Annotated in this window: 57 protein-coding genes and 1 other annotated feature (2 of these 58 only partly in view); of the genes, 36 read left to right on the forward strand and 21 right to left on the reverse strand. The window is 57.3% G+C overall.

Annotation, left to right across the window (positions count from 1 at the left end):
* The 4 genes in view from yidC to rpmH are tightly spaced (at most 15 nt apart) and all read right to left on the reverse strand, a layout consistent with a single transcriptional unit that may run on beyond the window.
* Positions 1-381 carry the 5' portion of a membrane protein insertase YidC gene (yidC, locus tag ABLU96_RS15270; protein ID WP_004855708.1) on the reverse strand. The gene continues 1266 nt to the left of window position 1, outside the view, so the window shows 381 of its 1647 coding nt (coding positions 1-381); the start codon lies at positions 379-381; its stop codon lies beyond the left edge, outside the window.
* Between the two features lie 2 nt (positions 382-383).
* Positions 384-641, reverse strand: a complete 258-nt coding sequence (gene yidD, locus ABLU96_RS15275) for a membrane protein insertion efficiency factor YidD (RefSeq protein ID WP_004871831.1) — start codon at positions 639-641, stop codon at positions 384-386.
* Entirely contained in the window at positions 605-964 is a 360-nt protein-coding gene (gene rnpA, locus ABLU96_RS15280) for a ribonuclease P protein component (protein WP_004871829.1), read from the reverse strand. The genes yidD and rnpA overlap by 37 nt, the downstream gene beginning before the upstream one ends.
* Before the next feature lie 15 nt (positions 965-979).
* Positions 980-1120 carry a 50S ribosomal protein L34 gene (rpmH, locus tag ABLU96_RS15285; RefSeq protein WP_004871828.1) on the reverse strand — a complete coding sequence of 47 codons (141 nt, stop codon included), beginning with the start codon at positions 1118-1120 and terminating at the stop codon, positions 980-982.
* Between the two features lie 621 nt (positions 1121-1741).
* Here rpmH and dnaA point away from each other — a divergent pair.
* The 4 genes from dnaA to gyrB all read left to right on the forward strand — a co-directional run bounded on the left by dnaA (position 1742) and on the right by gyrB (position 7912).
* Positions 1742-3142, forward strand: a complete 1401-nt coding sequence (gene dnaA / locus ABLU96_RS15290) for a chromosomal replication initiator protein DnaA (RefSeq protein ID WP_004871826.1) — start codon at positions 1742-1744, stop codon at positions 3140-3142.
* A 4-nt stretch (positions 3143-3146) separates the two neighbouring features.
* Entirely contained in the window at positions 3147-4247 is a 1101-nt protein-coding gene (dnaN, locus tag ABLU96_RS15295; RefSeq protein ID WP_004107206.1) for a DNA polymerase III subunit beta, read from the forward strand.
* A gap of 148 nt (positions 4248-4395) precedes the next feature.
* The gene (recF, locus tag ABLU96_RS15300; RefSeq protein ID WP_004126948.1) at positions 4396-5469 is read left to right on the forward strand and encodes a DNA replication/repair protein RecF; all 1074 of its coding nucleotides are present in this window, start codon (positions 4396-4398) and stop codon (positions 5467-5469) included.
* Between the two features lie 28 nt (positions 5470-5497).
* The gene (gyrB, locus tag ABLU96_RS15305) at positions 5498-7912 is read left to right on the forward strand and encodes a DNA topoisomerase (ATP-hydrolyzing) subunit B (protein WP_004126944.1); all 2415 of its coding nucleotides are present in this window, start codon (positions 5498-5500) and stop codon (positions 7910-7912) included.
* A 32-nt stretch (positions 7913-7944) separates the two neighbouring features.
* Here gyrB and ABLU96_RS15310 read toward each other — a convergent pair whose 3' ends face one another.
* Positions 7945-8883, reverse strand: a complete 939-nt coding sequence (locus ABLU96_RS15310) for a LysR family transcriptional regulator (RefSeq protein ID WP_348862596.1) — start codon at positions 8881-8883, stop codon at positions 7945-7947.
* Positions 8884-8993: 110 nt separating this feature from the next.
* Here ABLU96_RS15310 and ABLU96_RS15315 point away from each other — a divergent pair, with 110 nt between their 5' ends.
* From ABLU96_RS15315 to ABLU96_RS15350, 8 genes are all read left to right on the forward strand, one after another.
* Positions 8994-10019, forward strand: coding sequence for an NAD(P)-dependent alcohol dehydrogenase (locus ABLU96_RS15315; protein ID WP_046877119.1), 1026 nt, complete (start codon positions 8994-8996; stop codon positions 10017-10019).
* Between the two features lie 115 nt (positions 10020-10134).
* Positions 10135-10947 carry a sugar-phosphatase gene (gene yidA, locus ABLU96_RS15320; protein ID WP_004855697.1) on the forward strand — a complete coding sequence of 271 codons (813 nt, stop codon included), beginning with the start codon at positions 10135-10137 and terminating at the stop codon, positions 10945-10947.
* A gap of 241 nt (positions 10948-11188) precedes the next feature.
* Positions 11189-11878 (forward strand): D-galactonate utilization transcriptional regulator DgoR, encoded by a 690-nt coding sequence (dgoR, locus tag ABLU96_RS15325; RefSeq protein WP_014227332.1) that lies wholly within the window; start codon positions 11189-11191, stop codon positions 11876-11878.
* A complete protein-coding gene (locus ABLU96_RS15330) occupies positions 11875-12750 on the forward strand; it encodes a 2-dehydro-3-deoxygalactonokinase (RefSeq protein WP_064375116.1) in 876 nt (291 codons plus the stop codon). Before dgoR ends, ABLU96_RS15330 begins: the two co-directional genes overlap by 4 nt.
* Positions 12734-13351 carry a 2-dehydro-3-deoxy-6-phosphogalactonate aldolase gene (locus ABLU96_RS15335; RefSeq protein ID WP_032751804.1) on the forward strand — a complete coding sequence of 206 codons (618 nt, stop codon included), beginning with the start codon at positions 12734-12736 and terminating at the stop codon, positions 13349-13351. Before ABLU96_RS15330 ends, ABLU96_RS15335 begins: the two co-directional genes overlap by 17 nt.
* Entirely contained in the window at positions 13348-14496 is a 1149-nt protein-coding gene (dgoD, locus tag ABLU96_RS15340; protein WP_025107562.1) for a galactonate dehydratase, read from the forward strand. Before ABLU96_RS15335 ends, dgoD begins: the two co-directional genes overlap by 4 nt.
* 179 nt (positions 14497-14675) lie before the next feature.
* A complete protein-coding gene (locus tag ABLU96_RS15345) occupies positions 14676-16013 on the forward strand; it encodes an MFS transporter (protein WP_071846050.1) in 1338 nt (445 codons plus the stop codon).
* Between the two features lie 51 nt (positions 16014-16064).
* A complete protein-coding gene (locus tag ABLU96_RS15350) occupies positions 16065-17291 on the forward strand; it encodes a DUF3748 domain-containing protein (protein WP_064406031.1) in 1227 nt (408 codons plus the stop codon).
* Position 17292: 1 nt separating this feature from the next.
* On the opposite strand, the gene ABLU96_RS15355 is transcribed toward ABLU96_RS15350, so the two are convergent.
* On the reverse strand, positions 17293-17622 hold the full coding sequence (locus tag ABLU96_RS15355; protein WP_162097183.1) for a YceK/YidQ family lipoprotein: 330 nt from the start codon (positions 17620-17622) through the stop codon (positions 17293-17295).
* A 303-nt stretch (positions 17623-17925) separates the two neighbouring features.
* Positions 17926-18000, forward strand: a sequence feature (ROSE (Repression Of Heat Shock gene Expression) occurs in the 5'-region of heat shock genes and acts as an RNA thermometer to modulate expression.).
* On the opposite strand from ABLU96_RS15355, the gene ibpA reads away from it, so the two are divergent.
* The 3 genes from ibpA (at position 17994) to ABLU96_RS15370 (ending at position 20811) form a co-directional block, all read left to right on the forward strand.
* Positions 17994-18407, forward strand: a complete 414-nt coding sequence (ibpA, locus tag ABLU96_RS15360) for a small heat shock chaperone IbpA (protein ID WP_004126917.1) — start codon at positions 17994-17996, stop codon at positions 18405-18407. It overlaps the preceding feature by 7 nt.
* A 117-nt stretch (positions 18408-18524) precedes the next feature.
* A complete protein-coding gene (gene ibpB, locus ABLU96_RS15365) occupies positions 18525-18953 on the forward strand; it encodes a small heat shock chaperone IbpB (protein ID WP_004126915.1) in 429 nt (142 codons plus the stop codon).
* A 196-nt stretch (positions 18954-19149) separates the two neighbouring features.
* Entirely contained in the window at positions 19150-20811 is a 1662-nt protein-coding gene (locus ABLU96_RS15370) for a putative transporter (protein WP_004855675.1), read from the forward strand.
* On the opposite strand, the gene ABLU96_RS15375 is transcribed toward ABLU96_RS15370, so the two are convergent.
* Positions 20779-21525, reverse strand: coding sequence for a GntR family transcriptional regulator (locus ABLU96_RS15375; protein ID WP_014227323.1), 747 nt, complete (start codon positions 21523-21525; stop codon positions 20779-20781). The genes ABLU96_RS15370 and ABLU96_RS15375 overlap by 33 nt on opposite strands.
* Before the next feature lie 341 nt (positions 21526-21866).
* Here ABLU96_RS15375 and ABLU96_RS15380 point away from each other — a divergent pair, with 341 nt between their 5' ends.
* From ABLU96_RS15380 to ABLU96_RS15400, 5 genes are all read left to right on the forward strand, one after another.
* Positions 21867-23489 carry an alpha-glucoside-specific PTS transporter subunit IIBC gene (locus ABLU96_RS15380; protein WP_032751816.1) on the forward strand — a complete coding sequence of 541 codons (1623 nt, stop codon included), beginning with the start codon at positions 21867-21869 and terminating at the stop codon, positions 23487-23489.
* Positions 23486-24808: a 6-phospho-alpha-glucosidase gene (locus ABLU96_RS15385; protein WP_004855669.1), complete on the forward strand. Its 1323-nt coding sequence runs from the start codon at positions 23486-23488 to the stop codon at positions 24806-24808. The genes ABLU96_RS15380 and ABLU96_RS15385 overlap by 4 nt, the downstream gene beginning before the upstream one ends.
* 180 nt (positions 24809-24988) lie before the next feature.
* Entirely contained in the window at positions 24989-25336 is a 348-nt protein-coding gene (locus tag ABLU96_RS15390) for a DUF202 domain-containing protein (RefSeq protein WP_004855665.1), read from the forward strand.
* Positions 25326-25688 (forward strand): DUF202 domain-containing protein, encoded by a 363-nt coding sequence (locus tag ABLU96_RS15395; protein ID WP_014227322.1) that lies wholly within the window; start codon positions 25326-25328, stop codon positions 25686-25688. The genes ABLU96_RS15390 and ABLU96_RS15395 overlap by 11 nt, the downstream gene beginning before the upstream one ends.
* On the forward strand, positions 25685-26215 hold the full coding sequence (locus ABLU96_RS15400) for a radical SAM protein (protein ID WP_004855659.1): 531 nt from the start codon (positions 25685-25687) through the stop codon (positions 26213-26215). The genes ABLU96_RS15395 and ABLU96_RS15400 overlap by 4 nt, the downstream gene beginning before the upstream one ends.
* 52 nt (positions 26216-26267) lie before the next feature.
* Here ABLU96_RS15400 and dsdA read toward each other — a convergent pair whose 3' ends face one another.
* Together dsdA and dsdX are read right to left on the reverse strand one after the other, a co-directional pair.
* The gene (dsdA, locus tag ABLU96_RS15405) at positions 26268-27596 is read right to left on the reverse strand and encodes a D-serine ammonia-lyase (RefSeq protein ID WP_014227321.1); all 1329 of its coding nucleotides are present in this window, start codon (positions 27594-27596) and stop codon (positions 26268-26270) included.
* A gap of 17 nt (positions 27597-27613) precedes the next feature.
* Complete coding sequence (dsdX, locus tag ABLU96_RS15410; RefSeq protein WP_004116631.1) at positions 27614-28951, reverse strand: D-serine transporter DsdX; 1338 nt, start codon at positions 28949-28951, stop codon at positions 27614-27616.
* 223 nt (positions 28952-29174) lie between these two features.
* On the opposite strand from dsdX, the gene dsdC reads away from it, so the two are divergent.
* Positions 29175-30104, forward strand: coding sequence for a DNA-binding transcriptional regulator DsdC (gene dsdC / locus ABLU96_RS15415; protein WP_009654317.1), 930 nt, complete (start codon positions 29175-29177; stop codon positions 30102-30104).
* A gap of 246 nt (positions 30105-30350) precedes the next feature.
* Here dsdC and emrD read toward each other — a convergent pair whose 3' ends face one another.
* The 4 genes from emrD to tisB form a co-directional block, all read right to left on the reverse strand.
* Positions 30351-31535 (reverse strand): multidrug efflux MFS transporter EmrD, encoded by a 1185-nt coding sequence (emrD, locus tag ABLU96_RS15420; RefSeq protein ID WP_004855651.1) that lies wholly within the window; start codon positions 31533-31535, stop codon positions 30351-30353.
* A gap of 177 nt (positions 31536-31712) precedes the next feature.
* On the reverse strand, positions 31713-32546 hold the full coding sequence (locus ABLU96_RS15425; RefSeq protein WP_047722793.1) for a DMT family transporter: 834 nt from the start codon (positions 32544-32546) through the stop codon (positions 31713-31715).
* Between the two features lie 70 nt (positions 32547-32616).
* Positions 32617-33063: a GNAT family N-acetyltransferase gene (locus tag ABLU96_RS15430; RefSeq protein WP_064406029.1), complete on the reverse strand. Its 447-nt coding sequence runs from the start codon at positions 33061-33063 to the stop codon at positions 32617-32619.
* Between the two features lie 71 nt (positions 33064-33134).
* A complete protein-coding gene (gene tisB, locus ABLU96_RS15435; RefSeq protein WP_004107126.1) occupies positions 33135-33224 on the reverse strand; it encodes a type I toxin-antitoxin system toxin TisB in 90 nt (29 codons plus the stop codon).
* A 580-nt stretch (positions 33225-33804) separates the two neighbouring features.
* Here tisB and ivbL point away from each other — a divergent pair.
* The 8 genes from ivbL (at position 33805) to ABLU96_RS15475 (ending at position 41756) form a co-directional block, all read left to right on the forward strand.
* Positions 33805-33900: an ilvB operon leader peptide IvbL gene (gene ivbL, locus ABLU96_RS15440; protein WP_004107123.1), complete on the forward strand. Its 96-nt coding sequence runs from the start codon at positions 33805-33807 to the stop codon at positions 33898-33900.
* Between the two features lie 102 nt (positions 33901-34002).
* Positions 34003-35691: an acetolactate synthase large subunit gene (ilvB, locus tag ABLU96_RS15445; RefSeq protein WP_064357591.1), complete on the forward strand. Its 1689-nt coding sequence runs from the start codon at positions 34003-34005 to the stop codon at positions 35689-35691.
* Between the two features lie 3 nt (positions 35692-35694).
* Entirely contained in the window at positions 35695-35985 is a 291-nt protein-coding gene (gene ilvN, locus ABLU96_RS15450; protein ID WP_004855635.1) for an acetolactate synthase small subunit, read from the forward strand.
* Positions 35986-36167: 182 nt separating this feature from the next.
* A complete protein-coding gene (gene uhpA, locus ABLU96_RS15455; protein WP_004107112.1) occupies positions 36168-36761 on the forward strand; it encodes a transcriptional regulator UhpA in 594 nt (197 codons plus the stop codon).
* Between the two features lie 17 nt (positions 36762-36778).
* Positions 36779-38260: a signal transduction histidine-protein kinase/phosphatase UhpB gene (uhpB, locus tag ABLU96_RS15460; RefSeq protein ID WP_162557350.1), complete on the forward strand. Its 1482-nt coding sequence runs from the start codon at positions 36779-36781 to the stop codon at positions 38258-38260.
* Between the two features lie 9 nt (positions 38261-38269).
* Positions 38270-39589, forward strand: a complete 1320-nt coding sequence (locus ABLU96_RS15465) for an MFS transporter (protein WP_032751824.1) — start codon at positions 38270-38272, stop codon at positions 39587-39589.
* A gap of 145 nt (positions 39590-39734) precedes the next feature.
* The gene (gene uhpT / locus ABLU96_RS15470) at positions 39735-41126 is read left to right on the forward strand and encodes a hexose-6-phosphate:phosphate antiporter (protein ID WP_004126843.1); all 1392 of its coding nucleotides are present in this window, start codon (positions 39735-39737) and stop codon (positions 41124-41126) included.
* Between the two features lie 177 nt (positions 41127-41303).
* Complete coding sequence (locus ABLU96_RS15475; RefSeq protein ID WP_025107571.1) at positions 41304-41756, forward strand: DUF1198 domain-containing protein; 453 nt, start codon at positions 41304-41306, stop codon at positions 41754-41756.
* Positions 41757-41838: 82 nt separating this feature from the next.
* Here ABLU96_RS15475 and ABLU96_RS15480 read toward each other — a convergent pair whose 3' ends face one another.
* Both ABLU96_RS15480 and ABLU96_RS15485 read right to left on the reverse strand, forming a co-directional pair.
* Positions 41839-42162: a DNA-binding transcriptional regulator gene (locus tag ABLU96_RS15480; RefSeq protein WP_064406027.1), complete on the reverse strand. Its 324-nt coding sequence runs from the start codon at positions 42160-42162 to the stop codon at positions 41839-41841.
* Positions 42146-42505, reverse strand: coding sequence for a type II toxin-antitoxin system RelE/ParE family toxin (locus tag ABLU96_RS15485; RefSeq protein ID WP_004855621.1), 360 nt, complete (start codon positions 42503-42505; stop codon positions 42146-42148). Before ABLU96_RS15485 ends, ABLU96_RS15480 begins: the two co-directional genes overlap by 17 nt.
* Before the next feature lie 212 nt (positions 42506-42717).
* Between ABLU96_RS15485 and nepI the strand changes: the two genes are divergently transcribed.
* A complete protein-coding gene (gene nepI / locus ABLU96_RS15490) occupies positions 42718-43899 on the forward strand; it encodes a purine ribonucleoside efflux pump NepI (RefSeq protein ID WP_049084188.1) in 1182 nt (393 codons plus the stop codon).
* A 32-nt stretch (positions 43900-43931) separates the two neighbouring features.
* Here the strand turns inward: nepI and phnX are convergent, their stop codons facing one another.
* Positions 43932-44741, reverse strand: a complete 810-nt coding sequence (gene phnX, locus ABLU96_RS15495) for a phosphonoacetaldehyde hydrolase (RefSeq protein ID WP_004855618.1) — start codon at positions 44739-44741, stop codon at positions 43932-43934.
* A gap of 9 nt (positions 44742-44750) precedes the next feature.
* Entirely contained in the window at positions 44751-45854 is a 1104-nt protein-coding gene (gene phnW, locus ABLU96_RS15500) for a 2-aminoethylphosphonate--pyruvate transaminase (RefSeq protein WP_048262986.1), read from the reverse strand.
* A 140-nt stretch (positions 45855-45994) separates the two neighbouring features.
* Between phnW and phnR the strand changes: the two genes are divergently transcribed.
* The 5 genes from phnR to phnV all read left to right on the forward strand — a co-directional run bounded on the left by phnR (position 45995) and on the right by phnV (position 50753).
* The gene (gene phnR / locus ABLU96_RS15505) at positions 45995-46714 is read left to right on the forward strand and encodes a phosphonate utilization transcriptional regulator PhnR (protein ID WP_009653851.1); all 720 of its coding nucleotides are present in this window, start codon (positions 45995-45997) and stop codon (positions 46712-46714) included.
* 247 nt (positions 46715-46961) lie between these two features.
* The gene (phnS, locus tag ABLU96_RS15510; RefSeq protein WP_014227308.1) at positions 46962-47975 is read left to right on the forward strand and encodes a 2-aminoethylphosphonate ABC transporter substrate-binding protein; all 1014 of its coding nucleotides are present in this window, start codon (positions 46962-46964) and stop codon (positions 47973-47975) included.
* A 5-nt stretch (positions 47976-47980) separates the two neighbouring features.
* Positions 47981-49093 (forward strand): 2-aminoethylphosphonate ABC transport system ATP-binding subunit PhnT, encoded by a 1113-nt coding sequence (phnT, locus tag ABLU96_RS15515; protein ID WP_064406024.1) that lies wholly within the window; start codon positions 47981-47983, stop codon positions 49091-49093.
* On the forward strand, positions 49093-49953 hold the full coding sequence (gene phnU / locus ABLU96_RS15520) for a 2-aminoethylphosphonate ABC transporter permease subunit (protein ID WP_048262945.1): 861 nt from the start codon (positions 49093-49095) through the stop codon (positions 49951-49953). Before phnT ends, phnU begins: the two co-directional genes overlap by 1 nt.
* 2 nt (positions 49954-49955) lie before the next feature.
* On the forward strand, positions 49956-50753 hold the full coding sequence (gene phnV / locus ABLU96_RS15525) for a 2-aminoethylphosphonate ABC transport system, membrane component PhnV (protein ID WP_025107577.1): 798 nt from the start codon (positions 49956-49958) through the stop codon (positions 50751-50753).
* Between the two features lie 197 nt (positions 50754-50950).
* On the opposite strand, the gene ABLU96_RS15530 is transcribed toward phnV, so the two are convergent.
* From ABLU96_RS15530 to ABLU96_RS15545, 4 genes are all read right to left on the reverse strand, one after another.
* Positions 50951-52330, reverse strand: coding sequence for a carbohydrate porin (locus ABLU96_RS15530; protein WP_047722798.1), 1380 nt, complete (start codon positions 52328-52330; stop codon positions 50951-50953).
* 227 nt (positions 52331-52557) lie between these two features.
* Entirely contained in the window at positions 52558-52860 is a 303-nt protein-coding gene (locus ABLU96_RS15535; protein WP_004855598.1) for a PTS lactose/cellobiose transporter subunit IIA, read from the reverse strand.
* Positions 52861-52968: 108 nt separating this feature from the next.
* Positions 52969-54294 (reverse strand): PTS transporter subunit EIIC, encoded by a 1326-nt coding sequence (locus ABLU96_RS15540; RefSeq protein WP_014227305.1) that lies wholly within the window; start codon positions 54292-54294, stop codon positions 52969-52971.
* Between the two features lie 11 nt (positions 54295-54305).
* On the reverse strand, positions 54306-54617 hold the full coding sequence (locus ABLU96_RS15545) for a PTS sugar transporter subunit IIB (RefSeq protein WP_014227304.1): 312 nt from the start codon (positions 54615-54617) through the stop codon (positions 54306-54308).
* 294 nt (positions 54618-54911) lie between these two features.
* Between ABLU96_RS15545 and ABLU96_RS15550 the strand changes: the two genes are divergently transcribed.
* On the forward strand, positions 54912-55729 hold the 5' portion of the coding sequence (locus ABLU96_RS15550) for a LacI family DNA-binding transcriptional regulator (RefSeq protein WP_025107585.1). The gene runs 124 nt beyond the window's last position; 818 of the gene's 942 nt are visible here — the first part of the coding sequence; the start codon lies at positions 54912-54914; the stop codon falls past the right edge of the window.

Genomic DNA, 55729 nt, shown 5'->3' on the forward strand with positions numbered 1-55729 from the left:
ACGCGGTCCGTTAGCCGGGTTGTCCGGGCCATCACGACCGGTCAGGCCGCTCTGCGCCTGATAGGTAAACTGCGGAGTGGTTTCCAGAAGCTGGAACGGCTCAGTTGACTTCAGCTCTTTCGGATAATCCAGAAGCAGCGCTTGCTCAACATCACCACCGCGGGTGTTGATGGTCAGGTCAAGCACATCGGTTTTTACCGTAATCAGTTTCCCCTGGCCACTGGCCGGTACGCCCTGGTCGGCGGCGCTACCCGTTGCTGTGGTCGTTGTCTGCGTGGTCTGCTGCTGGGGTTGAGGATTGTTATCCTGCTCCCAGGCTTGCCAGATCATGAAAGACACGAACAACAAAGCGATGATAAGAAGATTGCGTTGCGAATCCATCGTTAGTGTTCTCTGGTATCAAATGGTCCAGGCGGGACGGGATCGTCACCACCAGGGTGTAAAGGGTGGCATTTTAATACGCGTTTCACCGTCAACCAACTGCCTTTTATCAATCCAAACCTGCGCAATGCCTCAATTCCGTATTGAGAACAGGTCGGCGTGAAACGACAGTGCGGCCCGAGTAGCGGACTAATCAGGCGCTGATAGACCCGAATCAGGCCTATCAGGACCCGCGAGCCAGGCGACAGTGGCGGCGCCATAATTTTTCCAACGCTTCCGAGAGAGCACGGTTATCGAGGTCGGCAACCCCTTTCTTCGCCACCACCACGAAATCCATTGGCGGGAGTTCATGTTGACGTAAACGGAAGCTTTCACGCGTCAGACGTTTAATCCGATTGCGTTCATGCGCGCGCTTGACGTTTTTCTTGGCGACGGTAAGACCGATGCGGGGATGCCCCAGCGAATTTTGGCGGCCGAGGATGGTGATTTGCGGCGTGCCAGCCCGTAATGGCTGCTGGAAGACGAAAGTGAAATGACTGGGAGTTAACAAGCGTAACTCCCTGGGAAATGCGAGCTTAACCACTCAGGGTTAGCTTTATTACTTGGAAACGGTCAGACGAGCGCGGCTTTTAGCACGACGACGTGCCAGAACCTGACGACCATTTTTAGTAGCCATACGAGCACGGAAGCCGTGAGAACGGTTGCGCTTCAGTACAGACGGTTGAAAAGTGCGTTTCATGGCGATTTCTACCTAAACTTGAATAATTTCACTGACTTTCGCGTAAATCCGAACGAATTTCGAACGGCCTACGCCTCAGCGTGGGTGATTAAAGAGGCCGGATTGTAATAATTGTACACTCCGGAGTCAATTCTCTTTCCTTATTTCTCGCACCTTGCCGCACAAAAAACAGGCGATGGCACGCTGCGGAAAACGGGCATTACGCGCCGGGTGGTGGATTATACGACCTGGTGGATAAAGCGCAAGGATCGCAAAGGATCTTTGTTAGATCGATTAAGCCCAAAACCAGGATAGTTCATTAATTTTTCCAATATGCGGCTGAAATCGTGCCCCACTCCAGCCAGGATCGATTACACTTACCCAGCTTCGATCCTTCCTGTGGATAAATCGGGAAGAATCTGTTGAGAAACACAAGATCTCTTTCTCAGTTTAGGCTATGATCCCCGGTCCCGATCGGGATCCAGAGATCCGCATCGGGTAATAACCGCAGATAGCGGTTCGCACGTCACCCCTTTTGTGCAGGGGCTTTTCGGCTATGCAGGGTCTTGTCGACGTGTGCCAACAATCACGATTGTTTCAGTTTCTCTTTATATATCGATTTTTGTTCGAGTGGAGTCCGCCGTGTCACTTTCGCTTTGGCAGCAGTGTCTTGCCCGATTGCAGGATGAGTTACCAGCCACAGAATTCAGCATGTGGATACGCCCTTTGCAGGCGGAATTGAGCGATAACACGCTGGCACTGTATGCGCCAAACCGTTTTGTGCTCGATTGGGTAAGGGATAAATACCTCAATAATATCAATGGACTCCTCAATGATTTTTGCGGTGCGGATGCCCCACAGCTGCGGTTTGAGGTGGGCGCTAAGCCTGCCGTTCAGATGCAGAGAGGTACGGTAAGCGTTGCGGCCGCAGCACCTGCGCAGCAGATCCAGACGGCGCGCGTTGCGCCCACTATCGTGCGTCCGGGCTGGGATAACGTTCCGGCGCCGGCAGAACCGACCTACCGCTCTAACGTCAACGTCAAACATACGTTTGATAACTTCGTCGAAGGTAAATCCAACCAGCTGGCTCGCGCGGCGGCGCGTCAGGTTGCGGATAATCCCGGCGGCGCGTACAACCCGCTGTTTCTTTATGGCGGCACCGGCTTGGGTAAAACGCACCTTTTACATGCGGTGGGTAACGGAATTGTGGCGCGTAAACCCAATGCGAAAGTGGTTTACATGCACTCCGAGCGTTTTGTACAGGACATGGTAAAAGCCCTGCAAAACAACGCCATTGAAGAATTTAAGCGCTATTACCGCTCCGTTGACGCACTGCTGATCGATGACATTCAGTTTTTTGCTAATAAAGAGCGCTCGCAGGAAGAGTTTTTCCACACCTTTAACGCCCTGCTGGAAGGCAATCAGCAGATCATCCTGACGTCGGATCGCTATCCGAAGGAGATCAACGGGGTTGAAGATCGTCTGAAATCACGCTTCGGCTGGGGGCTGACGGTTGCGATCGAGCCGCCTGAGCTGGAAACCCGCGTGGCGATCCTGATGAAAAAAGCCGATGAAAACGACATCCGCCTGCCGGGCGAAGTGGCGTTCTTCATTGCCAAGCGCCTGCGCTCTAACGTACGTGAGCTGGAAGGGGCGCTGAACCGCGTTATCGCCAACGCCAACTTTACCGGCCGGGCGATCACCATCGATTTCGTACGCGAAGCGCTGCGCGATCTGTTGGCTTTACAGGAAAAACTGGTCACCATCGACAATATTCAAAAGACGGTGGCGGAGTATTACAAAATTAAGGTAGCGGACCTGCTGTCTAAACGCCGCTCCCGTTCGGTGGCGCGCCCCCGCCAGATGGCGATGGCGCTGGCAAAAGAGCTGACCAACCACAGTCTGCCGGAAATCGGCGATGCGTTTGGCGGCCGCGACCATACCACCGTCCTGCACGCTTGCCGTAAGATTGAGCAACTGCGTGAAGAAAGCCACGATATCAAAGAAGATTTTTCCAATTTAATCAGAACATTATCCTCGTGACGCTATGAAATTTACCGTAGAACGTGAACATTTATTAAAACCGCTGCAACAGGTGAGCGGTCCTTTAGGTGGTCGTCCGACGCTACCGATTCTTGGCAACCTGCTCCTTCAGGTTACCGATGGCGCGCTGTCGCTGACCGGTACCGATCTGGAAATGGAAATGGTCGCGCGCGTTGCGCTGATTCAGCCGCACGAAGCGGGAGCAACAACCGTTCCGGCGCGTAAATTTTTTGATATCTGCCGCGGCCTGCCTGAAGGCGCGGAGATTGCGGTACAGCTGGAAGGCGAGCGTATGCTGGTGCGTTCCGGTCGCAGCCGCTTCTCGCTCTCTACGCTGCCTGCAGCGGATTTCCCCAACCTTGATGACTGGCAGAGCGAAGTTGAATTTACCCTGCCGCAGGCGACCATGAAGCGCCTGATCGAGGCGACGCAGTTTTCGATGGCTCACCAGGACGTTCGCTATTACTTGAACGGCATGCTGTTTGAAACCGAAGGCAGCGAACTGCGCACCGTGGCGACCGACGGCCACCGCCTGGCGGTTTGCTCGATGCCGCTGGAAGAGTCCCTGCCCAATCATTCGGTGATCGTACCGCGTAAAGGTGTGATTGAGCTGATGCGTATGCTCGACGGCGGCGATACCCCGCTGCGCGTGCAGATCGGCAGCAACAATATCCGCGCTCACGTTGGCGACTTTATCTTCACTTCAAAGCTGGTGGATGGTCGTTTCCCTGACTATCGCCGCGTACTACCGAAAAATCCGGATAAGCACCTGGACGCCGGCTGCGATATTCTCAAGCAGGCCTTTGCCCGCGCGGCGATTCTTTCTAACGAAAAATTCCGCGGCGTGCGCCTTTACGTCAGTGAAAATCAGCTGAAAATCACCGCCAATAACCCGGAACAGGAAGAAGCGGAAGAGATTCTGGACGTCACCTATGCCGGGACTGAGATGGAAATCGGCTTTAACGTCAGCTATGTACTGGATGTGCTTAACGCGCTGAAGTGCGAGAATGTGCGTATCCTGCTGACCGATTCCGTGTCGAGCGTGCAGATTGAGGATGCGGCTTCTCAATCCGCAGCCTATGTCGTCATGCCTATGCGATTGTAGAATCTGCAAAGGGGCTGGTTTACTTGCCATTTCGCCTTCCGGCAGTGCTCGAAATGCTCACGTACTTCGTGTACGCTCCGCTTTCTGCGCGCTGGCGGTAGACGAACTGGCTGCGACACCCACGCCCCTTGAATGATGACGAGCTGATATGTCGCTATCCCGACTTCTAATCAAAGACTTCCGCAATATTGAAAATGCGGATCTCGCCTTATCCCCCGGCTTTAACTTCCTGGTTGGCGCCAACGGCAGCGGCAAAACCAGCGTGCTTGAAGCTATCTACACGCTTGGCCACGGTCGGGCGTTTCGTAGTTTGCAGATTGGCCGCGTGATTCGCCACGAGCAGGAGTCCTTTGTCCTGCACGGTCGCCTGCAGGGCGAAGAGCGAGAAGTATCTATCGGCCTGACAAAAGATAAGCAGGGCGACAGCAAGGTGCGTATCGATGGTACCGACGGGCATAAAGTGGCGGAGCTGGCGCACCTGATGCCGATGCAGCTGATTACGCCCGAGGGGTTTACTTTACTCAACGGCGGCCCCAAATACAGAAGAGCGTTCCTTGACTGGGGATGCTTCCACAACGAAGCCGGATTCTTTACCGCCTGGAGCAACCTGAAGCGCCTGGTGAAGCAGCGCAACGCCGCGCTGCGTCAGGTCAGCCGCTATGCGCAGCTGCGGCCCTGGGATCTGGAGCTGATACCGCTGGCGGAGCAAATCAGCCGCTGGCGGGCCGAATACAGTGCCGCTATCGTCGAAGACATGGCGGATACCTGTCGGCAGTTTTTACCGGAGTTTGCTCTCACCTTCTCTTTCCAGCGCGGCTGGGAGAAAGAAACGGATTATGCCGAGGTGCTGGAGCGAAATTTCGAACGCGACCGCATGCTAACCTATACCGCCCACGGCCCGCACAAAGCGGATTTCCGCATTCGTGCCGACGGCGCGCCGGTAGAGGATACATTGTCACGCGGGCAGCTTAAGCTGCTGATGTGCGCCCTACGACTGGCGCAAGGCGAGTTTCTGACCCGTGAAAGCGGGCGGCGCTGCCTGTACCTGATAGATGATTTTGCCTCGGAACTTGACGACGCGCGGCGCGGGCTGCTGGCCAGCCGCTTAAAAGCCACGCAGTCGCAGGTTTTCGTCAGCGCCATTAGCGCTGAACACGTTATGGACATGTCGGACGAAAATTCGAAGATGTTTACCGTGGAAAAGGGTAAAATAGCGGATTAACCTAAGATGAAATGAGCGAGAAACGTTGATGTCGAATTCTTATGACTCCTCCAGTATCAAAGTCCTGAAAGGGCTGGATGCGGTGCGTAAGCGCCCGGGTATGTATATCGGCGACACGGATGACGGCACCGGTCTGCACCACATGGTATTCGAGGTTGTGGATAACGCTATCGACGAAGCGCTCGCAGGTTACTGTAAAGACATCGTTGTTACTATCCACAGCGACAACTCCGTCTCCGTACAGGATGACGGCCGCGGTATTCCGACCGGTATTCACCCGGAAGAGGGCGTGTCGGCGGCGGAAGTGATCATGACCGTTCTGCACGCGGGCGGTAAATTCGATGATAACTCGTATAAAGTTTCCGGTGGTCTGCATGGCGTAGGCGTTTCCGTTGTTAACGCCCTGTCGCAGAAGCTGGAGCTGGTCATTCAGCGCGATAACAAAATTCACCGTCAGATTTATGCCCACGGCGTGCCGCAGGCGCCGCTGGCGGTTACCGGCGAAACCGAAAAAACCGGCACCATGGTTCGCTTCTGGCCGAGCTACGAAACTTTTACCAACGTGGTCGAATTCGAATACGAGATTCTGGCAAAACGCCTGCGCGAGCTGTCGTTCCTGAACTCCGGAGTGTCGATTCGCCTGCGCGACAAGCGCGACGGTAAAGAAGATCATTTCCACTACGAAGGCGGTATCAAAGCGTTCGTCGAATATCTGAACAAAAACAAAACGCCGATCCACCCGAATATCTTCTATTTCTCCACCGAAAAAGACGGCATCGGCGTTGAAGTTGCGCTGCAGTGGAACGATGGTTTCCAGGAAAACATCTACTGCTTTACCAACAACATTCCGCAGCGCGACGGCGGTACCCACCTTGCAGGCTTCCGTGCGGCAATGACCCGTACCCTGAACGCCTACATGGATAAAGAAGGCTATAGCAAAAAAGCGAAAGTCAGCGCCACCGGCGACGATGCCCGTGAAGGCCTGATTGCCGTGGTCTCCGTGAAGGTGCCGGATCCGAAATTCTCCTCGCAGACCAAAGACAAGCTGGTCTCTTCCGAGGTGAAATCGGCGGTCGAACAGCAGATGAACGAACTGCTGAACGAATACCTGCTGGAAAACCCGTCTGACGCCAAAATCGTGGTCGGTAAAATCATCGACGCGGCGCGCGCGCGCGAAGCCGCACGTCGCGCGCGTGAAATGACTCGCCGTAAAGGCGCGCTGGATCTGGCTGGCCTGCCGGGCAAGCTGGCGGACTGTCAGGAACGCGACCCCGCGCACTCTGAACTGTACTTAGTGGAAGGGGACTCTGCGGGCGGCTCTGCGAAACAGGGGCGAAACCGTAAGAACCAGGCGATTCTGCCGCTGAAAGGTAAAATCCTTAACGTTGAGAAAGCGCGCTTTGACAAAATGCTCGCGTCTCAGGAAGTGGCGACGCTGATTACCGCGCTGGGCTGCGGCATTGGCCGCGATGAGTACAATCCGGACAAACTGCGCTACCACAGCATCATCATCATGACCGATGCGGACGTCGACGGCTCGCACATTCGTACGCTGCTGCTGACCTTCTTCTATCGCCAGATGCCGGAAATCGTTGAGCGCGGACACGTCTACATTGCCCAGCCGCCGCTGTACAAAGTGAAGAAAGGCAAGCAGGAACAGTACATTAAAGACGACGAAGCGATGGATCAGTACCAAATCTCCATCGCACTGGATGGCGCCACTTTGCATACCAACGCCAACGCGCCGGCCTTAGCCGGCGAGCCGCTGGAGAGACTGGTTGCCGAGTATAACGCCACGCAGAAAATGATTACGCGTATGGAACGTCGTTATCCTAAAGCCCTGCTGAAAGAGCTTATCTATCAGCCGACGCTGGCGGAGGCCGACCTGGCGAACGAGCAGACCGTAACGCGCTGGATCAACGCCCTGGTGAGCGAGCTGAACGAGAAAGAGCAGCACGGCAGCCAGTGGAAATTTGATGTCCGCGAGAACGCCGAGCTGCAGCAGTTTGAGCCGATCGTTCGCGTGCGTACCCACGGCGTGGATACCGACTACCCGCTGGATCACGAGTTTGTCACCGGGCCGGAATACCACCGTATCTGCGCGCTGGGCGAAACGCTGCGCGGTTTGATTGAAGACGATGCCTTTATTGAGCGCGGCGAACGTCGTCAGCCGGTGGCCAGCTTCGAACAGGCGCTGGACTGGCTGGTGAAAGAGTCCCGTCGCGGACTCTCTATCCAGCGCTATAAAGGTCTTGGTGAGATGAACCCGGATCAGCTGTGGGAAACTACCATGGATCCGGACAGCCGCCGCATGCTACGCGTGACCGTCAAGGACGCGATTGCCGCTGACCAGCTGTTCACGACCCTGATGGGGGACGCCGTTGAACCGCGTCGCGCCTTTATCGAAGAGAACGCCCTCAAAGCGGCAAACATCGATATTTAATCGTCGTACACCGCCATACTCAGGCCGCGCGTTTAGTGCGGCTTTTTTGTGGGCGCAGGCCTGTCCAGCGACATTATGGACGGTAAACGGCTGGCGAGCGTATCGACGGCAATTCTCACCCTCAGCGGTAGATGCGGCGTCTGTTGCCAGACCGCGTGAACGTCGAAGCGCACATCCGGCGCCTGCTTTAACAGCGGAACGAGTTTTCCCTGATGAATTTCTTTGCTGACCATCCAGCAGGGCAGCCATGCAATGCCGTGTCCGGCCAGCGCAGCATCGCAGATCGCCTGCAAATCATCCATATTGAGCGATGAACGGGGAGTGAAGGTGTGCGGCGAGGCACCTTCGCTATCCATAAGCTGCCAGGAGAGCACTCTGCCTGCCTGCAGATAGTTAATGGCCGCATGATGGAGTAAATCATCAACGCTTTGCGGCGTGCCCTTCTTCAGCAGATAATCCGGCGCGGCGCACAGCACCATGCGGTGTTCTCCCAGCCTTCTGGCGACCAGAACGCTGCTGTCCTGAAGCGTGCCGTTACGCACCGCCATATCAAACCCTTCCTCGACGAGATCCACCACGCGATCGCTGAATGACATCTCCAGCTCAAGGCCTGGATGTTCCTGCGCCAGCGCGATCAGCAGCGGGGCGACGCACTGGCGGCCAAACAGCACCGGCATGGCCACGCGCAGGCGGCCACTGACCTGCTGTTTCCCCGTTTCCAGCAGCGATTCTGCGCCCCGAATTTCCTCCAGCGCGCGCAGGCAGTGTTCATAAAAAAGGGCGCCGTTGTCGGTCAGGCTCTGGCTGCGGGTCGTTCGTTGAAACAGACGTACCCCCAGTCGCTCCTCAAGGCGAGCGATGCTCTTTCCTACCGCCGAACGCGACAAATGCAGACGGATTGCGGCCTGAGCAAAACTCCCAGCCTCAACGGCGGCCACAAAAACCGGAATATCCTTCAGCGTATCGGTCATGGATTGTATCTTTTCTTTCATCAATAATGGGAAAACTTATCGCCACTGGCGACCTTGAGTCAACGGTAGACTGTCGCTCCTGAAGCTTATTTAATGGCAGGAGAGAAAAAATGACTGAGACAATGCAACGCTGGTCCATGGACGCCCTCGGGCGCGACAACCTCAAACTCATCCAGGCGCCTGTTCCGCAGCCAGGGCCGGGTGAAGTCTGCGTACGGGTGAACGCCGTTGCGCTCAACTATCGCGATAAAATGGTCATTGAAGGCACCATGCCGATTGCGCTTTCCTTCCCGTTTACGCCGGCGTCCGATATGGCGGGAGTGGTGGAAAGCACGGGCGAGGGCGTCACGCGTTTCACACCCGGCGCTCGCGTCATCTCGACCTTTTTCCCGGAGTGGATCGACGGTAGGCCAACAGCGGACGCCCGCACTTTGCCCTATAAAACGACCGGCGGTTACTTCCAGGGCATGCTGTCTGAGTACGTGATTGTGAATGAAAACGGGCTGGTGGCCGCCCCGGAAACCCTGGATGACGCAGAGGCCAGCACGTTACCGTGCGCCGGGCTTACCGCATGGTTCGCGCTGGTGGAGCGCGGTCATTTACGCGCCGGGCAATCGGTACTGGTGCAGGGCACGGGCGGTGTGGCGATATTCGCTTTGCAAATTGCCAAAGCGCAGGGGGCAGAGGTTTTTGTCACGTCCGGGAGCGATGAAAAACTGGCGCGGGCCAAACAACTCGGCGCCGATTATGGCATCAACCGGCTTAAAGGCGACTGGGCTGAAGGGATATACGAACTGACGAACGATCGCGGCATCGACCACATCATTGAAACCGTTGGCGGGGAGAACCTGAGGCATTCCCTGCGCGCCGTGGCGGTTCATGGGCGTATTTCGGTCATCGGCGTGCTGGCCGGCAGTGAAATCTCGCTGCCCGCGGGCGAACTGTTGCTCAAATCCCCGGTGATTCAAGGTATTGGCGTGGGGCACCGTCGCGCACTGGAAGATTTTGTCCGCGCCGTTGACGTGACCAGGCTGAAACCGGTGATTGAGCACCGTTACCGCTTTAACCAGCTTGCACAGGCGCTTGAACACCTCGATCGCGGTGCGTTTGGCAAAATCGTGCTCACCCGCGAGTAAGACCCCGTTCCCCGGATCTTGCCTAAAAGGGGGGGTTCTGCTGCGCAATGTAGCTCTATTTTTGTGGGCTTAATCGCGTTAGCATGAGTAAGGACTCATCTTACCCGGGGATTTCATGGCTATTAAACTGATTGCAATCGATATGGACGGCACGCTGCTGCTGCCTGACCATACTATCTCTCCTGCGGTGAAAACCGCGATTGCCGCAGCCCGTGAACGCGGCGTCAACGTGGTGCTGACCACCGGCCGTCCTTACGCTGGCGTGCACAGCTATCTGAAAGAACTGCATATGGAGCAGCCTGGAGATTACTGCATCACCTATAACGGTGCTTTAGTGCAGAAGGCGAGCGACGGCAGTACCGTTGCGCAAACCGCGCTGGGCTACGACGACTACCGCTATCTGGAACAGCTGGCCCGCGATGTCGGCTCCCATTTCCACGCACTCGATCGTAACACCCTGTATACCGCGAACCGCGATGTGAGCTATTACACGGTACATGAATCCTACGTGGCGACGATCCCGCTGGTCTTCTGCGAAGCCGAAAAGATGGATCCGAATATCCAGCTGCTGAAAGTGATGATGATCGATGAGCCGGCGATTCTGGACAAGGCTATCGCCCGCATTCCGGCTGAAGTGAAAGAGAAGTACACCGTGCTGAAAAGCGCGCCGTACTTCCTTGAAATTCTTGATAAACGCGTCACCAAAGGTACCGGCGTGAAATCGCTGGCCGATGCGCTGGGCATCCAGCCGGAAGAGGTGATGGCGATTGGCGATCAGGAAAACGACATCGCGATGATTGAATACGCTGGTGTCGGCGTGGCGATGGATAACGCGATTCCGGCCGTCAAAGAAGCGGCAAACTTTATCACCAAATCCAATCTGGAAGACGGTGTGGCATATGCTATTGAAAAATATGTCTTAAACTAAAATTCTCTTTCTGAAAAACCCGCGTTTATCGCGGGTTTTTTTATGCCCTGAGTTTACCCCGCCGCAAAATCTCCAAACTGAATTGTCGTTTTTGTGATCTAAATTGTAGTACAACATATTTGTATTGTACTACATTGTGTCCATGGCGATGACGAGTGACATCGCGTTAGTACTACAAAGTTGCGGTTAAAACCGCCTGTCGCGGTAAAGTAGAGAGACATCCAGAGCACAAGGACTTTCCATGACTCTCAATAAAACCGATCGCATCGTCATCACGCTGGGCAAGCAGATTGTCAGCGGCAAATACGTTCCCGGCTCTGCGCTGCCCGCTGAAGCCGACCTGTGTGAGGAGTTTGCCACCTCGCGCAATATCATTCGCGAAGTGTTCCGTTCGTTGATGGCTAAGCGGCTGATTGAAATGAAGCGCTATCGCGGCGCGTTCGTTACCCCGCGCAACCAGTGGAATTATCTCGACACCGACGTTTTACAGTGGGTGCTGGAGAGTGATTACGACCCGCGGCTGATTAGCGCGATGAGCGAGGTACGTAACCTGGTTGAACCCGCGATCGCCCGCTGGGCGGCAGAGCGCGCGACGTCGAGCGACCTGGCGCAAATAGAAGAAGCGCTCAACGACATGATCGCCAATAACCAGGACAGGGAAGCGTTTAACGAAGCGGATATTCGCTATCACGAGGCGGTGCTGCAGTCGGTGCATAACCCGGTTCTGCAGCAGCTCAACGTGGCGATCAGCTCGCTACAGCGGGCGGTATTTGAAAGAACGTGGATGGGCGATGAGGCCAACATGCCGAAAACGCTCCAGGAACATAAGGCGCTGTTTGACGCCATCCGGCATCAGGACAGCGAAGCGGCGGAGCAGGCGGCGCTCACCATGATCGCCAGCTCGACACGAAGGTTAAAGGAAATCACATGACATCTCGCTACATCGCAATTGACTGGGGATCGACCAACCTGCGCGCCTGGCTCTATCAGGGCGAACGGTGTCTGGAGAGCAGGCAATCGGAAGCAGGCGTCACGCGTCTGAACGGACACTCCCCCGCCGCGGTGTTTAGCGAAATAACCCGGGGCTGGCGCGACGGCGCGACCCCGGCGGTGATGGCAGGAATGGTCGGCAGTAACGTCGGCTGGCAGGCGGTACCCTACTTGCCGGTTCCCGTTCATTTCTCCGCCATTGGTGAACAATTAACTGCCGTTAGCGACAACGTCTGGATTATTCCCGGACTCAGCGTCTCTCGCGACGATAACCATAATGTGATGCGCGGCGAAGAGACTCAGCTCCTCGGCGCGCGGGCGATAGCCCCTTCTTCCGTCTACGTGATGCCCGGCACCCACTGCAAATGGGTGCAGGCAGACCGCCAACAAATTAACGACTTTCGCACGGTGATGACCGGCGAACTTCACCACCTGCTGCTGCGCCACTCGCTGGTCGGCGCCGGGTTACCGGAGCAGGTCTCCGCTCCTGACGCGTTTAACGCCGGGCTTGAGCGCGGCCTGCATTCGCCAGACATCCTGCCGCAGCTTTTTGAGGTTCGCGCTTCACACGTGCTGGGTTCGCTGCCGCGCGCGCATGTCGGCGAGTTTCTGTCGGGACTGCTGATTGGCGCGGAAGTCGCCACCCTGAGCCAACGCTTTCGCGACCAGCAGGTCACCATTGTCGCCGGCGAGACGCTGGCGAACCGCTATCAGCAGGCACTGAGCGCCATTGGCCGTCAGACCAGCGTGGTGTCGGGCGACAACGCATTTCAGACAGGAATAAGGAGCATCATCCATGCAGTGGCAAACTAACTTACCGCTTATCGCTATCCTGCGCGGGATTACGCCGGAAGAGGCGCTGGCGCACGTGGGGGCGGCGATCGACGCCGGCTTCGACGCCGTTGAAATTCCGCTCAACTCACCGCAGTGGGAAAAGAGTATTCCCGCCGTTGTTGAGGCTTATGGTGATAAGGCGCTGATTGGCGCGGGCACCGTGCTTAATGCAGAGCGGGTGGACCAGCTTGCCCTAATGGGCTGCAGGCTTATCGTCACGCCCAATATTCAGCCCGAGGTCATTCGCCGTGCGGTGAGCTACGGCATGACGGTTTGTCCCGGATGCGCGACGGCGACGGAAGCGTTCGCCGCTCTGGACGCCGGGGCTCAGGCGTTGAAAGTCTTCCCATCTTCGGCTTTTGGCCCTGACTACATCAAAGCGCTAAAGGCCGTTTTGCCGCCGGAGGTGCCCGTTTTTGCGGTGGGCGGCGTGACGCCGGAAAATCTGGCGCAGTGGATAAAAGCAGGTTGTACCGGTGCCGGGCTGGGCAGCGATCTCTATCGCGCTGGCCAATCCGTAGAGCGTACCCAACGGCAGGCGGCAGCATTTGTTAAAGCGTATCGAGAGGCAGTGCAATGAAAATAACCAAACTCACCACGTATCGTTTACCCCCGCGCTGGATGTTTCTAAAAATTGAAACCGACGAAGGCGTGGTTGGCTGGGGCGAGCCCGTGATTGAAGGGCGCGCGCGCACCGTAGAGGCGGCGGTGCATGAGCTCGGCGAATATCTCATAGGCCAGGATCCGGCGCGGATTAACGACCTGTGGCAGGTGATGTACCGCGCGGGCTTTTACCGCGGCGGCCCGATTTTAATGAGCGCCATCGCCGGTATCGACCAGGCGCTGTGGGATATTAAAGGCAAAGTGCTGAACGCGCCGGTCTGGCAGCTAATGGGCGGCCTGGTGCGTGACAAAATCAAAGCCTACAGCTGGGTTGGCGGCGACCGTCCGGCAGAGGTGATTGATGGCATCAAGAAGCTGCGCGGTATTGGTTTTGATACCTTCAAATTAAACGGCTGCGAAGAGCTGGGGCTGATCGATAATTCTCGCGCGGTGGATGCGGCGGTGAATACCGTCGCGCAAATTCGCGAAGCGTTCGGCAATGAAATTGAGTTCGGTCTCGATTTTCACGGCCGCGTTAGCGCGCCAATGGCGAAGGTGCTGATTAAAGAGCTGGAGCAATATCGCCCGCTGTTTATTGAAGAGCCGGTTCTTGCCGAGCAGGCGGAATATTATCCGCGGCTGGCGGCGCAAACCTCGATTCCTATCGCGGCGGGCGAACGCATGTTCTCGCGCTTCGAGTTTAAACGTGTGCTGGAAGCCGGTGGGCTGGCCATTCTCCAACCCGATCTGTCGCACGCGGGCGGTATTACCGAGTGCTATAAAATCGCCGGAATGGCCGAAGCCTACGACGTGGCGCTGGCGCCGCACTGCCCGCTGGGGCCTGTTGCGCTTGCCGCCTGCCTGCACGTCGATTTTGTCTCCTATAACGCCGTCTTCCAGGAGCAAAGTATGGGCATTCACTATAACAAGGGCGCGGAATTACTCGACTTTGTGAAAAATAAAGACGACTTCAATATGGAAGGCGGTTTCTTTAAACCATTAATGAAGCCCGGGCTTGGCGTAGAAATCGATGAAGCGCGGGTCATTGAATTAAGTCAGAATGCGCCGGACTGGCGTAATCCGTTGTGGCGGCATGAGGATGGTAGCGTCGCCGAATGGTAAATGCGCGTCATACTTTGCGCTGCTGATGCGTTGGCTGCATTTTCTTATCCCAGTCACATACTAATGTATGCTCCTGGGAATGCGAAAATTTGCCGCCTTTCCCCAGCACAAATTATTTAGCGCATTACGGTTAAGTTATTAATAAAAAATTTAAATAAACCCTCTGTAAATTACCGGGCATGGTGAGCGGCCTCGCTATGCCCAAAATCTGGAGACAGATTGCGATGGATATTTCAGTTACAGCTGCAAAACCCGGGCGTCGTCGTTATTTGACGCTGATTATGATCTTTATTACCGTGGTGATTTGTTATGTTGATCGCGCCAACCTTGCGGTGGCATCGGCGCATATTCAGGAAGAGTTTGGTATTACCAAAGCGGAAATGGGATATGTATTTTCCGCCTTCGCGTGGCTGTATACGCTTTGCCAGATTCCCGGCGGTTGGTTCCTTGACCGCGTGGGCTCAAGGCTGACCTACTTTATCGCTATTTTTGGCTGGTCGGTGGCGACGCTACTGCAGGGATTTGCCACGGGGCTAATGTCGTTGATTGGCCTGCGCGCGATTACCGGGATATTTGAAGCGCCGGCGTTTCCCACCAATAATCGCATGGTGACCAGCTGGTTTCCGGAGCACGAGCGCGCATCAGCCGTCGGTTTTTACACCTCAGGCCAGTTTGTCGGGCTGGCATTCCTGACCCCGCTATTAATCTGGATTCAGGAAATGCTGAGCTGGCACTGGGTATTTATCGTTACCGGCGCTATCGGGATCGTATGGTCACTGATTTGGATTAAGGTTTATCAGCCGCCGCGTCTGACGAAAAGCATCAGCAAAGCCGAGCTGGATTATATTCGCGACGGCGGTGGTCTGGTGGACGGCGATGCGCCCGTTAAAAAAGAGGCGCGGCAGCCGCTGACCAAAGCCGACTGGAAGCTGGTATTCCATCGCAAACTGATTGGCGTTTATCTTGGGCAGTTTGCCGTGACCTCGACGCTGTGGTTCTTCCTGACCTGGTTCCCTAACTATCTGACCCAGGAAAAGGGGATTACGGCGCTGAAAGCGGGCTTTATGACCACAGTTCCGTTCCTTGCCGCCTTTGTTGGCGTGCTGCTCTCCGGCTGGCTGGCGGACAGGCTGGTGAGAAAAGGTTTCTCATTAGGCGCCGCGCGTAAAACCCCGATTATCTGCGGCCTGCTGATCTCGACCTGCATCATGGGCGCAAACTATACCAACGATCCGGTGTGGATTATGGTCCTGATGGCGCTGGCCTTCTTCGGTAACGGCTTCGCCTCCATTACCTGGTCGCTGGTCTCTTCGCTTGCGCCGATGCGGCTTATCGGGTTGACCGGTGGAATGTTTAATTTCGTCGGCGGGCTGGGCGGTATCACCGTTCCGCTGGTGGTGGGTTATCTGGCCCAGGACTATGGTTTTGCTCCTGCGCTGGTTTATATTTCCGTTATTGCGCTGGTGGGCGCGCTCTCTTACATCCTGCTGGTGGGGGATGTCAAACGAGTAGGCTAATTCTTTCCGATACGATACCCTGATGCGAAAGTCTCGCATCAGGGTATGTTTATGAAACAAGTCACCTTTGCTCCCCGTCATCATCAACTTACCAACACGCGCGCCTGGACGGCGGACAGCCGGTGGCTGGTCTTTGACGTTCGTCCCTCTGGCGCCTCTTTTACCGGCGAAACCATCGAGCGGGTGAATGTCGAGACGGGAGAGGTTGAGATCCTCTACTGTGCCGGACAGGGCGCGTACGTTGGCGTGGTGACCGTTCATCCATCGATAGATAAATATGTCTTTATCCACGGGCCGGAAAACCCTGACGAGCGCTGGCATTACGATTTCCACCATCGTCGCGGCGTGGTCTCCTGGCAGGGCGAAACGCACAACCTCGATGCGATGGATATTTCCGCCCCCTATACACCCGGCGCGCTGCGCGGCGGCAGCCATGTGCATGTCTTCAGCCCGAACGGCGAATTTGTCAGCTTTACCTATAACGACCACGTGCTGCATGAACGCGATCCGGCGCTGGATTTGCGCAACGTTGGCGTGGCGGTTCCCTATGGCCCGGTAGCACCGCGTGGGGATCATCCACGAGAATACGGCGGCAGCCACTGGTGCGTGCTGGTCAGCCGCACAACGCCGACCCCCGCGCCGGGCAGCGACGAGATTAATCGCGCCTATGAAGAGGGCTGGGTGGGCAACCGGGCGCTGGCGTTTATTGGCGATACGCTGGCGGTAAATGGCGACAAAGTGCCGGAGCTATTTATTGTCGAGCTGCCGGAGAGCGGGCAGGGCTGGAAGCAGTCTGGCGATGCGCCATTGGCAGGAACGGAAACCACGATGCCGGCTCCCCCTGCCGGCGTTATTCAGCGTCGCTTAACGTTTACCCACCAACGCCGTTACCCGGGACTGGTGAATACGCCGCGTCATTGGGTGCGCGCTAATCCGTCGGCAACGGACATCGCTTTTCTGATGCGCGACGAGGCCGGCGTGGTGCAAATGTGGCTTATCTCGGCGCAGGGAGACAAGCTGCGGCAGCTGACCCACAACCGATCCGATATCCAGTCGGCGTTTAACTGGCATCCATCAGGAAAATGGCTGGGCTTTGTGCTGGAAAACCGCATCGCGCTTTGTGATGCGCGGAGCGGGGAAATCGGCTTTTTGACCGATGAGCATGCCAATCCGCCTTCGGCCGACGCGGTCGTCTTTTCGCCAGACGGCACACGGCTTGCCTGGATGGAGGAGGTGGACAGTTACCGCCAGCTGTGGGTAACCACAACGGCGCGCTAAATCAGGGGTTCGGCATTGGCGCTGGCGGGATCACTGCGTTGGTCGCCAGCGTCTCTTTCTCGCTCTTTTCCACGCGCGATTTAACCGAGCTATCGGTGCGGAACATATCCCACGGTAGCAGCAGCGTGTCCATAACGGCCGTGAGCGGCATATCCAGCGCCACCAGGGATTTCGTACCCCAGTTGGCATCGCTATCTCCCAGCATTTGCGCGCTGGCGCGCGTTCCCGGATAGGTTCCTTCCTTACCGCCGGTATGTGACATCACGCTGGAGCAACCGCCTAAACTTATCATCCCGCTGAACAGGACCAGCTTTAACAGACCGTTTTTCATCATTTTTCCGTCATCGTTACGGGCGTTGATAGAACCTTCTATGTACAAAATCATGCAGGGCGCAGCCAACAGAGCCGCGGCCTGAAGAATGGCGTACATATCGGTTATATCGGGCCATTCCATGGATGCATAGTGCCATTGCGCCGCACTGTGGCAGGCGTCGCACTTTGCCTTTTGTGCTGTCCCTCCAGTCTAAGCAATAGACCGCAAACTGCAAAAAAAATTGCCCATTTCCCCTTGAAAAGGCCATGGATATACCCATTTTAGGAATGTGTCTCCCGGAGAATACGCCGAATGGGTATTCCGGGTAATAACGGCCTGTCCATGATGGAAGGTCAGATAATTCTCGCTGATTTCAGGAGCTATGTATTATGCGTAATTTCGATCTCTCCCCGCTGTATCGTTCTGCTATTGGTTTCGACCGCCTTTTCAATCTGTTAGAAAATAATCAAAGCCAGAGTAATGGCGGCTATCCTCCGTACAACGTTGAGTTAGTAGACGAGAACAACTACCGCATCGCGATTGCCGTTGCCGGTTTTGCCGAGAGCGAACTGGAAATTACCGCGCAGGATAATCTGCTTATCGTAAAAGGCGCCCATGCCGCCGAGCAGAAAGAGCGCACTTACCTGTATCAGGGCATCGCTGAACGCAATTTTGAGCGTAAATTCCAGCTTGCGGAAAATATTCATATTCGCGGCGCCAACCTGGTAAACGGTCTGCTGTATATCGACCTTGAGCGAGTTATTCCTGAAGCGAATAAGCCGCGCCGTATCGAGATCAACTAATTTGTTGGGCCGCGAAGGCGGCCCGGTATTCATTCAAAAAACTGCCCGCCGTCAGGGGGCAAAGGCGAATCCACAGGATTTGCAGATATCCACTCGCTTCTTAGAAGGAGAAAGACTATGCGTAACTACGATTTATCCCCGCTGCTGCGTCAATGGATCGGTTTTGACAAACTGGCCAACGCGCTACAAACCGCCGGTGAAAGCCAGACCTTCCCGCCCTATAACATCGAAAAAAGCGACGACAACCACTATCGCATTACCCTTGCGCTGGCCGGTTTCCGTCAGGAAGATTTGGATATCCAGCTTGAAGGCACGCGCCTGACGGTAAAAGGCGCGCCGCAGCAGCCGGAAAAAGAGACCAAATGGCTGCATCAGGGGCTGGTTAACCAGGCGTTTAGCCTGAGCTTCACGCTCGCCGAAAATATGGAAGTCTCCGGGGCAACCTTTACCAACGGCCTGCTGCATATCGATTTGACCCGCAACGAGCCGGAACAGATCGCACCGCAGCGCATCGCCATCAGCGAGCGCCCCGCGTTAGATAGCTAATTAAGCTAACCACCTATAAAGCCCCGATGTTCGGGGCTTTTTTGTGCGTGATACGCATTACTTTGTCCTTTCTTGCTGTGTTCAACAAAATGGTCGTTGGCTGATCCCGTGATTATTGTGCGCCAGGCGGCATACAGCCTGGTGAGTACCGGTCATAATCCTCATTGTGAGTAATGTTATACACAGGGAAGAGACGATGAGTGATATAGCATTGACCGTTAGCGTATTGGCGCTGGTGGCGGTCGTCGGATTGTGGATCGGCAATGTAAAAGTGCGCGGTGTCGGCTTCGGTATCGGAGGCGTGCTGTTTGGCGGTATTATCGTCGGCCACTTTGTGGACCAGGCGGGCATTACGCTCAGCAGCCCTATGCTGCACTTTATTCAGGAATTTGGCCTGATTCTCTTCGTGTATACCATCGGTATCCAGGTGGGGCCGGGCTTCTTCGCCTCGCTGCGCGTCTCCGGCCTGCGGCTGAACCTCTTCGCTATTCTGATCGTCATTCTCGGCGGCCTGGTCACCGCGGTCCTGCATAAACTGTTCGATATCCCTCTTCCCGTGGTGCTCGGCATCTTCTCCGGCGCGGTAACCAACACGCCTGCGCTGGGGGCCGGGCAGCAGATCCTGCGCGACCTTGGCGTACCGCTTGATACCGTCGATCAGATGGGGATGAGCTACGCCATGGCCTATCCGTTTGGCATCTGCGGCATTTTGCTGACCATGTGGCTGGTGCGACTGTTTTTCCGCATCAACGTCGAGAAAGAAGCCCAGCAGTTTGACGAGATCAGCGGCAACGGCCACGCGCATCTTCAGACCATCAACGTGCGGGTCGAAAACCCCAACCTGAACAATATGGCGATTCAGGATGTGCCGATGCTTAACAGCGACAAGCTGATCTGCTCGCGCCTCAAGCGCGAGGAGATGCTAATGGTGCCCGCGCCGAATACCCTGATTCAGCTCGGGGACCTGCTGCACCTGGTCGGGCGACCGGAGGATTTACACAATGCCCAGCTGGTGATTGGCAAGGAGGTTTCCACTTCGCTCTCCACGCGCGGTACCGATCTGAAAGTCGAGCGCGTGGTGGTCACTAACGAAAAAGTATTGGGTAAACGCATACGCGATCTGCACTTTAAACAGCGCTATGACGTGGTGATCTCGCGACTCAATCGCGCCGGGGTTGAGCTGGTCGCCAGCAGCCATGCCAGCCTGCAGTTCGGCGATATTCTTAACCTCGTCGGCCGTCCGGAGGCGATTGACGCGGTGGCCGCCGAGCTGGGCAACGCCCAGCAAAAACTGCAGCAGGTGCAGATGCTGCCGGTATTTATCGGTATTGGCCTGGGCGTGCTGCTGGGCTCCATTCCGCTGTTTATTCCGGGGTTCCCGGCGGCGCTGAAGCTGGGCCTGGCAGGGGGGCCGCTGATTATGGCGCTGATCCTCGGGCGTATCGGCAGCATCGGTAAGCTCTACTGGTTTATGCCGCCCAGCGCTAACCTTGCGCTGCGCGAGCTGGGCATTGTGCTGTTTCTCGCGGTGGTTGGCCTGAAATCCGGCGGCGATTTTGTGGCGACGCTGATTGACGGTGATGGCATGAGCTGGATTGTCTACGGCATCTTTATCACCGCTATCCCACTGCTGGCTGTCGGTATTCTGGCGCGGATGCTGGCGAAGATGAACTACCTGACCCTGTGCGGGATGCTGGCCGGTTCAATGACCGACCCGCCCGCGCTGGCCTTTGCCAACAACCTGCATGCCACCAGCGGCGCGGCGGCGCTCTCTTACGCGACCGTTTATCCGCTGGTCATGTTCTTACGTATTATCACGCCGCAGCTACTGGCGGTGCTGTTCTGGGGGATAGGTTAACGGATTCTCCGCCTGGACGCGCCGCAGGTGGTAGTCCACCTGATACTCGCTGGCGTTACGGAACATCACCGAATAGTTAAGAAACTCGCCGCTGTCGCTGTAGGAAAGGGAGGTTATACGCAGCAGCGGCGTCTGCTCCGGCACGTTCATCGACTGCGCCAGCTGCCTGTCCGCCAGCACCGGCGACAGCGTTTCATAGTTGCCGCTAATGGTTATGCCACACTCCTTCTCGATGTAATCGAACTTCGACCCTTCCAGATGCACCAGCGACAGATTGCGAAACAGCTTCACCGGCATATAGCTGTCCTCCAGCATTAGCGGCTTGCCATCGACATAGCGCACCCGGCGCGAGAAGTAGATCCGTTCATCAATTTGTATCCGCAGCAGGCTGGCGATAGCCGGGGGGGCGGGCATCACCTCAAAAACCAATACCCGGCTGACCACCTCTTTACCCTGCTTGCGCAGCACCTCGGCCAGCCCGGTCAGATTGCTGGTTTCATGATGCAGGTCTTTGCGGGCGACGTAGGTGCCGGAGCCGTGCCGACGCACCACCAGTCCCCAGGTGACCAGCAGATCGATGGCTTTGCGGATAGTCATGCGCGCGACGCCGAACTCTTCCGCCAGCTTTTTTTCCCCGGGAAGCGGGCTGCCGACTTCGAAATCGGAGGAGTTGAGACGCAAACGTAATCTGTCGGCGATGGATTTGTAGATCACCAGTAGACCTCTATTCACTCAGTTGAAAACGATGATGCACGGATTATTAGCTTTAAAAATAGAGTTAATACATATGGATAAATACGCTTCGTTACAGAGGCGTAATCAGCGCAATTCAGGATGTCTAATTTTTACTTAAAAAGTAGACAACATTGGCGCAATTAAAACCATGAAAGCGATCACGAATCGTAACGGCGCCGCATGTTGTTGACCGGGCAAATTTCTATTCTCGTTTCAGGCCAGTACAAATAATTACCCTGAATCATTCACCGCGGTACGTGAAGCATGTCGGGTATGGATAAGGCCACTCACCCTATGAGTTGTTATATGAGGATTTTCAAATGCTCAGTCAAATACAACGCTTTGGCGGCGCCATGTTTACCCCGGTTTTACTCTTTCCTTTCGCCGGGATCGTGGTGGGTATCGCCATTATGCTGCGCAACCCGATGTTCGTCGGGGAAGCGCTCACAGCACCCGATAGTTTATTTGCTCAGATCGTTCACATTGTTGAAGAGGGCGGCTGGACCGTCTTTCGTAATATGCCGCTGATTTTCGCCGTCGGTCTGCCGATCGGCCTGGCGAGACAGGCCCAGGGCCGGGCCTGCCTGGCGGTACTGGTCAGCTTCCTCACCTGGAACTACTTCATCAACGCCATGGGGATGACCTGGGGCCACTTCTTCGGCGTCGATTTTTCCGTGGAGCCGACGCCAGGCAGCGGCCTGACGATGATGGCCGGGATTAAAACGCTCGATACCAGCATTATCGGCGCGATCGTTATCTCCGGGCTGGTGACCGCCCTGCATAACCGCTACTTCGATAAACCGCTGCCGGTGTTTCTGGGGATTTTCCAGGGCTCCTCGTTTGTGGTGATTGTCGCCTTCCTGGCGATGATCCCCTGCGCCTGGCTGACCTTGCTGGGCTGGCCAAAAGTGCAGATGGGCATTGAATCGCTGCAGGCCTTCTTACGCTCGGCCGGGGCGCTGGGGGTCTGGGTCTATATTTTCCTCGAGCGCATTCTGATCCCGACCGGTTTACATCACTTTGTCTACGGACCGTTTATTTTCGGCCCGGCGGTAGTGGAAAGCGGTATTCAGGTTTACTGGGCGCAGCATTTACATGAGTTCAGCCAGAGTACCGAGGCGCTGAAAACTCTCTTCCCGGAAGGCGGATTCGCGCTGCACGGTAACTCGAAGGTCTTTGGTTCCGTGGGTATCGCGCTGGCGCTCTACTACACCGCCGCGCCGGAAAATCGCGTGAAAGTCGCCGGTCTGCTGATTCCCGCCACCCTGACCGCCGTACTGGTGGGAATAACCGAGCCGTTAGAGTTCACCTTCCTGTTTATCTCGCCGCTGCTGTTTGCCGTCCATGCGGTGCTGGCGGCCACTATGGCGACGGTGATGTATATCTGCGGCGTGGTAGGCAACTTTGGCGGCGGCCTGCTCGACCAGTTTCTGCCGCAAAACTGGATCCCCATGTTCCACAACCATGCCTCAATGATGTTTATCCAGATAGGCGTTGGCGTGTGCTTCACCGCGCTCTACTTCGTCATCTTCCGCACGTTGATTCTGCGCCTGAACCTGAAAACGCCGGGCCGCGAAGAGAGTGAAATTAAGCTCTACAGCAAAGCGGATTACCAGGCCGCGCGCGGCAAAACCAGCGCCGCGGGGGCTGCGGATACCAAACTGGGCCAGGCCGCCGGCTTCCTGCAGGCGCTGGGCGGAGCGGGGAATATCGAAAGCATTAATAACTGCGCCACCCGGCTGCGCATCGCGCTGGTCGATATGGCGAAGACGCAAAGCGACGACGTCTTTAAAGCGCTGGGCGCCCACGGCGTAGTCCGCCGCGGCAACGGAATTCAGGTCATCGTCGGCCTGCACGTTCCTCAGGTGCGCGACCAGCTGGAAACCCTCATCAAAGATTCTCTACAGACCGAACAAACCACCATGACGGAGGCAGTATCATGAAAAAATTCTCAGTTGTTATCGCAGGCGGCGGCAGTACCTTCACCCCGGGCATCGTGCTGATGCTGTTAGCGAACCAGGATCGCTTCCCGCTGCGGTCGCTGAAATTTTACGACAACGACGGCGCGCGTCAGGAGACCATCGCCGAGGCGTGCAAAGTGATCCTCAAAGAGCAGGCGCCGGAGATTGAATTCAGCTATACCACCGACCCGCAGGCGGCCTTTACCGACGTTGATTTCGTGATGGCGCATATCCGCGTGGGCAAATACCCGATGCGTGAAAAAGATGAAAAAATTCCGCTGCGCCACGGCGTGCTGGGGCAGGAAACCTGCGGCCCTGGCGGTATAGCCTACGGTATGCGCTCCATCGGCGGCGTCCTGGAGCTGGTGGACTATATGGAAAAATATTCGCCGAACGCCTGGATGCTGAACTACTCCAACCCGGCGGCCATTGTGGCGGAAGCGACCCGTCGCCTGCGTCCGAACGCCAGAATTCTCAACATTTGCGATATGCCGATCGGTATCGAAGGGCGGATGGCGCAAATCGTCGGCCTCAAGGACCGCAAGCAGATGCGCGTGCGCTATTATGGGCTGAACCACTTCGGCTGGTGGACCTCGATTGAAGATCTGCAGGGTAACGATTTGATGCCGAAACTGCGCGAACACGTGGCGAAATTCGGCTATGTTCCGCCATCAAACGATCCCCATACCGAGGCGAGCTGGAACGACACCTTCGCCAAGGCGAAGGACGTGCAGGCGCTGGATCCGGATACGATGCCGAATACTTACCTTAAGTATTATCTGTTCCCGGACTACGTCGTGGCGCACTCCAATCCGGAACGCACCCGCGCCAACGAGGTGATGGACCACCGTGAGAAAAACGTCTTTAGCGCCTGCCGGGCCATTATTGCCGCGGGCCACTCGTCCGCAGGCGATCTGGAAATTGACGAACACGCGTCCTACATCGTCGATCTGGCGGCGGCGATTGCCTTTAATACTCAGGAACGCATGCTGCTGATTGTGCCAAACAACGGGGCGATTCATAACTTTGACGCCGATGCGATGGTGGAAATTCCGTGCCTGGTTGGCCACAACGGACCGGAGCCGTTGACGGTAGGCGATATTCCCCACTTCCAGAAAGGGATGATGAGCCAGCAGGTTGCGGTGGAAAAACTGGTGGTGGATGCCTGGGAACAGCGCTCTTATCACAAGTTGTGGCAGGCCATTGCGCTGTCGAAAACCGTGCCGAGCGCATCCGTTGCGAAAGCGATTCTTGATGACCTGATTGCGGCCAATAAAGCGTACTGGCCGGAACTGCATTAATCCTGCTGACCGGCAGCCACAGGGTGCCGGTTATTCATTTATCGGCCTGATAGCTCGACTTTATACGGTTATCAGGCCTGAGCTTCCTCTGAAACGGGGCGATTATTAATGCCCTCCGCTTTGGCAGTCAGGTAGAATCGGCGGTATTTTACGCAACCGGGAATCCATCAAGGAGTCATGATGAAAATATCCCGCCTTGGTGAAGCGCCGGATTACCGCTTCTCGCTGGCGAATGAACGTACCTTTCTGGCGTGGATCCGCACTTCGCTTGGCTTTTTAGCCGGTGGCGTCGGCCTGGACCAGCTGGCGCCGGATTTCGCTACGCCGCTGATTCGCGAAATTCTGGCGCTGCTGCTGTGCCTGTTTGCCGGCGGTCTGGCGATTTACGGCTATATACGCTGGCTGAGCAACGAAAAGGCGATGCGGCTGAAACAGGATCTTCCCTATACCCGCACGCTGCTGCTGATCAGTATTCTGCTGACCCTCGTCATCGTGGTGGTGATGGCGCTGGTGCTCTATGCCGGATAATCGCCGGGCGCGTCGCGAGAGCGATCCGGGCCTGCAGCCGGAGCGTACGTCGCTGGCCTGGTTTCGCACCCTTTTAGGCTATGGCGCGCTGCTGGCGCTGGCGATTAAGCACCACTGGCATCAGGCGGGGATCGCATTCTGGATTTCGCTGTGCATATTGCCGTTCGCCGCCCTTATCCTCTGGCGCTATACCCGCAGCCGCAATCTGATGAACGTTGAGCAAAGCGATTTTGCTCAGCCGCAGGCGGTTCGTGACAAATTTTTGATCGCATTCGCAGTACTTTCCCTGTCATTGTTGTTTGCTGTAACCCATATACGACAGGTGATTTTGTTTATTAAGGATATGACATGACAGGATGTCAGGCCGATTACGGTGACGATCGGCACTGCGGTAACTGCAAATCGCTGGCGAGCGATCTTCCGGTACAGGAAGTCATTATCGATCGTCAGGCGTGCCAACGCCCCGAGCGTGTCTATCATCAACTGAGCGCTCAGGGAGCCGTGGCCATCAAGTTTATTCCCCATCTGCAACCTTCCGACGCCCGGCTGTGGGGGGATTTCCTCTGCGCGGTGTTTGCGATTTGGGTTAAAGAAGATGCTAACCGCATCGTCGTGCCGCTGTTTGAGGCCACGCTGCGCGCCTGGCGCGGCGAGTCGGTGCAGTATGCCAACAATCCGCCGGGGCCTGCCTGCGCGGGCTGCGCCTGGCTAAGATTATGCGGTGGGGGCTGCCCGCAGCTGCGTCTGGAGGATGGCTCCAATGCGCTATGCGAGGGTTACCGGCAGTTTTATAGCTGGAGCGCCCCCTATATGCGCGTTCTGCGCGATCTACTCAATCAGCACCGTTCGCCGGTTGAGCTTATGCATCTGCTGCGCTAAAAAATGGCGACGAAAGAAGCTTCGTCGCCATCGCGTTGACCTGACGGGAGGTTTACCGTCCTTTTGCCAGATACTGCGCCATCTCCTCTTCCGGCACCATGCCGCCGCCGGTTGCCCACACAAGGTGGGTCGCATTGCGCATCTGCCCGGCGGTGAAACCGTGCATCTGCTGATACGCCTGGCTGGCGCAGACCCGCTGCGGCCCGGCCATGCCGGCCAGCGCGGACGGCTCCAGGCGAATACCTTCTTCCTCGGCTAACCAACCCAGCATGTCGTACATTGTCTGGTCATCGAGAGAGTAGAACCCATCCAGCAGGCGCTCCATTGCCCTGCCAACGAAACCGGAAGCGCGGCCTACCGCCAGACCGTCCGCGGCGGTCAGATTATCAATTCCCAGATCCTGAACCGAAATCTGGTCATGCAGGCCGGTATAAACCCCCAGCAGCATGCAAGGGGAGTGGGTCGGTTCGGCGAAGAAGCAGTGGACGTTATCGCCAAACGCCAGCTTCAGGCCAAACGCCACGCCGCCGGGGCCGCCGCCAACGCCGCACGGCAGATAAACAAACAGCGGATGACTGGCGTCCACCACGCGCCCTTCGCGGGCAAACTGCGCTTTTAGCCGCTCGCCGGCCACGGAGTAGCCGAGGAACAGGGTGCGCGAGTTCTCATCATCGATAAAGAAGCAGTTCGGGTCGGACTCGGCGGCTTTACGCCCCTGCTCAACCGCCACGCCGTAATCCTCTTCGTACTCCACCACCGTCACGCCGTGGCTGCGCAGTTTGGCCTTTTTCCACGCTCTGGCGTCGGCGGACATATGGACCGTCACCTTGAAGCCGATGCGCGCGCTCATTATGCCAATCGACATCCCCAGGTTGCCGGTGGAGCCAACGGCGATGCTGTACTGGCTGAAGAACGTCCTGAACTCGGGGGTCAGCAGCTTGCGGTAGTCGTCGGCTGTGTTTAACAATCCCGCGTCGATCGCCAGTTTTTCCGCGTGGGTCAGGACTTCATAAATGCCGCCGCGGGCCTTAATCGAGCCGGAAATCGGCAGGTGGCTGTCTTTCTTCAGCAGCAGATCGCCAGCAATGGGCTGACGAAAGGTTTTTTCCAGCCGGGCCTTCATTGCCGGGATGGCCACCAGCTCGGATTCGATAATCCCGCCGGTGGCGGCGGTTTCCGGAAAGGCTTCCGCCAGATAGGGCGCAAAACGATCGAGGCGGGCGTGGGCATCCTGAACGTCTTCTGTCGTCAGGCCAACGTAGGGTAACCCCTCCGCCAGCGACGTCGTTGACGGGTTAAACCAAGTGGTTTCTTTCAGGGCTATCAGCTCCTCCAGTAGAGGAAACTGGGCGAGTAAAGTGGTCATGTCAGCGTTTTTCATATTACGTCTCTTTGCGCTCAGATGATGAAAGAAAGCAGGAATGTACCGGCCAGTGCAAGCAGCGAAGCGATAAAGGTCGCCGTGGTATAGTATTTGAACGTTTCGTTAAGGCTTGCCCCGCAGTACTGCTTAACCAGCCAGAACAGGGAATCCGTCACGATAGTGCAGCCAATCGCGCCGGAGCCGATGGCGATAGCGATGATTTCAGGGCTCACGCCGGGATAGAGCGGCAGCATCGGCGCGACGATGGCGGTTGCGCCCATCATGGCGACGGTGGCGGAACCGACGGCGGCATGCAGAATCAGCGCCACCAGCCAGGCCAGCAGAATCGGGTGCATATCGAGGTTCGACAGAATCACCGCCAACGTATCGGCCAGGCCGCTGGTTTTCAGAATGGCGTTAAAGGCCCCGCCTGCGCCGATAATCAGCAGGATATTGGCGATAGAACCGAAACAGTTTTCCGTATGCGTCAGCAGGGTGCTCATGCCCATATTCTGGCGGATGCCCAGCACGTAGTAGGCCACAAAGACGGCGATAAACATGGCGGTGATCGGGTTGCCGATAAACTCCAGCAGCATATACAGCGTGCCGCCTTTGGTCATATTCAGTTCGGCGATGGTTTTTACCAGCATCAGGCCGATCGGCAGCAGCACCGTAAACAGCGTGGCGCCCAGCGACGGCAGGGTCTCTTCTTTGCGTACTTCGAGGTTGGCAAACTCAGCCGGTACCGCTTTAAACGGCAGGCGGTTGCCGAGCAGCCGCAGGAACAGCGGGCCGCCGACCAGCGAAGCCAGCAGGCCCACCAGCAGACCGTAAACGATCACCGTTCCGATATCCGCGCCCAGCTTGTTGGCGACGAACAGCGCAGCCGGATGCGGCGGCACCACGCAGTGCACCGCCATCAGCGCTGTACACAGCGGGATGGCCAGCTTCAGCAGCGACGTGTTGGTCTTTTTGGCAATGGAAAACGCCAGCGGAATCAGCAGCACCACGCCCACTTCAACGAACAGGGTGATCCCGCAAATCAGGCCCACCAGCACCATAATGACGTCGGCGGACAGCCAGCGGCAGCGCTGGAGCGTCAGGCCAATACGTTCCGCTGCGCCGGAGACCTCCATCATTTTGCCGAGAATCGTCCCCAGCCCAATCACCGCCGCAAGGAAGCCCAGCGTGCCGCCAATCCCGCTCTCAATGGCGTTAACCATATCCAGCGGGCTCATGCCCATCATGGCGCCGACGAAAAAGCTTGCCAGCAGTAGCGCCAGAAACGGGTGAAACTTCAGTTTGACGATAGTTAATACAATCAACACGATGCTGATCAGCAGCGTGCTCACAACCCAGATCTGAGATTCCATACCCCACCTCGCCTGTGAATAATCTATGGGTATTGAACAGAAAAACGGCACGCGCTGACAAACGATATAAACGGCCCTTCAGGTGAGTCAGATTGAATCAAAAAGGTGATTTTGCTCTAAAATTGTCTGTTATGTGTGCTATGCATCACTTTTATTCATCTTTAACGCGCAGCTGGCGCGAAAAATTTCTTACACTCGGCGGGGAATAGTGAAGGAGTAAGAGATGGAGACGCTAAAAGAGTTAGGCACTCGCCTGCTTAACGGCTGGCAGCTATCGAAGCTGTATACCTTTGAAGTCGCCGCCCGGCATGAGTCGTTTGCGCTGGCGGCGGAGGAGCTGTCGCTGACGCCCAGCGCGGTGAGCCACCGTATCAATCAGCTGGAAGAAGAGCTGGGGATCCAGTTGTTTGTGCGTTCGCACCGCAAAGTAGAGCTGACGCATGAAGGTAAGCGGGTGTTCTGGGCGCTGAAGTCCTCGCTGGATAGCCTGAACCAGGAAATTCTGGATATTAAAAACCAGGAGCTGTCGGGGACGTTAACGGTCTATTCGCGCCCGTCCATCGCCCAGTGCTGGCTTGTTCCCGCGCTCGGCGATTTTACCCGCCGCTATCCGTCGATCTCGCTTACCGTGCTGACCGGCAACGATAACGTCAATATGCAGCGCGCGGGCATCGATCTGGCAATCTACTTCGATGATGCGCCTTCCTCGCAGCTGAGCCACCATTTTCTGATGGATGAGGCCATCGTACCGGTCTGCACGGCGGATTACGCGCGCCAGCATCAGCTACAGCAGAACCCCGGCAATCTTCGTCACTGTACGCTGCTGCACGATCGTCAGGCGTGGAGCAACGATTCCGGCACCGATGAGTGGTTCAGCTGGGCGCAGACATTTTGCGTAGATTTGCCGCAATCGTCGGGTATTGGCTTCGATCGTTCGGATTTAGCGGTGATTGCCGCGATGAATCACGTTGGCGTGGCGATGGGGCGTAAGCGGCTGGTGCAAAAGCGCCTGGAGAGCGGCGAGCTGATCGCACCGTTCGGCGAGATGACCCTGAAGTGCCATCAGCACTACTACGTGACGACCCTGCCGGGCCGTCAGTGGCCGAAAATTGACGCCTTTATCCACTGGCTGCAGAGTCAGGCGCAATTATGATGACCGGCTTAGTTTCATCCCGGTGGCGCTGCGCTGACCGGGCTACGGGTTTACCTCCGTTTGCGGGCCGGTAGCCCGGACAGGCGCGTCAGGCGCCGCCTCCGGGAAATATGCCGGGGCTGATAATTCGCCACCGCTTCCCGGCTTGCGCTGCGCTTAGCCGGGCTACGGGTTCATCGGCGTCCGTCATTTTGTAGCCCGGGTAAGACGCCCCGCGTCGCGACCCGGGGAACCCGCAATGAAGCCTTAAACCGGCTGCTGGTGTTGATGAAAGCGCGACGCCAGCGGCAGCCAGCACAGCAGAATCAGCAATCCCATCAGCATCATCAGCAGGCCGAGGCTGCCCTGACCGGTTTGCGGCATCATCGCCGACAGCCACGCCAGCACGCCGGAACCGATATTCTGCAGCCCGCCCACCAGCGCCCCGGCGGTGCCGGCGAGGAACGGGAAGGGCTCCATCGCGCCGCTGGTTGCCAGCGGGAACAGCATCCCCGCGCCAAAAAAGAATAGCGCGGCGGGAACCAGCAGGGTCCAGACGGTCATCACGCCCAGCAGGCCAGGGATCCACATCAGCACCCCCGCCAGCAGGCAGCAAATCACCGACTGCCACATCAGCGTCGGGAAGCGTTTGTTCGGCCGGCCGGCAAACCAGGCGCCAAAGAACGCCGCCGGGATCGGCAGAATAAACAGAATGCTGACCGACATACTGCTCAGACCCAGTACCGCGCCCATCAGCACGCCGGAACAGGCTTCGAACACGGCAATGCCCGCCAGGCCGCCGATCAGCATCAGCAGATAGCAGTTGAACGCGCCGGTACCGAACAGCGTTTTATAGTTGGTGATGAGCCGGGTACGCGGCGCGCCGGTGGGCCGGGTTTCCGGCATCCAGCGCGCCATGCTGAAGGTGACGCCGGCGCAAAGTACCAGCAGAAATACGAAGCAGGCCCGCCAGTTCCATAAGGTATCGAGAATGCCGCCAATCAGCGGCGCGAGCAGCGGGCTAACCAGAATCCCCATATTCAGCAGGCTATTGGCGTGCCTGAGCTGCGCCCCTTCATACAGATCGCGCGGCAGGGTTCGCGCCATCACGCCGCCGACGCCGGTACCCATCCCCTGCATTGCGCTGGCGGCAATCAGCACCGGCAGGCTATGGGTGGTAATGGCAACCAGCGTCGCCAGCATAAAAATGGACATTCCCACCAGGATCACCGGGCGGCGGCCAACGCGATCGGAGAGCGGGCCGTAGAAAAGCTGCGAGACGCCGTAGGTCAGCAGATAAGCGGCCATCACGCTCTGCACCGCGCCTTCGCGAACGTTGAGCGATATCGCCATATCGGCAATCGCCGGAATATAAATGGTCTGCGCCATCTGGCCTACGGCCACCAGCAGCACCAGCATCAACAACAAATTGAAGTTCTTATGCCGTTTCATGTCGATGAATACTTTGTATAAAGTTGAAGATGAAGAATATGTGACTGGCACACCCGCTAAACGATGGAGGAATCTACCACATAAAAATGACAGAACAACCCTGTAAGGGGGGATTGTCGGGGATGTTCAGGCAGGTTTTGTAAACGAAAGTCGGCAACTAATGTTGCCATGTGTGGATTAAGACAGCCGCAGCAGAATCGCCCCGGCGGCAATGCCGCAGGCGGCGGCGATGCGCAATGGAACTACCTTCTCTTTCAACAGGATAAACGCGATAACTGCGCCAAAAAGAATCGAGGTTTCGCGCAGGGCGGCCACCACCGCCAGCGGCGCCTGGGTCATTGCCCACAGCGCCAGGCCATAGGAGCCCATGGTACCGACGCCGCCGACCATGCCTTTCTTCCAGTGCTGGCGCAGATAGCGGCTGGCCTGCGGGCGCCGGGCAATCATCGCCCAGCCCAGCAGACAGAAGCCGTTCATAAAAAAGGTCCACAGGGTATAGCCCAGCGCGGTTTCTGAAAGCCGCACACCGGTTCCGTCAACCAGCGTGTAGCCCGCAATGAAGCAGGCGTTGATCAGCGCCAGTACGATACCCCGGCTCGAACTGGCGCGCCCGTTAAAGGCCATCGCCAGAATCGCCAGGCAGATGACGCCGATGCCCAGCCACGCCAGCGGGGAGAGAGTGTCGCCAAGAAAGGCGACGCTGATTATCGCCACCAGTAGCGGGGCGGTCCCGCGCATCAGCGGATAGGTCTGGCTCATATCCGAGACCTGATAGGTTTTTGCCACCAGCACCGTATACACCACCTGTAGCGCGCAGGAGACGGCAAGAAACGGCACGCTGGCGAGCGTGGGTTGGGGGGCAAAAGGGAGCAGAACCAGGGCGATGAGCGAGGCAGAGCCGCTAACGCCTACCGCTGCGTACATTTTATCGCCGCTGGCTTTAACGATAGCGTTCCAGCTGGCGTGAAGCAGGGCGGCGAACAGCAAAATACAGAATACGGTAATGGTCATTGCGGCCTGGCGCTGGGGAATAAATCGTCAACGGACTGTAACATGCGCACTCTTCAGCAGCCAGTGGCGGCTAGAGCGAACAGAACAGACGATGGGTGACCCGGGGTTCATCATATATCGGGCGAAATCCCAGATTTTCATAAAACGACCAGGCCGTTGACGGCGCATGGGTGTTGAGAAAATCAAAGCTGCTGCCGGAGTGGGTGATAACCGAGACCAGCAGCTGATGCCCGATCCCCTGCCGACGATGGCGATCGGCGATATACAAATGGCGGATGCGACCGGCCCGCGGCTGCTGGCTAAAAGGGTCGATGTTAAGCCCGCACACGCCGACCAGCTGCCCGTGCGCAAAAGCCCCCAGCAGCTTTTCTCCCGGCGCGTTAAAACGGTTTTCCCCGTTCTGCCAGTTCTCCGCCAGGCGACGCAGCATGTTCAGGTTTTGCGCCAGGCTTTCGGCGCGGAGCGCCGAAAAACCGGGTTCGTCCGGGGTGATAGCGGCGATCAACAACGATGCCATAATTTTTCTCCGTCAGGTTAGCCTGTAGAGGGGCGGTTTCCCGCCCCTCTCAGGTGCGACTTGAACCTGAATCAGCGGAACTGCTTCAGGACTGCATCAAGTAGTTGCAACACGGCAACCATGAGTTTCAGGATCAGAACAACGATATCCACTCCGCCCATACGCGTCTCCTCTGGTTCAGGAGCACAACCGGCTGGCGTACCTTTCCGCCGCCTGTTGCCAGCCAGGGTATACCCGTCATATTCAGGCGCCACCTGCCGGTGGCGGACTCAATAATTCGGGGTATTTGTTGACGTAACACAGTGTGCTCTTCTGGGGTTAAGGCGCTGACGGCACCACCCGTTTCAGCCAGGACTTTTTTGCGCCGGTAAAAGTGCGGCCCCAGATTCCCCCTGCGTACCCCCTCAGTATAGAATGAATACTGTATATATGAACAGTATTTTTTGGACAAATTTGTATATGCGATCCATACTCTAAATCAGCAAAAACCATCGTGAAAATTGCGCCTTCTTCCCCGATCGCGTATACTTTTTTCGTTGACGTAATACAGTGTGCTTGCGGCTACCAACCGTAAAAACACCGAACAGAAAACCTCGCCGCGGCGGGGTTTTTTGTTTTTATCCCGCCGCAAATTAATGTGATCTTCCGCGCAGTTTCTCCTGGTTGAAAATAAATCCATTGTGAAATGACAAAAGCTGTGTTTGTATAAATTCATTCCTTTTTTGAGACAACAGGTCCCTCATGAACGCTACCACGCTGACTTCGACCCTACTACTAACCGCGCCTGCCGCGGTGGTCGTCGTGTCTGTGGTGGTCGTCGTCGGCAACGCGCCGTAGGGTCCGGAACAACACGAATTCCAAACCCCGCCGGCGCAAACCGAGCGGGGTTTTTCGTTTCATGCCCCCCGGTAAGTCGGCCCAGAATAAAAGGACTGGAGCATGGCAAGTTCGGGCACAACATCACAAAAAATGCGCTTCACTGGCGCACAGTTAGTCGTTCATTTACTGGAGCGTCAGGGGATCACCACGGTCAGCGGCATTCCGGGCGGCTCCATCCTTCCCATTTACGATGCGTTAAGCCAAAGCACGCAGATCCGCCATATTCTGGCGCGTCACGAGCAGGGCGCGGGGTTTATTGCCCAGGGCATGGCGCGCACCGAGGGCAAACCGGCGGTGTGTATGGCCTGTAGCGGCCCGGGAGCCACTAACCTGATCACCGCTATCGCCGACGCCCGTCTGGATTCGATTCCGCTGGTGTGCATTACCGGCCAGGTTCCGGCCTCAATGATCGGCACCGACGCTTTCCAGGAAGTCGACACCTACGGTATCTCTATCCCCATCACGAAACATAACTATCTGGTACGCAACATTGCTGAGCTGCCGCAGGTGATAAGCGACGCGTTTCGCATCGCGCAGTCCGGGCGACCAGGGCCGGTGTGGATAGATATTCCTAAGGATGTTCAGGCCGCGACCATTGAGCTTGACGCCCTGCCGGAACCCGGCGCCCGTACGGCGCCTCCGACGTTCGATAGCGCCAGCGTGCGTGAAGCGGCGGCGATGATTAACGCCGCGCAGCGTCCGGTACTCTATCTGGGCGGTGGGGCGATCAACGCGCCTGAGCCCATTCGGCAACTGGCGGAAAAAGCCAACCTGCCAACCACCCAGACCCTGATGGCGCTGGGGATGCTGCCGAAAGCGCATCCGCTGTCGCTGGGCATGCTGGGGATGCACGGCGCGCGCAGCACCAATTTTATTTTGCAAGAGGCTGATTTATTGGTTGTTTTAGGCGCCCGTTTTGATGACCGGGCGATTGGTAAAACCGAGCAGTTCTGCCCGAACGCGAAAATTATCCACGTTGATATCGACCGCTCTGAGCTGGGTAAAATCAAACAGCCGCACGTAGCGATTCAGGGCGATGTTGGCGAAGTGCTGGCGCAGCTGATCCCGCAGGTCGAGGCGCAGCCGCGCAGCGAATGGCTGCAGCTGGTGGCCGATCTGCAGCGGGAGTTCCCCTGCACCATTCCGCAGGAGCAAGACCCGCTTACCCACTATGGCCTGATTAACGCCGTTGCCGCCTGCGTTGACGATGAGGCAATCGTGACCACCGACGTCGGCCAGCACCAGATGTGGGTCGCGCAGGCGTATCCGCTCAACCGCCCGCGCCAGTGGCTGACCTCCGGCGGCCTCGGCACCATGGGCTTTGGTCTGCCTGCCGCGGTAGGCGCGGCGCTGGCTAACCCGCAGCGCAAGGTCATCTGCTTCTCCGGCGATGGCAGCCTGATGATGAACATTCAGGAAATGGCTACCGCGGCGGAAAATCAGCTGGACGTAAAAATCATCCTGATGAATAACGAAGCGCTGGGGCTGGTTCACCAGCAGCAGAGCCTGTTCTATAAGCAGGGCGTGTTCGCCGCGACCTATCCTGGCATGGTCAACTTTATGCAGATCGCCGCCGGTTTTGGTCTGCAAACCTGTGATTTAAATAACGAAGCCGATCCGCAGGCGGCGCTGCAGGCGATTATCGACCGCCCGGGTCCGGCGCTGATCCACGTGCGTATCGATGCCGAAGAAAAAGTGTATCCGATGGTACCGCCGGGTGCGGCCAATACTGAAATGGTGGGGGAATAAGCCATGCAACAAGCGACTCATGAAAACGTTATTCTACAGCTCACCGTGCGCAACCACCCTGGCGTGATGACCCACGTTTGCGGCCTGTTTGCCCGCCGCGCATTTAACGTGGAAGGCATTCTTTGTCTGCCGATCCCGGACAGCAACCAGAGCCGCATCTGGCTACTGGTCAACGACGATCAGCGCCTCGGGCAGATGATTAGCCAGATCGAAAAGCTGGAAGACGTTGAGAAGGTGGTGCGCAATCAGTCCGATCCCTCCATGTTCAGCAAAATCGCGGTGTTCTTCGAATAATCGCTCGCGGCTTGATCCGCTGCGCGCGATAAACAAAATCACTCAAGCCGCATCAGGGCGGCAACTCTGAGAATCCCCCGGGAGCTGACTGAAGTCAGTGACTGGGGGGAACAGAGGCAGCTTGAAGGATGACGTTTATACCGTTAAGGTAAGCGCGTTTTTTATCCTCCCCAGGAATCGCCATGACCACAATCGCCCTTATTGACGATCATCTTATCGTCCGCTCCGGCTTTGCCCAACTGCTGGGGCTGGAAGCCGATTTTCAGGTCGTCGCCGAATTCGGTTCCGGGCGCGAAGCGCTGGCGGGGCTGCCCGGCCGCGGCGTGCAGGTCTGTATCTGCGATATCTCGATGCCGGATATCTCCGGGCTTGAGCTGTTAAGCCAGCTACCGAAAGGGATGGCGATCGTGATGCTGTCGGTGCACGACAGCCCGGCGCTGGTGGAGCAGGCGCTGAACGCCGGCGCGCGCGGCTTTCTCTCCAAGCGCTGCAGCCCGGATGAGCTGATCGCCGCCGTCCGCACCGTGGCGGCCGGCGGCTGCTACCTGACGCCGGATATCGCCATGAAGCTGGCGGCCGGGCGACGAGACCCGCTCACCAAACGCGAACGCGAGGTGGCGGAAAAGCTGGCGCAGGGGATGGCGGTAAAAGAGATTGCCGCCGAGCTGGGCCTGTCGCCAAAAACCGTGCACGTTCATCGCGCTAATCTGCTGGAAAAGCTGGGCGTCAGCAACGACGTCGAGCTGGCGCGCCGCATGTTCGATAGCTGGCAATGAACGCCTTTCTCTCCCGGCTGCTCTCGGTTATCGGCTGTTGCTTTATCTTTTCCGCCGCGTGGTTTTGCCTGTGGAGCATCAGCCTGCACCTGGTGGAGCGTGCCGACCTTGCGGTGCTGCTTTTCCCCTTTGGCCTGCGTCTTGGCCTGATGCTGCAGTGTCCGCGCGGCTACTGGCCGGTTCTGCTGGGCGCTGAGTGGCTGCTGATCTTCTGGCTGACGCAGGAAGTGGCGCTGGCGCACCCGATAATATTGATGACCGGAAGTCTGTTGACCCTGCTGCCGGTGGCGCTGATTTCGCGCTATCGCCAGCAGCGCGACTGGCTCACCCTGCTGCGCCAGGGAGGGGCGCTGATCGCCGCTGCGCTGCTCCAGTCGCTGCCGTGGCTGCCGGAAGGCAAGGAGGGGCTGAACGCGCTGCTGCTGACCCTGACCGGCGGCCTGACGCTGGCGCCTACCTGCCTGGTTATCTGGCACTACCTTACCAGTACCGTCTGGCGGCCGCTGGGGCCATCGCTGGTCTCGCAGCCGGTAAACTGGCGCGGGCGGCATCTTATCTGGTACCTGCTGCTGTTCAGCGTCAGCCTCTGGCTCCAGCTGGGGCTGCCCGCCGAGCTCTCGCGATTTACGCCCTTCTGCCTGGCGCTGCCTATTATCGCCCTGGCCTGGCACTACGGCTGGCAGGGCGCGCTGATCGCGACCCTGATGAACGCCATCGCGCTGATTGCCAGCCAGAGCTGGCACGATCATCCGGTGGATTTGCTGCTTTCGCTGCTGGCGCAAAGCCTGACGGGCCTGCTGCTGGGCGCTGGCATTCAGCGGCTGCGCGAGCTGAATCAGTCGCTGCAAAACGAGCTGGTGCGTAACCAGCGGCTGGCGGAACGCCTGCTGGAAACCGAAGAGAGCGTGCGCCGCGAGGTGGCCCGCGAGCTGCACGATGATATCGGCCAGACCATCACCGCCATCCGTACTCAGGCGGGGATCGTCCAGCGTCTGGCGCCCAACAGCGCCAGCGTCAGGCAGAGCGGCCAGCTGATTGAGCAGCTTTCGCTCGGCGTCTATGATTCGGTACGCCGCCTGCTGGGCCGCCTGCGCCCGCGCCAGCTGGACGACCTGACGCTTGAACAGGCGGTGCGTTCGCTGATGCGCGAAATGGAGCTGGAGGACCGCGGTATGGTCAGCCATCTGGCGTGGCGCATTGATGAGTCGCTGCTGAGCGAAAACCAGCGCGTCACCCTGTTCCGCGTCTGCCAGGAAGGGCTGAATAATATCGTCAAACACGCCAGCGCCAGCGCCGTCACGCTGCAGGGCTGGCAGCAGGAGCAGCGACTGATGCTGGTGCTGGAGGATGACGGCTGCGGCCTGCCGCCGGGCTCCGGTCAGCAGGGCTTCGGCCTGACCGGCATGCGCGAGCGCGTCAGCGCGCTGGGCGGCACCTTAACCATCTCCTGCACCCACGGCACCCGCGTTTGCGTCAGCCTGCCGCTGCGCTACGCCTGAGGAGCGACGATGTTTGCCTTTTTGAAATCCCCGCCCGATGCTCCGCCGATTACCGACAAACCGGCGCTGGACGCGCGCTACCGCTACTGGCGTCGGCATATTCTGCTGACCATCTGGCTGGGCTATGCGCTGTTTTATTTTACGCGTAAAAGCTTTAACGCCGCCGTGCCGGAAATCCTCGCCAGCAACGTGCTGACGCGCAGCGATATCGGCCTGCTGGCAACGCTGTTCTACATCACCTACGGGCTGTCGAAATTTTTCTCCGGTATCGTCAGCGACCGCTCTAACGCCCGCTATTTTATGGGCATCGGTTTGGTCGCTACCGGCGTGGTGAATATTCTGTTTGGCTTTTCCACTTCGCTGTGGGCCTTCGCGCTGCTGTGGGCGCTGAACGCCTTCTTCCAGGGCTGGGGCTCGCCGGTGTGCGCCCGTTTGCTGACGACCTGGTATTCGCGCACCGAACGCGGCGGCTGGTGGGCGCTGTGGAATACGGCGCATAACGTCGGCGGGGCGCTGATCCCGATGGTGGTTGGCGCGGCGGCGCTGCACTACGGTTGGCGAACGGGGATGATGATTGCCGGCATGCTGGCGATCCTCGCCGGGCTGTTTCTCTGCTGGCGGCTGCGCGACCGGCCGCAGGCGGTAGGACTGCCCGCCGTGGGCGACTGGCGGCACGATGAACTGGAGATTGCCCAGCAGCAGGAAGGGGCTGGCCTGACCCGTAAAGAGATCCTCACCAAATACGTGCTGCTGAATCCCTATATCTGGCTGCTCTCGCTGTGCTACGTGCTGGTGTACGTGGTGCGCGCGGCGATTAACGACTGGGGCAACCTGTATATGTCGGAAACGCTCGGCGTCGATCTGGTCACGGCGAATTCGGCGGTCACCATGTTCGAGGTGGGCGGCTTTATCGGCGCGCTGGTGGCGGGCTGGGGCTCGGATAAACTGTTTAACGGCAACCGCGGGCCGATGAACCTGATTTTCGCCGCCGGTATTTTGCTGTCGGTGGGCGGCCTCTGGCTGATGCCGTTCGCCAGCTACGTGATGCAGGCGGCCTGCTTCTTCACGACCGGCTTTTTCGTTTTTGGCCCACAGATGCTGATCGGCATGGCGGCGGCGGAGTGCTCGCACAAAGAGGCGGCGGGGGCGGCAACCGGCTTTGTTGGCCTGTTTGCCTATCTTGGCGCATCGCTCTCCGGCTGGCCGCTGGCGCAGGTGATGGAAATCTGGCACTGGAGCGGCTTTTTCGTGGTTATCGCCATTGCCGCCGGCATTTCCGCCCTGCTGCTGCTGCCGTTTTTAAACGCCCAGGCGCCGCGAGAAGCGTGACCCACTTCACCTTTCTTCGCCGAAGGGCGTAAAACTAAGAAATTTTCCCGGTTTCGCCTGGACGCTGTCTCAGGCGAGTCTCCCGGCTGATTTTTACAATGCCTGCCATTCGCAGGTACTAAATCAGCTCAGGAGTCACCCAATCATGCTGGCCTTCTTAAACCAGGTGCGTAAGCCAACCCTGGACCTGCCGCTCGAAGCGCGGCGCAAAATGTGGTTCAAACCGTTCATGCAGTCGTATCTGGTGGTTTTCATCGGCTATCTGACCATGTACCTGATCCGCAAAAACTTTAACATCGCGCAGAACGACATGATCTCCACCTACGGGTTGAGCATGACGCAGCTGGGGATGATCGGTCTCGGATTCTCAATCACCTACGGCGTGGGTAAAACGCTGGTTTCTTACTACGCAGACGGTAAGAACACCAAGCAGTTTCTACCGTTTATGCTGATCCTTTCGGCCATCTGTATGCTTGGCTTCAGCGCCAGCATGGGTGCAGGGTCGACCAGCCTGTTCCTGATGATCGCCTTCTACGCTCTGAGCGGCTTTTTCCAGAGCACTGGCGGCTCATGCAGCTATTCGACTATTACCAAGTGGACGCCTCGCCGTAAGCGCGGCACCTTCCTCGGCTTCTGGAATATTTCTCACAACCTCGGCGGCGCCGGCGCGGCGGGCGTAGCGCTGTTTGGCGCCAACTACCTGTTCGACGGCCACGTGATCGGGATGTTTATCTTCCCGTCGATTATCGCGCTGATCGTCGGTTTTATCGGCCTGCGCTTCGGCAGCGACTCCCCGGAATCCTACGGTCTCGGTAACGCCGAAGAGCTGTTTGGCGAAGAGATCAGCGAAGAGGATAAAGAGACGGAAGAGAACGCCATGACCAAATGGCAGATCTTCGTCGAGTACGTACTGAAGAACAAAGTCATCTGGCTGCTGTGCTTCTCCAATATCTTCCTGTACGTGGTGCGCATCGGTATCGACCAGTGGTCCACCGTTTACGCTTTCCAGGAGCTGAAGCTCTCCAAAGAGGTGGCGATTCAGGGCTTTACCCTGTTTGAAGTGGGCGCGCTGGTCGGCACGCTGCTGTGGGGCTGGCTGTCGGATCTGGCAAACGGTCGTCGCGCGCTGGTGGCCTGCGTTGCGCTGGCGTTGATTATCGCCACCCTGGGGGTTTATCAGCACGCCAGTAACCAATACGTTTATCTCGCCTCGCTGTTTGCGCTGGGCTTCCTGGTGTTTGGCCCCCAGCTGCTGATCGGCGTTGCCGCGGTAGGTTTCGTGCCGAAAAAGGCGATTGGCGCTGCCGACGGGATCAAGGGCACCTTCGCCTATCTGATCGGCGACAGCTTCGCCAAGCTGGGCCTCGGGATGATTGCCGACGGTACGCCGATTTTCGGCCTCACCGGCTGGGCGGGCACCTTTGCGGCGCTGGATGCGGCGGCGATTGGCTGCATCTGCCTGATGGCCATCGTCGCGGTGTTTGAGGAACGTAAAATCCGCCGTCAGAAAAAGACGCAAACGTTGCAGACTGCCTGAGTCATTGGGTGTGAGTCACGTTGCCCGGCCCCTGCGCCGGGCTTTTTTATGCCTCTTGCCGGGCGGTTTGATGATAGCGATACGGGGCCGCGATAAGTCACATTATGGTACGTCCGGCAGTCGACAGCGGGCAATTTCCCATTATGATAGTGGGGCTGCGATTGAATGAGAGGATGCATGATCTGGTTAGGACTGGCCACGCTGATAGTGGTATTTGTTGTGGGATTTCGGGTGCTTACCTCTGATTCACGCCGTGCGATTCGCCGTCTGAGCGAACGATTAGGCATTACGCCGGTACCGCTGGAATCGATGATCGATCAGCTGGGAAAAACCGCCGGCAACGAGTATCTGCGCTACCTGGAGCGGCCGAATGAAGCGCATTTGCAAAATGCCGCGCAGGTGCTGCTGGTCTGGCAGGTCGCTATCGTCGACGGCAGCGAGCAGAACCTGCACTACTGGTATCGGCTGATGAAAAAGTCCCGCCTCGCGGCGCCGATTACCGAAGCGCAAATCCGCCTGGCACAAGGTTTTCTTCGCGAGCTGGAGCCGGAAGTGAGCGACCTGCACGCTTTGCAGGAGCGCTATAACGCGCTGTTTTTGCCGGAGGATGGCGTCCACTGGCTGCACTGATATCACTTTCCGGTGCACTGTTGGCTTCGTTAAACGTCACGCCGACGAGGCCACCGGTGCATAAGTCATCGCAACAAAGCCATCATGCCAGTACCTCTAACCCATGTTTTTGCACGATGGTGAGTAATTTCAGTGCCAGCCCACCGGGGCGTTTTGCCCCGCTTTCCCATTTTTGGACCGTGGAAACGCTGGTGTTCAGATAGCGGGCAAAAACCGGCTGACTGACGTTGAGTTGGTCACGTAGAGCCTTAATTTCACCAGGTTGGAAATCGCTTACGCGGCTGATGCATGTTTCATCAAAGCTGCGCATTGTCTCCTGCGCGATCGCATCAACACTGTATAAACTTGCTGCAGCGCTATGGATAGCTTCAAAGGCGGGGCTTTTGAATTTAGTTTTTGCAGTCATGACAAATCTCCACCAATTCTTTTCTCTTAACCAATGCCGCCATTTTCTCCTCGCTGAGAAGGGAATAATGCCTGGCTAACTCACGGAACGCCGCGAGTTCTCGGTTATCGATATTGGCGATATCCTGTTTGGCGTATAAAAATGTGTAAAACCAATGCTCAGCGCCCTTTGCCAGAATAATTGCGCGATCGCGATTTTTATTGAGGCGTTTTTTGTAAACGCCGCCACCAAGGTTATCTGCTTTTCCCTGGAGAATGGCTTCAATCGCTTTGCAGAGTTCGCCATCATCAATCGCATGGGCCCGGGCTTCCCTGGTAAACCATTTCGTTTTAAAAACACGCATTGGCTGACATCCTGTAACCATAAATATAGCACCAAGTGCTATGTTATTTCTTCCTCTTACTGTTCTGAAATACCTAAGAACGTGATTTTCCGGTTATGCGAGCAGCTACGCAGGAGCTTTGCAAGGCCTGAAAAGTTGTCAAAACGTTAAATTCGTCACATTTAAAATGTTACACTGCGCGGCTTCCCCGTGTTCAACCATGCAGGTAACTTATGACTCCTTCGAATGCCTCTACGCCACAGGCTCATCAGTCGGCGCGACCCAACTGGTCGGCGGTTTTTGCGGTGGCCTTCTGCGTGGCCTGCCTGATTACCGTTGAGTTCCTGCCGGTAAGCCTGCTCACGCCGATGGCGCAGGATTTAGGCATCTCCGAAGGGGTTGCCGGACAGTCGGTCACCACCACGGCGTTCGTGGCGATGTTTGCCAGCCTGTTTATCACCTCGATTATCCGCAGTACCGATCGCCGCTACGTGGTGATTCTGTTTTCGGTTCTGCTGACCCTTTCCTGCCTGCTGGTCTCTTTTGCTAACAGCTTTGCGTTATTGCTGCTCGGCCGCGCCTGCCTCGGGCTGGCGCTGGGCGGCTTTTGGGCGATGTCGGCGTCGCTCACCATGCGGCTGGTGCCGATGCGCGTGGTGCCCAAAGCCCTGTCGGTCATTTTTGGCGCGGTATCGATAGCGCTGGTGATCGCCGCGCCGCTGGGCAGCTTTCTCGGTGGGATTATCGGCTGGCGTAACGTCTTTAACGGCGCCGCGGTGATGGGGGTGGTCTGTACGATTTGGGTGCTGAAGGCGCTGCCGTCTCTGCCGGGCGAGTCGACCTCGGCGCAGCAAAATATGTTCGGCCTGCTAAAGCGCCCCGGCGTGATGGCCGGGATGTGCGCCATTTTTATGGCCTTCGCCGGCCAGTTCGCCTTCTTTACCTATATTCGCCCGGTGTATATGACGCTGGCGGGCTTTGACGTTGACGGCCTGACGCTGGTGCTGTTGAGCTTCGGCATCGCCAGCTTCGTCGGCACCTCGCTCTCTTCGATGCTGCTCAAAAGATCGGTGAAAGCGGCGCTGGCGGTTGCCCCGGTGGTGCTGGCCATCAGCGCGGCGGTGCTGGTACTGTGGGGGGAGAGTAAAATCGTGGCGTCGACGGTTGCCGTTATCTGGGGCTTTGCCTTCGCGTTGATACCGGTTGGCTGGTCAACGTGGATCACCCGCTCCCTGTCCGATCAGGCGGAGAAAGCCGGGTCGATTCAGGTGGCGGTGATCCAGCTGGCCAACACCTGCGGCGCCGCGGTTGGCGGCGTGGCGCTGGATCACCTTGGTCTGCTCTCGCCGCTGGTCCTCTCCGGTACGTTGATGCTGCTGACCGGCCTGCTGGTGGCGACGAAAGTACGAGTGTAATGGGGCCGCAGTCAGGCGAATCGTCAATAAAACTACGGGCGTTCGCCCTGCGCCAGACGACGGTTGATGTCGGCAATCACGCCCGGCAAATCCGCCAGCGTATCTACCACATAGTGCGCCCCGGCGGCGTACAGCTTCCCGGCGGCGTGCTCGCGGCGGGCGGCGATCTCTTCGGCGCTCATCTGCTGATATTCCTCCCAGCTGGCGCCGAATTCGTTACCGGAAACCGCCAGACCCACGCTCCACATTCCGGCGTTTAATCCTTCGGTAATGCCGGGAGCGGAATCATCAACCTTGACGCAGTGGGCTACCGAGTCGATGCCGAGGACAATGACGTTCTGTAACGCCATCCACGGGCCTGGCCGTCCCCCGACGGCGAGGTCGTCCGTCGCCACCCAGTGGTCAGGCGCATAGCCCTGAGCGGCGGCGGCCGGCGCCAGCTTTTCCATCACCGGACGCGGATAGCCGGAACAGGAGCCAATTTTTATGCCTTCGGCGCGCAGCGCGGCAATGGTGTCGACAACCCCGGCGATCGGCGCAGAAAAATCGACAACTTTGGCAATCTGCAGCGGCATAAAAGCAGCATAGATCGCGTCGATATCGGCAGCGTTCATCGCCCGGCCAAACTTCGCCTGCCAGCGGGCGTCCACGGCGGGCAGTTTCCCCAGCGCTTCAATATGCTGCCATTTGCCGAGACCCATCGGCACCCTGGCTTCTTCGAGCGTAATCTCCACGGCAAAAGCCTGACGGAAGGCCTCAACGAAAATCTGCGTCGGCGCGAAGGAGCCAAAGTCGACGGTGGTGCCTGCCCAATCAAGAATAACGGCGTTAATACGGTTCATGACGGTTCCTTAGCATTGCCAGTACATGGCGTTTTTGATGGCCGCCAGCAGGGCGGTGATGTCGGCGTCGTACACTTCGCCGATGTTGCCGATACGGAAGCAGTCGCTTTGCGACACCTTGCCCGGATAGATCACGAAACCCTGCTCTTTAAGCCGCTGATAGAAATCCTTAAAGCGATACTGCGGCGCATCCGGGGAGTAAAACGCGGTGATGATCGGCGAGTGCAGGCTATCGTCGAGCAGCGGCTGAAAGCCTAGCGTACGCATTCCCGCCACCAGACGCCGCTGGTTCGTGCTGTAACGCTGATGACGTGCGCGCACGCCGCCTTCCTCCGCCAGCTCCTTCAGCGCCTGGGCAAAGGCCAGCACGGTATGGGTCGGTGAGGTGAAGCGCCACTTGCCGTGGTTATCCTCCATGCAGCGCCACTGGGCGTACAGATCCAGCGACAGCGAGCGCGAGCGGCCCTGGCAGTTTGCCAGTTCCGCCTCCCGGGCAATGACGAAGGCGAAGCCCGGCACACCCTGAATGCATTTGTTGGCGGAGCTGATCAGATAATCGATATTCAGGGCGGCGACGTCCATGGGAATGCCGCCGAAGCTGCTCATGGCATCGACGATGTAGCGTTTGTCGTAACGTTTCGCCAGCGCGGCGACCTCTTCGATCGGGTTGAGCATGCCGGTCGTGGTTTCGCTATGCACCATGGCGATATGGGTGATCGCCGGGTCGGTTTGCAGGATCCGTTCGATCGCCGCCGCGTCCGGCCGCGCCACTTCGCCGCAGTCGTAGGGATGGTGCGCAATGCACATCAGTTTCGCCATCTCGATCATGCGCGCGCCGTAGGCGCCGTTGCTGATAATCAGCACTTTCCCCTGCGCGCCGATCGCGCTACCGAGCACCGCTTCAACCGCATAGCTGCCGCTGCCTTGCAGCAGTACTGAGGTGTAGCCGTTAGCGGGTGTCGCCAGTTCCACCAGCCGTTGGCGAATGACCTGAACGACGCCGAGATTGTAGTCGTCGTCCCAGGTACAGCTATCGAACAGCATCGCCTCTTTTACCGTACGGGAAGTGGTTAGCGGTCCGGGCGTCAGCAGCAGATAATTACGCGAAGTCATTGTTTTCACCATTTGGTCTATACCAGATATTTTTTATAATGACGATCGTGCCCCGAAAAGGTCAAAGGGAAAGTAGCGCTGCAACAAAAAATTCATCTGGTTATGTATAATGAGCGCATCAAATTTGGCCGCGAGCGAACATGAAATCACCCTCTGGCGAGACGCCACAGTATCTGCTGATCAAGGCGCAGCTTCAGGCGCGTATTCAAAACGGCGCGTTGAAGAGCGGCGATAAGCTGCCGTCCGAGCGCGAGCTGTGCGCGCTGTTCAACACCACGCGTATTACGGTGCGTGAGAGCCTGGCGCAGCTTGAGTCCAGCGGCGTGATTTATCGCGCCGACCGCCGCGGCTGGTTTGTTACGCCGGAGCGCTTGTGGTTGGATCCGACGCAGAATACCAACTTCCACAAGCTGTGCCTGGAACAGGGACGAGAGCCGAAAACGGTACTGCTCGATGGGCGTCTGGCCGCCGTTCCGCTGGACGTTATGGCGCCGCTGGCGCTGCAGCCGTTCGACCAGATCTACCTGCTCACCCGACTGCGCCATGCTGACGGGCGGGCAATCTGCTACTGTGAAAATCACTGCCTGCCGGCCAGGGTTCCGGAGCTGCTGCGCCATGATTTAAACGGCAGCCTGACCGAAATTTATCAGACCCACTATGACCTGATATATACCAGTATGCATCTGTCGTTCTGGCCCACCTCAATGCCGCCTCAGGCCGCGGAAGCCCTGGGGGTGATGGAAGGGCGACCGGCGCTGCTCTTGCGCCGCCTCAACTACGATCAGCACGGGCGAATTCTCGATTACGATATCGAGTACTGGCGCCACGACAGCCTGCGTATTGAAGTCGATACCCATTGATTTTATTGGTCCAGCCCGAGCGTTTTCCCGGGTTGCGGCTGGCGCCTTACCCGGGCTACGGGTTCACCGCCGTCTGCGGACGGGTAGCCCGGACAGGCGCGTCAAGCGCCGCCTCCGGGAGGGGGTCTTCTGCGCCGGCGTCATCCTTTCGCCACACTTCATTCATCGTTTTGTCATAAACCCCCGGTAGCGTGAAAAACAATCTGGTCTACACCAGAATGACTAACTACCCGATGAGGCATATACGATGAAACTCTCCCGACTTGCCCTGCTGTCCCTGTTCGCGCTGACCAGCTCTCCGGTCTGGGCAGATGGCATCGTCACGGTTTACTCCGCTGACGGGCTGCACGACGGTGATAACAGCTGGTACCAGCACCAGTTCGCCGCTTTCACCAAAGCAACGGGCATCAAGGTGCAGTACGTGGAAGGCGGTTCCGGGGCGATTGTTGAACGCCTGGCAAAAGAGCGCACCAACCCTCAGGCCGATGTGCTGGTGACGGTGCCGCCGTTTATCCAGCGTGCCGCGAAAGAACAGCTGTTGGCCGAATTTCAGCCGCAGGACAGCGCCCGGATCCCGGGCGTACACGACCGCTACTCGCCGCTGGTGAATAACTATCTGACCTTTATCTATAACAGTAAGCTGCTGAAAACCGCACCGGCCAGCTGGCAGGATCTGCTCGATAGCCGCTTCAGGAACAAACTGCAGTACTCGACGCCGGGGCAGGCGGGTGACGGTACGGCGGTCATGTTACAGGCGTTTCACAGCATGGGGAGCAAAGAGGCGGGGTTCGATTATCTCGGTAAGCTCCAGGCCAATAACGTTGGTCCGTCTGCTTCCACCGGTAAGTTGACCGCGCTGGTCAATAAAGGCGAGCTGTACATCGCTAACGGCGATCTGCAAATGAACCTGTCGCAGATGGCGCGTAACCCGAATGTGCAAATCTTCTGGCCAGCGGACGCGCAAGGCGAACGCAGCGCGCTGGCGCTGCCCTATACCATCGGCCTGGTGCAGAACGGTCCGAACGGCGAAAACGGTAAAAAGCTGATTAACTTCCTGCTCGATAAATCCGCTCAGTCCAGCGTCAGCGCGCTCTCCTGGGGCTTGCCGGTGCGCAGCGACGTGACGCCGGAAGACGCTAACTTTAAAGCGGCGAAAGCGGCGCTTAACGGCGTGAAAAGCTGGGAACCCAACTGGGACGACGTTGCGGTTTCGCTGTCGGCGGATATTGCCCGCTGGCATAAAGTGACGGACAGCGAGTAAGCGTGATGTTAATGAAAACGACCGTTGCCCCCACCCCGTCGCTGGCGGGGACGTCCGGAATTACTCTCGACGCGCTGCGCGTTTCTTATCACGGCAACGTGGTGCTGAAGCCGCTGACATTAACCATTGAACCCGGTGAGGTGCTGGCGCTGATTGGCCCTTCGGGCTCCGGGAAAACCACGGTGCTGCGGGCGATAGCCGGTTTTGTGCAACCTGCCAGTGGTCGAATTTTGCTTGGCGACATGGATATCACCCACCTGCCGCCGTATCAACGCGGCCTTGGTATGGTGGTTCAAAACTACGCCCTGTTTCCGCACATGAAGGTAGAAGATAACGTCGCCTTCGGCCTGCGGGCGCAGAAACAGCCCAAAGCGCAGATCGCTGAACGGGTTCAGGAAGCCCTGAAAATCGTCGGCATGGCGGATTACGCCAGCCGCTATCCGCACCAGCTTTCCGGCGGCCAGCAGCAGCGCGTCGCGATTGCCCGCGCCATCGCCGTGCGTCCGCGGGTATTGCTGCTTGATGAGCCGCTCTCGGCGCTGGACGCGCAAATCCGTCACAACATGGTGGAGGAAATTGCCCGTCTGCACCGCGAACTGCCGGAGCTGACCATTCTCTACGTCACCCACGATCAGACTGAAGCCCTGACCCTGGCGGACAAGATTGGCATCATGAAAGACGGCTCGCTCATTGCCCACGGCGAAACCCATCAGCTTTACCACTATCCGCCTAATCGTTTTAGCGCTGAGTTTCTCGGACGTGCCAATATCCTGCAGGCGACGGCGCTGACAGATACCGCGGGACCTGGCCTGGTCAGCGTCAGCTGCGGCGGCGGATTGATCGCCGCGTTCAGCCGCGGCGGCCAGCATGGCAACAATAAGCTGCTGTGTATTCGCCCGCAGCATATGAGTCTCGCGCCGCGATCGGCCACCAGCAACCGGCTGAACGCCATCCTGACCTCCGTGCACTGGCAGGGCGATTTGACCCATCTGCTATGCGACGTGGCGGGGGAGGCGGTGCGTATCGTGATGACCCACGTGAATCCGCTGCCGCGTGCGGGCGACAGGCTGGCGCTCTATTTTGAACCCAACGATGCGGTCCTGATTGAGGTGTCATAATGTCGCAGATCTTAACGCTCCCGCGTCGCTCTGTTCATCTGCGGCCCTTACTGTGGCTGCTGCCGCCGCTGCTGGTGCTGGCGACCCTATTTTTCTACCCGCTGCTGCTCATCGGCGAACAGGCGCTGCGCGATACCGAGGGCCACCTGGGCCTCGAAACCTTCTGGCAGGTGGTGGAGTCCCGGCGCTTTCTCAGCGCATTGCTCAATACCTTGCAAATCGCGGTTATCGCGACATCAGGCTGCCTGCTGCTCGGCAGCGTACTGGCGCTGATTCTGGTGTTTATCCCGTTTCCCGGTAGCCAGCTGATTAGCCGGATAATTGATACCTTTATTGCGCTGCCGACCTTTCTCATCACCCTGGCTTTCACCTTTATTTACGGCTCCGCTGGTCTGCTGAACGGGACGCTGATGTCGCTGTTTGCTTTTGAACTGCCGCCGGTGGATTTTCTCTATTCGATTCAGGGGGTCATACTGGCGGAAATGACCGTCTTCACCCCTCTGGTGATGCGCCCGCTGATGGCCGGGCTGCGGCAGATTGATAAAAGCCAGCTTGAAGCGGCGAGCATCCTCGGCGCGCATCCGCTGCGGGTTATCGGCCAGGTGATTTTTCCGGCGGTGCTGCCGGCGCTAATGGCGGGCGGCAGCCTGTGTCTGCTGTTGACCACCAACGAGTTCGGCATCGTGCTGTTTATCGGCGCCAAAGGGGTAAATACTCTACCGATGATGGTCTACAGCAAGGCTATTCTCGAGTCGGACTACAGCGTCGCCTGCATGATTGCGCTGATTAATATTCTGCTGTCGCTGGGGCTGTTTATGCTCTATCGGCTGGCCGCCGCGCGTACCGGCGTGAGGAGATAACGATGTTGATTTGGTCGCGTAAAGGCCGTACGGCGGCGGGAGCGCTGGCGGTGACGCTGTTTGCCGGGTTTTTCTTCCTGCCGCTGGCGGTGATTTTGATGTCCAGCCTGAGCCAGCAGTGGAACGGCCTGCTGCCGTCCGGCTTTACCCTCGGACACTTTGTTAACGCGTTTCGCGGCGCCGCGTGGGATGCGCTCTTTTCCAGTCTGATGGTCGGGTTTTGCGCCAGCTTGTTCGCTCTGCTGTGCGGCATGTGGGCTGCGCTGTCCCTGCGGCAGTACGGTGCGAAGCTGCAAAAATACCTTGGGCTGATGTTCTATCTGCCAAGCGCCATCCCATCCGTTTCTGTGGGTCTTGGCATTCTGGTGGCCTTCAGCCAGGGACCGTTGCAGATGAACGGCACCTTTTGGATCGTTCTGGCGGCGCACTTCGTGCTGATTTCCGCGTTTACCTTCAGCAACGTTTCCACCGGTCTGGCGCGGATTTCCGCTGATATTGAAAACGTCGCCTCCAGCCTCGGGGCATCGCCGTGGTATCGTCTGCGCCACGTCACGCTGCCGCTGATGACGCCATGGATGATTTCGGCACTGGCGTTAAGCCTGTCGCTATCGATGGGGGAGCTGGGCGCGACGGTGATGATCTACCCGCCGGGCTGGACAACGCTGCCGGTGACGATTTTTAGCCTGACCGATCGCGGCAATATTGCCGATGGTTCGGCGCTGACCATCGTGCTGGTGGGCGTCACGCTGCTGCTGATGATTAAGCTTGAACGCATCGCCCGCCGGATGAGCCAGAGGTAATCTCCGGCTCCTTTTGCAAACCGCCTAAGCCAGTGGTAGCCGGGGTAAGGCGTTACGCCGCAACCCGGGGAATGCGCCGGGATGAATATATCGATGCGGCTTCTTCCCGGCTCGCGCTGCGCTTAGCCGGGCTACAGGTTACGATCTGATAGCCCGGATCGGGCTCTGACGCCGCGACCCGGGATGGTTTCACTCTCTTAGAACCACGCCTCAAACATGCCGCCGACGTTCAGCGAATCCAGCTGCTCGTCTTTGGTGCCGTTAACCTTCGCGGTGCGCTTGTTATCCACCTGGCCGCCGGTCACGTAGAAGCGCAGCATCGGGCGGAACTCCGGCCCCATACCGATGGCGATGTTCTGCGACAGCGTCAGCTTCCAGCCGTGGTTATCGCCGCCCTGGTCGTAATCGACGCGCTGGTAGCCCGCTTCCAGCCAGGTGGAGTGCACATCGTTCCAGAAGTACATCGGACGGACAATGGCGCCGTAGTTTTTACGGTTATCGGTGTTGTCCTTGCCGTTGTCATAGTCGTGGAAGGCCAGCAGATATTCGATCTGCGCCTGCTGGGTGAATTTATGCAGCCCTTCAAAGCTGGCGTAAATCGCGGTCAGGTCATCGGTTTTGTTGTAGACGCTGTTATCCGAGTTATCGGAGTAGCGCAGGATCACTTTATTGACGCCGCTGTCGTTGGTGTGGCTGAGCACCAGCCCGCCCTGCCAGGCGTCGAGACGTTCGTCGCTGTCCACCGCTTTCGAATCGAAACCGTAGTTGGCGTAAACCTCAACGTCGATCGGCCCGGCCTTGATGTTGTGGGTTTTGGTGGTCAGGGCGTAGTGGCCGTTATCGCCGGTACCGGAGCCGCCGGTACAGGTGATGCGCGACGGGTTGGCCTCGTCGGCCATCACTTCCGGGCTACAGGACTCCACCTGCGACACTCCCGCCACGTCAAACTGCACGCCGCCGATATCAAAGTTCTTCACCCCGGCGCCCTGGCCGTCGTGGTTCATCCAGAAGTAGTCGTTGATCCCCTGTTGCGGGCGCTGATGGAAGTCGCGGCCGGCCCAGATATAGGCGTTGGGGTTAGACTCCAGCACGTTGGTGACGCCGACGTAGGCTTTTTTCAGGTTAACTTCATCGCTCCAGTGGTCAAACATGACGTTGATATCCCAGATCGCGCCTTTACTGCTCTTGAAGGCTTTGGTTATCTGGAATTCGCCGCCGTTGCCTTCGTTGCCTAAACGGCCGATCGCCGAAGCGCCGTTATAGGAGCCATCCACGCCGACAAACTTCTGATCGCCGGTCTGGAACTGCGCGCCGTAGCGGGCGTAGCCGCTGAACTTCAGGCCGAAGGGGATCGCCATATCCGGCGTGGCCGCGGTGGTCTGCGGGTTGGTGATAACATCCACTTTTTTATCAGCCGCGGCGTCGATTTTCGCCTGGCGTTCGGCCAGGGCTTTATCGACGGCTTTCGCCACAATGGCGTCTATCTGTTCTTGAGTAAATTCTTGCGCGAATACGGAAATTGGGCACAGCGCGGCGACGACCGCCATGGTTAATGGCAGCATTTTTACAGTTTTCATCATTATCTCGCTTTTAATAATTTATATATATCCTAAATAGTTCGAGTTGCAGGAAGGCGGCAAGGGAGTGAATCCCGATGAGCTTACTTTGGTAAGTGATTCGGGTAAGCGAGCGCAGCCAACGTACATGCAGCTTGAAATATGACGGATATATTTAGATAATAGCTATCCCGCCAGGATAAGCTGGTATATTTAGTTCGGGTACAGTTGCTAAATATTGATATAAATTAACGCTGGTATAAATGAATTAACTCTTCCGAAAATTCACGGGCGAGCAGTGAATTCATTAAGTGATCCTGAGCATGGACCATAATTAACGTCATCGGCTGGCGCGCTTCGCCAGCGTCCTGCTCGATAAGCCGGGTCTGCATCTGGTGCGCCCGGCGGGCGTAGCCATCGGCTTCATTCAGAAGCAAGCGCGCTTCATCTATATTACCGTTGCGGGCGCAATGGAGCGCTTCAAAACATAATGAGCGTGACTGGCCCGCATTAACGATAATTTCCATTACCGCATCTTCTAATTCAATCATGATAGATCCTGAGGTCATTAACTTTATTCTTTAAATAATGCAGTGAAAGTCCCTTTTCCACATTATTTATGCCGTCATTTTAAATATAATATTAAATATAGAGATTAATTATTGGCTGACCGTTTCGGCAACCGGCACTGCGGCTTTTGCTTTTTCAACTTCAGTTTTCATTAACGAGCGTTCATAGGCGCGCAGGAAGGGCAGGTAGATTACCGCCGACATCACCATGCAAATTAAACACATCACCACCGGGCTTAGCGTCCAGTTTGCAGCCCATGATGCGCCGATAGGCGCCGGCGTCGTCCACGGCGTCAGCGAAACGACCTGGCTGAGCCAGCCGAGGCGCGTCGCCCCGTAAGCCAGAACGGCGTTAATCATCGGCACAAAGACGAACGGGATAAACATCATCGGGTTCATGATAATCGGCGCGCCGAACAGAATCGGTTCATTGATATTAAAGAAGCTCGGTACGATACCCATTTTGCCAATGGTGCGCAGGTGGGTGACGCGGCTACGCAGCAGCAGGAACGCCAGCGGAAGCGTGGAGCCGACGCCGCCAATCAGCAGGTAGTGGTCCCAGAAACCCTGCAGATAGACATGCGGCAGAGCCGCACCGGCCGCCAGCGCTGCCTGGTTCGCCGACAGGTTGGCCATCCAGAAGGGGTTCATAATGCCGGTCACGATCAGCGAGCCGTGGATCCCGGCGAACCAGAAGATCTGGCACATCAGGACGGAAAGCAGAATCGCCGGCAGGGAGTCAGAGGCGGAAACCAGAGGCTCCAGCAGATGCATAATCGCCTGCGGCAGGATCATACCGGTCTGCGCTTCGATAAACAGATTCAGCGGATGCAGGGTCGCGATCACCACCAGCACCGGGATAAGGATTTCAAACGAACGCGCAACGCCGGTCGGCACTTCTTTCGGCAGGCGAATCGTAATGTTGTTCTGCTTTAGCCAGGCGTAAACGCGAGTGGAATAGATGGCGGTGATCAAGGCGGTAAAAATACCCTGACCAGAGAGGTACTGGGTGGAGATTTTGCCATCGGCGTACGGCGCGGCAACCAGTAAGAAAGCCATAAACGCCAGCAGACCGGACATCACCGGGTCGAGCTGGAACTGGCGTCCCAGGCTGGCGCCGATCCCCACCGAAATAAAGAACGTCATCACGCCCATGCTGAGGTTAAACGGCAGCATCAGCTGTTCGCGATACTGCTGGGAGAAATCCAGCCAGCCGCGGGCGAAACCGTTAGTGGTATCCGGGGAAAAAGGCGGAAAGATAAATACCAGCATGAATGAGCCGATGATCATAAACGGCAATGCGGCAGTGAAACCATCGCGAATCGCGATAACGTATTTCTGCTGCCCAAGGCGTCCTGCCAGCGGGGTAATTGATTGCTCGATCGCGGCAATCATGGACTGATACAGAGAACTCATTTGCACACCTCTTAATGCGCTTCAATCAGCGACAGGGCATAATCCAGGACGTTGTCTCCCCGCTGCATTCCGTAATCCATGGCGTTAATCGGCTGGACCGGAATATTCAGGGGAGCGGCTTTCTCAGCTAAGTTTTTCAGCATGTATTTCACCTGTGGTCCAAGAAGCACCACCTGGTATTGCGGAAACTGCATGTCAAATTCGGAAACTCCGTAGGCGTCAATCTGCACCGGCAGGTTACGTTCCTTCGCGGCATCAACCATCTTTCTGACCAACAGGCTGGTGGACATTCCGGCAGAGCAGCACAGCATAATCTTGTACATCGACGATCGTCCTCAAAATGTAAAAAGTTATTGCGTGGATGATTTGATATCAGACGGAAACCGGTTTCCATTTATAAAAAACAGAACTGTGATAACCGTCAAGATCTGTCAGTCAAAGGACGTGTTAATTAGATTTGGCTCACAAATTTTCCTGGTTTTTGCTACGATTTTCCATGAAACGGAAAATCGGTTTCCAAATAAAAAGGGAAACGGATATACTGCCGCTGGTTATTATTGAAGCGATTCAGGTTTAAGGATTTACAGGGATCGGACTGGCCCTGTCAGGGGAAAATAATGTCTACAATCAACGATGTATCACGGTTAGCTGGGGTGTCTAAAGCCACAGTCTCTCGGGTGTTGAGTGGTTCGCGCGGCGTAAAGGAAGCCAGCCGACAGGCGGTATTGCAGGCGGCGGAAGCGCTTAACTACCGGCCGAATATGATCGCGCAATCTTTGCTGAGTCAGACCACCGGCTGCATCGGCGTCATTTGCGCCCAGGACAACATTAATCAAACCACCAGCTATCTCTACGCGCTGGAAAAACAGCTCAGCCAGCACCAGATGCACCTGCTGCTGCGTTTTGCCAACAGCCGCGGCAGAGTGCTCCATTCGCTGGAAGAGTTGACCTGCGGCCTCTGCGATAATGTGTTAATCATCGGCGCGCGGTTTCCGCTCAATATCGACCGGCCCGACGTAGTGCTGATTGACTGCCTGGAAAGTGACGCAACGAATAGCATTCAGTTTGACCACGCCTTTGCGGCGGAAACGGCCTGCAACTATCTGATAAGCCAGGGGCGGCGGCAGATTGCGCTGATTCATCCTCAGGCTAACGGCTTTGCTGACCAGGTTCTGCTGGGCTACAAGCACGCGCTGGAAAAGAATTTTCTGCCGTTCAATCGCAACCTGGTTTTTCTCGACAGCCATTCGCCGTCCGTGGCGGTTCAGGAGCTGGTGAACAACGCAACCACCCTGAATTTTAATGCGTTATTGGTTGCCAACGAGCAGCAGGCGCAGCTGGTGGTGCCGCAGCTCCAGGCGTTTAATCGCGCGGTGCCGGAAAAAGTCATGGTGTTCAGCCTGGCGGGCTCGTTACAGCTGCCCGGTATTCCGAC

Origin of the sequence: Klebsiella sp. CN_Kp106 (assembly GCF_040064575.1) — a bacterium.
In the GTDB taxonomy this organism is placed as follows: domain Bacteria; phylum Pseudomonadota; class Gammaproteobacteria; order Enterobacterales; family Enterobacteriaceae; genus Klebsiella; species Klebsiella michiganensis.

What these genes read in the sequence shown, in the direction of transcription:
- yidD (WP_004871831.1), bottom strand. Translation starts at nt 641, where the DNA reads ATGGCGCCGCCACTGTCGCCTGGCTCGCGGGTCCTGATAGGCCTGATT.
- rpmH (WP_004871828.1), bottom strand. Translation starts at nt 1,120, where the DNA reads ATGAAACGCACTTTTCAACCGTCTGTACTGAAGCGCAACCGTTCTCAC.
- dnaN (WP_004107206.1), top strand. Translation starts at nt 3,147, where the DNA reads ATGAAATTTACCGTAGAACGTGAACATTTATTAAAACCGCTGCAACAG.
- recF (WP_004126948.1), top strand. Translation starts at nt 4,396, where the DNA reads ATGTCGCTATCCCGACTTCTAATCAAAGACTTCCGCAATATTGAAAAT.
- gyrB (WP_004126944.1), top strand. Translation starts at nt 5,498, where the DNA reads ATGTCGAATTCTTATGACTCCTCCAGTATCAAAGTCCTGAAAGGGCTG.
- ABLU96_RS15310 (WP_348862596.1), bottom strand. Translation starts at nt 8,883, where the DNA reads ATGACCGATACGCTGAAGGATATTCCGGTTTTTGTGGCCGCCGTTGAG.
- ABLU96_RS15315 (WP_046877119.1), top strand. Translation starts at nt 8,994, where the DNA reads ATGACTGAGACAATGCAACGCTGGTCCATGGACGCCCTCGGGCGCGAC.
- yidA (WP_004855697.1), top strand. Translation starts at nt 10,135, where the DNA reads ATGGCTATTAAACTGATTGCAATCGATATGGACGGCACGCTGCTGCTG.
- dgoR (WP_014227332.1), top strand. Translation starts at nt 11,189, where the DNA reads ATGACTCTCAATAAAACCGATCGCATCGTCATCACGCTGGGCAAGCAG.
- ABLU96_RS15330 (WP_064375116.1), top strand. Translation starts at nt 11,875, where the DNA reads ATGACATCTCGCTACATCGCAATTGACTGGGGATCGACCAACCTGCGC.
- ABLU96_RS15335 (WP_032751804.1), top strand. Translation starts at nt 12,734, where the DNA reads ATGCAGTGGCAAACTAACTTACCGCTTATCGCTATCCTGCGCGGGATT.
- dgoD (WP_025107562.1), top strand. Translation starts at nt 13,348, where the DNA reads ATGAAAATAACCAAACTCACCACGTATCGTTTACCCCCGCGCTGGATG.
- ABLU96_RS15345 (WP_071846050.1), top strand. Translation starts at nt 14,676, where the DNA reads ATGGTGAGCGGCCTCGCTATGCCCAAAATCTGGAGACAGATTGCGATG.
- ABLU96_RS15350 (WP_064406031.1), top strand. Translation starts at nt 16,065, where the DNA reads ATGAAACAAGTCACCTTTGCTCCCCGTCATCATCAACTTACCAACACG.
- ABLU96_RS15355 (WP_162097183.1), bottom strand. Translation starts at nt 17,622, where the DNA reads ATGAAAAACGGTCTGTTAAAGCTGGTCCTGTTCAGCGGGATGATAAGT.
- ibpA (WP_004126917.1), top strand. Translation starts at nt 17,994, where the DNA reads ATGCGTAATTTCGATCTCTCCCCGCTGTATCGTTCTGCTATTGGTTTC.
- ibpB (WP_004126915.1), top strand. Translation starts at nt 18,525, where the DNA reads ATGCGTAACTACGATTTATCCCCGCTGCTGCGTCAATGGATCGGTTTT.
- ABLU96_RS15370 (WP_004855675.1), top strand. Translation starts at nt 19,150, where the DNA reads ATGAGTGATATAGCATTGACCGTTAGCGTATTGGCGCTGGTGGCGGTC.
- ABLU96_RS15380 (WP_032751816.1), top strand. Translation starts at nt 21,867, where the DNA reads ATGCTCAGTCAAATACAACGCTTTGGCGGCGCCATGTTTACCCCGGTT.
- ABLU96_RS15385 (WP_004855669.1), top strand. Translation starts at nt 23,486, where the DNA reads ATGAAAAAATTCTCAGTTGTTATCGCAGGCGGCGGCAGTACCTTCACC.
- ABLU96_RS15390 (WP_004855665.1), top strand. Translation starts at nt 24,989, where the DNA reads ATGAAAATATCCCGCCTTGGTGAAGCGCCGGATTACCGCTTCTCGCTG.
- ABLU96_RS15395 (WP_014227322.1), top strand. Translation starts at nt 25,326, where the DNA reads ATGCCGGATAATCGCCGGGCGCGTCGCGAGAGCGATCCGGGCCTGCAG.
- ABLU96_RS15400 (WP_004855659.1), top strand. Translation starts at nt 25,685, where the DNA reads ATGACAGGATGTCAGGCCGATTACGGTGACGATCGGCACTGCGGTAAC.
- dsdA (WP_014227321.1), bottom strand. Translation starts at nt 27,596, where the DNA reads ATGAAAAACGCTGACATGACCACTTTACTCGCCCAGTTTCCTCTACTG.
- dsdX (WP_004116631.1), bottom strand. Translation starts at nt 28,951, where the DNA reads ATGGAATCTCAGATCTGGGTTGTGAGCACGCTGCTGATCAGCATCGTG.
- dsdC (WP_009654317.1), top strand. Translation starts at nt 29,175, where the DNA reads ATGGAGACGCTAAAAGAGTTAGGCACTCGCCTGCTTAACGGCTGGCAG.
- emrD (WP_004855651.1), bottom strand. Translation starts at nt 31,535, where the DNA reads ATGAAACGGCATAAGAACTTCAATTTGTTGTTGATGCTGGTGCTGCTG.
- ABLU96_RS15425 (WP_047722793.1), bottom strand. Translation starts at nt 32,546, where the DNA reads ATGACCATTACCGTATTCTGTATTTTGCTGTTCGCCGCCCTGCTTCAC.
- ABLU96_RS15430 (WP_064406029.1), bottom strand. Translation starts at nt 33,063, where the DNA reads ATGGCATCGTTGTTGATCGCCGCTATCACCCCGGACGAACCCGGTTTT.
- tisB (WP_004107126.1), bottom strand. Translation starts at nt 33,224, where the DNA reads ATGGGCGGAGTGGATATCGTTGTTCTGATCCTGAAACTCATGGTTGCC.
- ivbL (WP_004107123.1), top strand. Translation starts at nt 33,805, where the DNA reads ATGAACGCTACCACGCTGACTTCGACCCTACTACTAACCGCGCCTGCC.
- ilvB (WP_064357591.1), top strand. Translation starts at nt 34,003, where the DNA reads ATGGCAAGTTCGGGCACAACATCACAAAAAATGCGCTTCACTGGCGCA.
- ilvN (WP_004855635.1), top strand. Translation starts at nt 35,695, where the DNA reads ATGCAACAAGCGACTCATGAAAACGTTATTCTACAGCTCACCGTGCGC.
- uhpA (WP_004107112.1), top strand. Translation starts at nt 36,168, where the DNA reads ATGACCACAATCGCCCTTATTGACGATCATCTTATCGTCCGCTCCGGC.
- ABLU96_RS15465 (WP_032751824.1), top strand. Translation starts at nt 38,270, where the DNA reads ATGTTTGCCTTTTTGAAATCCCCGCCCGATGCTCCGCCGATTACCGAC.
- uhpT (WP_004126843.1), top strand. Translation starts at nt 39,735, where the DNA reads ATGCTGGCCTTCTTAAACCAGGTGCGTAAGCCAACCCTGGACCTGCCG.
- ABLU96_RS15475 (WP_025107571.1), top strand. Translation starts at nt 41,304, where the DNA reads ATGATCTGGTTAGGACTGGCCACGCTGATAGTGGTATTTGTTGTGGGA.
- ABLU96_RS15480 (WP_064406027.1), bottom strand. Translation starts at nt 42,162, where the DNA reads ATGACTGCAAAAACTAAATTCAAAAGCCCCGCCTTTGAAGCTATCCAT.
- ABLU96_RS15485 (WP_004855621.1), bottom strand. Translation starts at nt 42,505, where the DNA reads ATGCGTGTTTTTAAAACGAAATGGTTTACCAGGGAAGCCCGGGCCCAT.
- nepI (WP_049084188.1), top strand. Translation starts at nt 42,718, where the DNA reads ATGACTCCTTCGAATGCCTCTACGCCACAGGCTCATCAGTCGGCGCGA.
- phnX (WP_004855618.1), bottom strand. Translation starts at nt 44,741, where the DNA reads ATGAACCGTATTAACGCCGTTATTCTTGATTGGGCAGGCACCACCGTC.
- phnW (WP_048262986.1), bottom strand. Translation starts at nt 45,854, where the DNA reads ATGACTTCGCGTAATTATCTGCTGCTGACGCCCGGACCGCTAACCACT.
- phnR (WP_009653851.1), top strand. Translation starts at nt 45,995, where the DNA reads ATGAAATCACCCTCTGGCGAGACGCCACAGTATCTGCTGATCAAGGCG.
- phnS (WP_014227308.1), top strand. Translation starts at nt 46,962, where the DNA reads ATGAAACTCTCCCGACTTGCCCTGCTGTCCCTGTTCGCGCTGACCAGC.
- phnT (WP_064406024.1), top strand. Translation starts at nt 47,981, where the DNA reads ATGTTAATGAAAACGACCGTTGCCCCCACCCCGTCGCTGGCGGGGACG.
- phnU (WP_048262945.1), top strand. Translation starts at nt 49,093, where the DNA reads ATGTCGCAGATCTTAACGCTCCCGCGTCGCTCTGTTCATCTGCGGCCC.
- phnV (WP_025107577.1), top strand. Translation starts at nt 49,956, where the DNA reads ATGTTGATTTGGTCGCGTAAAGGCCGTACGGCGGCGGGAGCGCTGGCG.
- ABLU96_RS15530 (WP_047722798.1), bottom strand. Translation starts at nt 52,330, where the DNA reads ATGAAAACTGTAAAAATGCTGCCATTAACCATGGCGGTCGTCGCCGCG.
- ABLU96_RS15535 (WP_004855598.1), bottom strand. Translation starts at nt 52,860, where the DNA reads ATGATTGAATTAGAAGATGCGGTAATGGAAATTATCGTTAATGCGGGC.
- ABLU96_RS15540 (WP_014227305.1), bottom strand. Translation starts at nt 54,294, where the DNA reads ATGAGTTCTCTGTATCAGTCCATGATTGCCGCGATCGAGCAATCAATT.
- ABLU96_RS15545 (WP_014227304.1), bottom strand. Translation starts at nt 54,617, where the DNA reads ATGTACAAGATTATGCTGTGCTGCTCTGCCGGAATGTCCACCAGCCTG.